Consider the following 57671-nt stretch of genomic DNA (forward strand, 5'->3'; position numbering starts at 1 on the left):
TCCTTGAGTTGAAAGTGAAGTACCAATTATCAGGGCTGAAATAATGATTAACAGATACAGAAGCTGGCCGAAAACCAGTTCAGATAGTTGCCGGGCCAAATACGCAGGGCGCAGACACAACAACGCCGCGCTGAATTTCAGGGCGGCGGCGGGAAAAAGGGCATCGTTTGCGGGACCGGACGGCCGTTGCGCGTTTCAGACAACGCGCGGATTCAACCCTTTCAAATGGCGCATTTGCCCCATGCGCCGAGGGTTTGTAAAACTCATTTACGAATCTTCCTACACCTCAAACAGCCTCAACCTGCAACGCAACGCGCTCGCGGCACGGGCATTCGTCCATGTAACGGTGTGCTTCTACAAACTGGTTGAACGCAAACACGGTGGTTTTCAGCGGCACCAGCACGCGATCGGCCGTCAGTTGGTTGATGTCACGCAAGGCGCGTTGCAAGGCAACGTGGTCCTGAATGATGCCCAACTCCGGCTTACCGGTGAAGTTACCGATACAGTGCACAAAGAACTGGATGTTCTTCTGGAACGCTGCACAGGCCGGGAATGGCGTCTGATTGCCGCCTTGCAAACCGTAGAGCACCAGGCTGCCACGGGGCGCCAGCACATCACCGAGCAATGACATCTGCGGGCCGCCCAAGCCATCGAACACCACATCCACGCCGCGGTTATCGGTGAACTTGTTGATTTGCATCAGCAGGTCCTGCTCTTCGGTGACAATGACCTTCTCGGCCCCCAGCGACAGCAGGTATTCACGCTCGGCGCTGTCCTTGGTGGCGGCGATCACGCGCACGCCCAGCGCCTTGCCCAGTTGTACGAACGAAGGGCCGGCACAGTGGCTGGCGTCAGTCACCAGGGCAAATTGGCCGGGTTTGACCCGCGCCAGGTCCATATAGGCAAAGTAGGCGATCAACAGCGGCGTGTAATGCACGCTGGCTTCAATCGGGCTCAGCACATCCGGATAACGGGTCAGCGCCGAGCGCGGCAATACGATTTGCTCGCCATATACCGGGTAATCATTGGGGCTTTCGGCCGGAAAACTGGCCACCTTATCGCCTACCGCCAAGTCATCCACGCCCTCACCGAGGGCCACCACCACACCGGCCATCTCATGGCCAAGGCCGGACGGCAAGCGTGCATGGGAGGACGCCAGGTTCTGGCGCCACAGAATGTCATACCAGCTGATGCCAATCGCTTCGACACGCACCTGCACTTCGCCCGGTGCGGGCTGCGCGGCTGCATGCTCTTCGCATTTGAGCACCTCGGCCGGACCAAACTTGTGAAAACGGATCGTGCGGGACATCGCAAACCTCGTCAAAGTAACCTCTAATGCCATGAACTCTATCTGGGCTTTCCAGGTAAGGCCACCGGTCGCCATTAATAGTCGACATGTCTGTCATTGATTCCGCAACTGAGGCATTTGCCTCAAGTATCGTAGGAAAACTCAATTATCCGGTGCAGAGTACCAGCCTTTCCCCGTAAGATTCATGCCGGTCATTGTTTACATGTGGCCGCTCACGTCAAGTTAGCTGACTCTTCCAGGACACAAGATGAACCGTAACGACCTGCGTCGTGTCGACCTTAACCTCTTGATCGTATTCGAAACCTTGATGCATGAGCGCAGTGTGACCCGCGCTGCCGAGAAATTGTTCCTTGGCCAGCCGGCCATCAGCGCGGCGTTGTCGCGTCTGCGTGGGCTGTTCGATGACCCGCTGTTTGTACGTACCGGGCGCAGCATGGAGCCGACGGCACGTGCCGTGGAAATCTTCGCCCTGCTCTCCCCGGCCCTGGACTCGATCTCCACCGCGGTGAGCCGCGCCGCCGAGTTCGACCCGGCCACCAGCACCGCCGTGTTCCGTATCGGCCTGTCCGACGACGTTGAATTCGCCTTGCTGCCGCAACTGCTCAAACGCCTGCGCGCCGAGGCGCCAGGCATCGTGCTGGTGGTGCGCCGCGTCAACTACATCCTGATGCCGGGCCTGCTGGCCTCCGGCGAAATTTCCATCGGCGTCAGCTACACCGCCGACCTGCCGGCCAACGCCAAGCGCAAAGTGCTGCGCCGCAGCCTGCCAAAACTGCTGCGCGCCGACAGCGTGCCCGGCTCCCTGAGCCTCGACGACTTCTGCGCCCGCCCTCACGCCCTCGTGTCCTTCGCAGGCGACCTGAGCGGGTTTATTGATGAAGAGCTGGAAAAACTCGATCGCAAACGCCACGTGGTATTGGCCGTGCCGCAATTCAACGGGCTGGGCACACTGCTGGCCGGCACCGACATCCTCGCCACCGTGCCGGATTACGCCGCCGAAGCACTGACCTCCGCGGGCGGTTTGCGCGCCGAAGACCCACCGTTGCCGGTGCGCACGTTTGAGCTGCACATGGCGTGGCGTGGGTCGCAGGATAATGATCCGGGGGAGCGGTGGTTGAGGTCGCGGATTCAGATGTTCTTTGGCGACCCTGAGAGTCTCTAGGCGTCTTCTGGAGGGCTCGAATGCAACTGCCAGAGCAACGCCGCCGGTTTGGCCGTCACAGCGCCGGGGCAACGGGCAAGGCAATACGGGTGCGCCGCTCATTCAGGGCAAATACCGTCATCGCCAGCGCCGCAATCGCGCCGGGGATGGCAAAGACCATGAAATTCAGTTGCAGAGGCAGTTCGATCGCCATCAGCGCGCCGCCCAACAGCGGGCCGACTATCGCGCCATTGCGACCGATGCCGGACGCCCAGCCCAGGCCTGTGGCGCGAATCGACAAGCCGTAAAGCTGCGCAGCCCCCGCGTATAGCAGGATCTGCGTACCAATGGTGGTGGCACCCGCGACGAAGATCAGCAGGTACAGGACCGGCATCGGGCTGTTGATGCCCAGCAGGCTGATCGAGACCATGGCGGCGGCGAAGAAGCAGATCACGACTTTCACCAGGTTCAGGCGGTCGCCCAAACGGCCGCCGAGCAGCGCCCCGGCCATGCCGCCCAGGTTCAGCGCGATCAGGAACGACAGGCTCGACCCCAGGCTGTAACCGGCGCCGGCCATCAGCTTGGGCAGCCACGAACTCAATGCATAGACCATCAGCAGGCAGCAGAAAAACGCGACCCAGATCATCGCCGTACGTACCGCCAGGCCATGGCGGAACAGCTCTACCACCGAGGCGCCTTTACCTTGGCTGCCGGCGATCACCAGCGCATCGTCGACCTCGATCCTGGTGCCTGGCGACAACCGATTAAGCAGCGCGCGAGCCTTGTCTTGTTGGCCCTGGCGGATCAGGAAGCCGATGGATTCTGGCAGCCAGTACACAATCAGTGGCAACAGCAGCAGCGGAATCACCGCCACAAAAAACATCGACTGCCAACCATAGGCCGGCAGCATGAAAATCCCGACGCTGGCGGCGAGCATGCCGCCCAGGGAATAGCCGCTGAACATGAAGGCCATCAAGGTGCTGCGCAATTTCTTCGGCGCGTATTCGTTGATCAGCGCCGCCGCGTTGGGCATCAACCCGCCGCAGCCGAGCCCGGCGATAAAACGGCAGATACCGAACTCGGTTGGGCTGCTGGCAAAGCCATTGATCACGGTGGCCAGACTGAACAGGGTGAAACAGAACACGATGCCTTTCTTGCGCCCGAAACGGTCCGCCAGGGTGCCGAAAATCAACGCGCCGAACATCATGCCGAACAGCGCATAGCTGCCCAGGGCGCCAGCCTGCAACGGCGTCAGCCCCCACTCGCGCATGATTGACGGCAGGACCACGCCGTAGATAAACAAGTCATAGCCGTCAAAGATCAATAGCAAGGCACACAGGCTCACGATCAACCAGTGGAAGCGGTTGAACGGGGCATTATCGATAATCGAATGGACATCATGGCTACGCATGGCAGTGCTCTCTTTATTGTTGTTGTGAGTCAGTGTCAGCTGATGGAAAAAGCCTTAGCCGAGGTCGCCGCCGCCCACCGGCAAGGTCACGCCGGTGATGTAGGAGGCCTCGTCGCAGGCCAGGAACAGAATCGCGCCAGCTTGTTCGTCGATGCTGCCGTAGCGTTTCATCGGGCTGCTGTCGAGGGTCTGGTCGACGATCTGCTGGTACCACACACGCTCCTGCTCGCTCTGCGGCTGGGTGTTGCGCGGAATGCGCCGTGGTGGCGCCTCGGTGCCGCCGGGCGCGGTGGCGTTGACCCGAATCCCGCTGCCGGCAGTCTCCAGGGCCAGGCAGGCCGTCAAGGCATTCACGCCGCCCTTGGCCGCGCCATACGGCACGCGATTGACCCCACGCGTCGCCACGGAAGACACGTTGACGATGGCGCCCGCGCCCTGCTCCAGCATGTAGGGCAGCACGCAATGGCAGCACCACAACGTAGGGAACAGCGAGCGGCGCACTTCGGCCTCGATTTCAGCCTCGGCGTAATGCTCGAAGGGCTTGGCCCAAATGGTCCCGCCGACGTTGTTGACCAGCACGTCGATGCGCCCGAAACGCGCCGTGGCGGCGGCCATCACCCGCGCGCACTCGCTGTAGTGTTCCAGGTCGGCGGTCAGCAGCAGCGCTCGCTCATGCTGCAATTCATGCACCAGCTCGGAGCGATCCACCGCGACCAGCCAGGCGCCCTCCTCCAGCAAGCGCTCGGCGACACGCCGGCCGATCCCTTGGGCAGCGCCGGTGACCAGCGCGACCTTGTTGTTAAACCGTTGAGTCATGCGGCAGTCCTCAGGCGGCATCGCACGTGGCGACGGCGTTAGCGGTGAATTTCTCGTAATGGAAGCTGGCCGGGGTCACGCCCTGCTGCTTGAAGTGCTCGCGCACCGCATCGACCATCGGCGGCGGGCCGCACAGGTACACGTCGACATCGCCGCCATTGAGGGCTTCGTCGGCCATGTGCTGGGTCACATAGCCCTGGCGCGGGTGAGTGGTGTGCGGATCAGCCACGCAGGTCACCAGGTTGAAGTCGGGCAAACGCGCGGTAAAAGCCTGCAACGCCTCGACCATCACTAGGTCCTGATCGCGCGTTACGCCGTAGATCAACCGGATTGGGCGGGTTTCCTGGCGCTGCGCGAGCACTTCAAGCATCGAGAGGAACGGCGCCAGGCCGGTACCACCGGCCAGTAACAGCAGCGGCCGCGCCACCTCACGCAGGTAGAAACTCCCCAGCGGGCCGGTAATCGCCACGCGGTCGCCGGGCTGGGCGTGCTCCAGCCAGCTGCTCATCAACCCGCCGGGCACGTGCTTGATCAGGAAGCTGGCGTGCGTGTCGCCCGGGCGACTGCTGAAGGAGTAAGCGCGTGTCTGCCCACTGTCGGGCACGCTGATATTCACGTACTGGCCGGGCAGGAATACTGGCGCCTGGTCCAGCTCGAAACTCACCTGCAGCGCGGCATCGGCATGTCGGGTGATGCCGGCCAGCGTCGCGGCAAACTGCGTGGTGCCGGTCTTGCAGGCGCTGGACGGCACCGGCACGGCGATCACGCAGTCGGACTGCGGCACCATCTGGCAGGTCAGTACCTGGCGCGCCTGCGCTTCGTCGGCGCTCAGCGCGTCGTCGATATAGTCGTCGCCCAAGTCGTAGGCGCCGGTTTCACAGCGGCATTTGCAGGTGCCGCACACACCGTCCGAGCAGTCCATGGGCAGGTTGATGCGTTGGCGGAAGGCGGCATCGAGCACCTTTTCCCCCACCTTGCAGTCGATGAAGCGGGTCACCCCATCTTCGAAGTTCAGAGCAATGGCATACGTCATGGCGGTGTCCTCAGATATGGTAGATGTCGATGACCTGGTGGATGTAGTCGTTTTTCAGCACCACCTTCTTGCGCGTGATCAGCGGCTGCTCGGCACGGATGTCGAGGCGATAGAAGGAAGTACCGAAATAACTGTCGGTGGTTTTGTAGCGGTGGCTGAGGGTGTGCCAGTTGAAACGCAGGTCCACCTGCGAGCCATCGTCGGCCAGCACTTCGAGGTTGCACAGCATGTGCACGGTGCGTGGCTCGGGCGTGCTGGCGCTGGAGCGCTCGGTCTTGATGCGGAAGATGCGGTCTTCCAGGCCGTCACGGCTGGGGTAGTAGATCAGCGAGATTTCGCGCTGCGGGTCTTCGGTGAGGGTGTCGTGATCGTCCCAGGCGGGCATCCAGAACTCGGCCTTGGGCGAATAGCAGGCCAGCCAGTCATCCCATTGGCGGTCGTCGAGCAGGCGCGCTTCACGGTAGAGAAAGTCCAGCAGGTGCTCACGGGCAAGGCTCATGGCTGCACCTCGCGGTCGCTGGCAATCAGCCCTTGCTGTTCGCGCTCTATCGCACGCTGCAGGCTTTGGGCCCAGTACGCATGCTGGCGCACAAACAAGCCCTCGTCCTCGGTCTTGACCCCGCTGAGCTGCGGTTGCATGCCCATGGCCAAGGCATTCTCATCAGCCCCTTCCACCCACTGTTTGGCGCCACGGCTGAGGTCATTCCACAGGGTGCTCGCGCCCTGGTAACCGGTCTGGCAGGCGCGGAACTCCTCGAGGTCATCCGGGGTGCCCATGCCGCTGACGTTGAAGAAGTCTTCGTACTGGCGAATCCGCGTGGCGCGCTCCTGGGCGCTTTCGCCGATGGGCGCCATGCAATAGATGGTCACTTCGGTTTTATCCACGGCGAGGGGGCGCACCACGCGGATCTGGGTCGAGAACTGGTCCATCAGGTACACATTGGGGTAGAGGCAGAGGTTGCGGGTCTGGTCGACGATAAAGTCGGCGCGCGCCTGGCCCAGGCGTTCGGCCAAGGCCTGGCGATGCGCGTGCACCGGACGCACTTCTGGGTTGAGCAGGCGCGTCCACAGCAGGATATGCCCGTGGTCGAAGGCGTAGACGCCGCCCAGGCTTTTCGACCAGCCATTGGCGTCGACGGTGCGCGTGCCTTCGGCCTCGTAGTTGCGCCGGCCCATGGTCGCCGAGTAGTTCCAGTGCACGGAGCTGACGTGATAACCGTCGGCGCCGTTTTCGATTTGCAGCTTCCAGTTGCCGTCATAGACATAGGATGAGCTGCCGCGCAGCACCTCCAGGCCCAAAGGCGCCTGGTCGACCATCTGGTCGATGATCACGCGGGTTTCGCCCAGGTAATCGCGCAGTTCCGGCACCGCATCGCTGAGGCTGCCGAACAGGAAACCGCGATAGCTTTCAAAGCGCGCCAGGCGCTTGAGGTCATGGGAGCCGTCGCAGTCGAAGCTGTCCGGGTAGGCGCCGGTCTTGGCGTCCTTGACCTTGAGCAGCTTGCCGGCGTTGCTGAACGTCCAGCCATGGAAGGGGCAAGTGAATGAGCCCTTGTTGCCTTGTTTGCGCCGGCACAGCATGGCGCCGCGATGCGCGCAGGCGTTGACCAGGCCATGCAGCGCGGCGTGTTTGTCACGGGTAATGACCACCGGCTGGCGGCCGATCCAGGTGGTGAAGTAATCGTTGATCTCGGGCACCTGGCTTTCATGGGCCAGGTAGATCCAGCCGCCTTCGAAGATGTGTTTCATCTCCAGGGCAAACAGGTCGGGGTCGGTAAAGATGTCGCGGCGGCAGCGGAACACTCCGGTGGCGGGGTCTTCCTGTACGGACTCGCGCAATTGGCCGGCGAGTCGGTCGAGTGTACTGATCATGGGGCGGGCCCTCCGTTGTTCTTGTATCAGGCGCCCTCACCGTACGTGTTCGCCCTGCGCGTCAATATCCGCTGCCTGCACATCGTTATCCGCCAGGCGCACGTCGCTTAACGATGGCGTTTGAAGGTCTGCGACGGCAGTTCGCCGAAGCATTTGCGATAGGCCTCGGCAAACCGCCCCAGGTGCATGAAGCCATGGTCCAAAGCCACCTCGGTCACGCTGCGCGTGCTGCGTAGTTGCAAGCGTGCGTGCACGCGTTCGAGCTTGCAGCGGCGTACATAGTCGCGCGGCGACAGCCCCACCTGGCGCGCAAACAGGCTGTACAGCGAACGTTCGCTGACGTTGGCCACCGCCATCAACTGGTCGACGCTGATGTGATCGCCCAGGTGCTGCTGGATAAATTCGCGCACCGCTTCAAACCCACCGCCGTGGGCCGCCTGGGGGATCACCCGCAACACATTGCTGCCCAGCAATGCCAGCAGCTTGTTGGCCACGATGCGTTCATACAGACCCTGCGTGTGGGGCTCGGCAGCGTTTTCCGCCTCATGGCAGATCAGCCCGAGCAACGGCAGGAAGCCGCCCATTTCACTGAGCGCGTGGCGGGCCGTCGCGAAGCGGATGCCCACCTGCGGCAGGCTCCAGTGCTGCTCCAGGCAGGCGTTTTCCAGCAGGCGCACCGGCAGTTTGATGATGAATTTCTCGCAGTCGGCAGAATAGGTCAGGTCTACCGGGTCGTCCGGGTTGATCAGCAGGATTTCCCCCGGCCCGAACACGTGATCCTCACCACGGGAGCTGGAGCGGCAATGCCCGCTCAACAGGATCTGCAGGTGATAGATGGTCTCCAGCGCCACCGATGTGACCCGTACCGGAGCGCCGTAGCTGATGCGGCACAGGTCCAGGCTGGCAAAGGTGCGATGGCTGATACTCGCCCGTGGCCGGCCCTTGGGAGGCAGGCGAATGCAGTGGCTGCCCACATGCTGGTTGACGTAGTCCGACACCGCGTAGGCATCGGCACCCCGGAAAATCTGGCTGCGCTCACTCAATAGCACGGTCATGGTTGCGACTCTTTTATAGTTATTGGGCTCAGGCTGACGCGTGGGTACGGGGGCGTCCAATATGGAAAAAGTCTGAAGGGATACCCTGGAGGTATTGTCGGGCGTTCTGCGCCAGGGTTTCAGCGGTGCGCCGGGGCGCGCAGGGCTTGGGGTGAGCATGGCGTGCTAAAACTTTGAAACAATACGCTTGGCCGGATTGGACGGCCGCTCGGATACCTAGCGATACCCCCGCGCCTGAACATCGAACAACTCGGCATAGCGCCCACCCGCCGCCATCAATTGGTGATGGCTACCCTCCTCGAGGATTCGCCCGCCGTCCAGCACGATGATGTGGTCGGCATTGCGCACGCTGGAGAAGCGATGGGAAATCAACAACGTCATGCGGCCCTTGGCGTGTTCGCGAAAGTGCTCGAACACCGCCGCCTCGGCGCCGGCGTCCAGCGCGGCCGTCGGCTCGTCAAGAATCAGCAGGTCCGCCTCCTGGCGCATATACGCGCGTGACAAGGCGACTTTCTGCCATTGCCCACCCGACAACTCCTGGCCGCCAAGCCAGCGCCCTAACGGTGTGCCGTAGGTTCTGCTCAGGCGCTCGATGAATTCGGCGGCCACCCCTTGTGTGGCGGCCGTGCGCCAGCGCGCCTCGTCGTTCAGCGCATCGACGTCACCCACGCCAAGGTTCTCGCCGACGGTCATCTGGTAGCGGATGTAATCCTGGAAAATCACTCCGATGCGCTGGCGCAGTGTCTGTTCATCCCAGTCTTGCAAGTCGCTGCCATCCAGCAGAATGCGCCCCTCGTGCGGGGTATACAGGCGCGTGAGCAGTTTGATCAGGCTGGTTTTACCCGATCCATTCTCGCCCACCAGGGCCAGGCTTTGCCCCGGCGCCAAGTGCAGGTTGATGTCAGTCAATGCCGGCTGCTCAGCGCCGGGGTAACTGAACCCCACATGCTCGCAACGCAGACCGTCGCCGGGACGCGCGCCCTGGGTAAGCCGGCCACGCGGCACGACCACAGGGGTCAGCAGGTACTCATAAAGGTCTGACAGAAACAGGCTGTCGTCATACAGGCCGGCAATCGCGCTGAGGCTGGCGGTGATCGCGCTTTGCCCCTGCTTGAACAGCACGATGTACATGGTCATCTGGCCCAGGCTGGTCTGGCCGCGCACGGTGTCCAGCACCACCCAGGCGTAAGCCACATAAAACGCCGCGGTGCCCAGCAGGCCCAGGGCAAAGCCCCAGGCATCCCGGCGCACCGTCAACTGGCGGTCTTCGGTGTACAAGCGCCGGGCGTTGTCGCGGTAGCGCTTGAGGAACAGCGGCGCCAGGCCGAACAGTTTGACCTCTTTGGCGTGGGTTTCGTGGGACAGCAGCGATTCCAGGTAATTCTGCTGACGGGTCTCGGGCGCGCGCCGGTGGAACAGGCGAAACGCATTGCCCGAGAAATGCGTCTCGGCGAAGAACACCGGTAACGCGCCGACCACCAGAATCACCAGCGCCCACGGCGAAAAGTGCACCAACAGCACGGCAAAGCTGATCAGCGAGATCAGGTTCTGCACCAGCCCCAGGCCCTTGGTGACCAGGCTCAGCGGCCGTGTCGACGCGCCCTGGCGCACGCGCACCAGCTTGTCGTGGAACTCGGCGTCTTCAAATTGCAGGAGTGAGAGGGTCTGGGCTTTCTCCAGAATCATCAGGTTGACCTTCACCCCCAACTGCACCCGCAGCAACGATTGCTGCATGGACAACGCACGCTGGGCGGCGGCCAGCAGCGCCAACACGCCCGCCTCGGCCAGCACGTACTGCATCACCGGCCACACGGGCGCCTGGCTGCCGGCGGCATGAATCTGCATCGCGTGCACCACGCCATCGACAATGCGCTGGCCGATCCAGGCAGCCAGCGCAGGCAACAGACCGGCAACGATGGTGGCCAGCAGCAGGCCTATGAATAAGGGACGCGACGTGCCCCACACCAGCTTCAGTGCCCGGCGCGCCTGGATGGAAAACGCGCTCAATCGATTCAACAGCACCATGAATGGCATGGACTCCGTGTGGGGGGGCTGGGGTGAGACGGGTGGATTATGGCAGGCGATGGCGTTGCGCACATCCAACAGCGAGGCAACGGGGGCAAGTGGTGGAGCAAGGGGCACCGCGGCAGATTCTCGGCGCGCCGCAGCATGACCACCCCGCAATCACCCATGCGCAGCCCAGAACCTGCGACATTCAATCCTTGCTCAATTTGGGTATGGCCATACGGCTGCCCGCTTTGATTTCACGCAACGCCAAACTCGACTGAATAGACGCAATACCGACCTGGCGCCGCAGCACTTGCTCGATAAAGTCGCTGTAGCTATCAAGGTCCTCCGCCAACACTTGGAGCACGTAGTCGGCGTCTCCGGTGATCTTGTGGCAGGCCAATACCTCTGGCAATTGCGCAATCACTGCCTCAAAGGCGTCCGGAGCGTGGTCGGCATGCGTGGAAAAGCGAATGTGCACGAATGCCATGATATCCAGCCCCAGCATTCTTCGATCAAGCGTTGCCTGATAGCCCTTTATCACCCCCGCCTCCTCCATTCTCTTGCGCCGTCGCCAGCAAGGCGTAAGGCTCAATGAAAGCCGCTCACTGAGTTCGGCATTGGAAATGCTCGCGTCCTCCTGCAATAACTCAAGAATGGCCAGATCGGTCTCATCGAGGCTGATGCGCCTGGATATATTTTTCTTCATTACGCCATTCCTGAGTTAAATCGCCCGATAAATATACAAAATCACAAAAACAAAGCAAAGAAATCGCCTCCTGACCAGAACAGAATATTTGCACTGGCTCACATTAACGGATGCGCAGAATGTTTACAGTTTTCAGTGATTCCCACCGTCTGCACCATGGCACCGAGTTGAAGGATGGCGTGCTCAAGCCGTCGTTCGAGCAGCCCAGTCGGGCCGACACGGTTCACAACCGCGTCAAGCAAGTAGGCCTTGGCCGGATTGTCGAACCCCGCGTGTTCGACCGCTCGTGTTACGTCAACGCGCACAGCGAGCGCTACGTGAGCTTCCTGGAAAGCGCGTGGTCGCAATGGAGCGCCACAGGGCGCACCCATGATGCGCTGCCACTGGTGTGGCCTGTACGTGACCTGGCCAACGATCAGGTGCCGACGTTCATTGACGGCAAACTCGGTTTCTATGCGATGGATGCCGGCTCGCCGATCACTGCCACCACCTGGCAGGCGGTCAAGACCAGTGCCGATATCGCCCTGACGGGCCTGGCGCTTATCGATGAAGGCCATGACAGTGCCTTTGCCCTTTGTCGTCCGCCGGGCCATCACGCGGCGCGTGAATACATGGGGGGTTACTGCTATCTCAACAACGCGGCCATTGCTGCACAGCAGGCAATCACCCAGGGCGCCAAACGCGTCGCGGTACTCGACGTCGATTTTCATCACGGTAACGGCACCCAGAACATTTTTTACCCGCGCAATGACGTGATGTTCATATCGCTGCACGGCGAGCCGGCCGTGTCCTATCCCTACTATTCGGGGTTCAGCGATGAAGTCGGCGCAGGTGTTGGCGAAGGGTTCAACCTCAACTACCCGCTGCCGAAAAACACCGCCTGGGATACCTACCGCGACGCCCTGCTGCATGCCTGCAGGAAACTCCATCAATTCTCGCCGCAGGTATTGGTGATCTCACTGGGGGTCGACACCTTCAAGGACGACCCGATCAGTCACTTCCTGCTGGAAAGCGAGGATTTCATCGGGATCGGCGAGCTGATAGCGAGTGTGGGTTGCCCCACCCTGTTTGTGATGGAAGGCGGCTATATGGTCGATGAAATCGGAATCAACGCGGTGAACGTACTGCATGGCTTCGAGAGCAAGCGCGCTTGAGCATCCGCCCGAAGACGGCGTGATCAACCTGAACATATAAAAAACCTGTTCCAGAGGCTTGATCAGCAGCCGACCAAAGCCGCCCATCTGCGCACGGCCCGTTGACCTGCGAGTGACACCCCCAGGCGTGTGCAGGGGGGCCATCGCTGTCCAGATAAACCAACACCGTCACCCGCCATTGCATCCTGACAATGGCGCTGGCTATGCACTTTTCTGCCAAAACTCAAAAACATAAGATCAAGAGGTTTTGAAATGAAATCGAATGTATCAGAGCAGGTTGAGCAGCCTGCGCTGCAGCGCACGCTCAGCAATCGTCACATCCAGTTAATGGCAATGGGCGGAGCCATTGGTACAGGTTTGTTCATGGGCTCCGGAAAGATCATCGCCCTCTCCGGCACCTCGATCATCCTTATCTACATGATCATTGGCCTGTTCGTTTACTTCATCATGCGTGCCATGGGCGAAATGCTGCTTTCCAATTTGAATTTCAAGACCTTTGCGGATTTTGCCGGCGCCTACCTGGGGCCTCGCGCTGCATTTTTTCTCGGCTGGTCCTATTGGCTTAGCTGGAGCGTTGCGGTGATCGGCGATGCCGTCGTGGTCGGCGGTTTTTTCCAGTACTGGTTTCCCCATCTGCCTGCCTGGATACCGGCTATCGGGATGCTGGCGACACTGTTTGCCTTGAACGTGCTGACGGTCAGGCTTTTCGGTGAAGTCGAATTCTGGTTCGCGATCATTAAGATCATCGCCGTGGTGACACTTATTGGCGTCAGCATCGTGATGATTGCCAGCTCGTTCGTTTCGCCCAATGGCGTCACCGCGTCGCTGAGCCATCTGGTGGATAAGCAGGCTGCATTCCCTAATGGCTTGCTTGGTTTTTTTGCCGGCTTTCAGATGGCGATATTCTCATTTGCCGGCACCGAGTTGATCGGCACCGCTGCAGCAGAAACCCGCGCTCCGCAGAGGACGTTACCCAAGGCAATCAACTCGATTCCACTGCGAATCATCCTGTTCTACGTGTTGGCATTGGCCTGCATTATTGCCGTGACGTCCTGGCAACAGGTTTCACCGGTAAAAAGCCCTTTTGTCGAGCTTTTCCTCGTCGCAGGCTTTCCCGCAGCAGCCGGCATCGTTAACTTCGTGGTCCTGACATCCGCCGCGTCATCGGCCAACAGCGGCGTATTCTCCTCCAGCCGCATGCTGTTCGGGCTGGCGAATCAAGACAACGCTCCGGGTATTTTTCGGCGTCTATCGGGCAACAGCGTGCCTCTGTTGAGCCTGGCCTTCACGACACTGTTGATGCTGTCAGGTGTGCTCGTGCTGTTCATCGTTCCGCAAGTCATGACAGCTTTCACCATCGTGTCCACCGTGTCGGCGATCCTGGTGATCTTCACGTGGTCGACCATCCTCGCGTCTTACATTGCCTATCGCAAAAAACGTCCTGAGCTTCACGCCAAATCTGCTTACAAGATGCCAGGCGGCGTGCCAATGGCCTGGTTGTCACTGGCTTTTATGGGCTTCGTGCTCTGCCTGCTGGCATTGAGACCTGACACACGCGTGGCGTTGATGGTCATGCCGGGGTGGTTCATATGGCTGGCAATTGCCTATCAGCTGACACGTAGCAGGAAACCAAAAACCGCCGTTGAATCGGCAGGGCAATTCGGTTGAGTCAAAACGCGTATTTCAACCGGCAACGACCACGGCAGAGAACCCCACACGTGCACGCGTCAAAGGTTGATTAAAACAGAAGAAAATTGGACTCAAGGAAAACCTGATGACTACCGATCCAGGGCTGAGCTGCAGCCGGGCTAGCGGAGCCCGATCCCACGTGGCTCCGGGCAGGTAGAGGCAGTACTCACTGATCAGAGGCGAGTAGCCTTTTAACTTCGGCAATGATCAAGTCGATGTTGAATGGCTTCGCCAATACCGCATCAAACAGGTCCGATCTCTGCATACCGATGTGTGCCTGAGCACCGCTCATCAGGATGATCGGCAATTGATTAGCGCACGGGAGGGCTCGAACGGCTGTGGCAAATTCCAGGCCGTCCATCACGGGCATCATAAAATCGGTGATGATCAAGGCTGGCCGTTCTCTATCCAGCACTTCCAGTCCTTTTCGACCATTGCTGGCAGTCACCACCATGAACCCCTCATCCTCCAGCGCGAAGCTGAGAATGTCAGCGATCAAATACTCGTCATCGACGACCAGGATGGTGGTCATGTTAATTCAACCCACTCAAAAGCTTAAGAAAGTGAACCGGGCGATGTCCCAGTGGGGGCTGAAGGTTCATGTCTCGAAGCCTTTTTCAGGAAAACATCGCGATCTTGGATGACAACCTCAAATCTGGAGGGGTCATAAGAGCTATCTCGTACCTTAAGAATGGAAAGCGTCCTGCTTAGTTCAGAGTGATTCTCAGAGAACCGCATCAGCATCAAGTTATCGACGATGCTGGACAGATCAGAGTTTGGCGCGCTGACCTCGGAGCCAAATAGATCACGCATTTCCCAGGACGCGAATACGGTTACGCCCCTGGAGCGCAGTTCATTCATCAGCGCACTCAAGAAGTCAGTAATTCGCGCCGGATTTGTAGAAACTCGTGTCATACCGCTAAGGCTATCGATGAACAGGCGCTTGATGCCCTTCTCTTCTACAAGACTCAACAAGCGTGCGCCCAACCCATCCAGCAACCCCTCAGTCGTCGGCTGCCAGGCAATGCTCAGGGCGCCGCTGTTCTCCATGCCTTGGATATCGATACCCAATGATTGGCCTTTGAGTCGCAACCGTTGCGGGCTTTCATAAAAGCCAAAATGCAGTCCTGGAGCCTCCACCGTCGACTCGGCCAGAAATTTCAGGCCCAGCGTCGTTTTACCAATGCCGGAGGGGCCCATGACCAGAGACACACTGGAACTGTAAAGGCCTCCACCCAATATGCCGTCCAGCGAACCAATGCCACTGGCGATACGCGTCATGTCGGCGCTGTCGGGGGCGGATGGGTGGCTATAAAGGCTTTCGAGACGAGGGTAAACCACCACGCCATTGTCGGTAATCTCACACTCATGAAGGCCTGTCAGTGCTCCACTGCCGCGAGTTTTACGCAGTTGAATACGACGTACCGAGCGAGTGCCAAATAGCTCTTCGCCCATTTCAATGACGCCATCAACCATGGTGTGTTCAGGGCTGCCGTCGTCGAGACGGGAGCTGGTCAGAAACAGCACCGTGCAACCCGCGAAAGCAGCGTGCCCTTGCAACTCGGAAATGAATTTCTTGGTGTCGATGTGCGAGTCGGCTTTTGAGCGAGCATTAAGCAAGCCGTCTACCACCATCACTGTAGCTTTTTGTCGACTTATCTCGCGCCGAAGCAGTTTTACCACCTCGTCCAGCCCTTCGTTTTCCAACGTATCAAACGCGCTGACAAACTGAATGTCGGCGCCCACTTTGGACGCGTCGAAAAAGCTCAGAGTAGAAAGAAACTGAAAAAGACGGTCGTGTGACTCGGCCAGCAGTGTGGCGACCAGAACCCGGCCTCCATTGTTCGCATGATGGAACCCAAGTTGGTTGGCCAGGATCGTTTTGCCAGACCCTGGTCGCCCCTGGATTATGTAGGAGGCGCCCGCGACCAGCCCTCCCTTGAGCAGAGCGTCGAGCCCTTCGATTCCACTTTGGAGGCGTTTTAGCTTTTCCACAATGCGACCCTGATCTGAAAAACAGGCTGTTTAAGCCGAGTGGTGGGAATGCTAACGCCATTTACGCTTTAGAGCCATTCAGACCTGAAGCATGGTGGGCGGATCAGCGGGGATGGAGTCCCAGATCGTGTCTCCCCATGCACCCATTCGCAGGTGGCGGCGGTAAAGACCTCACCTTGACCTTGTGGAAGTGCACCACCATGCCGACCCCGCGCCTATGCGAATCGACACGAGTGTCACTAAGGTCGGGCGCCAGTCGGATGGCAGGTGGCAACTTCAGAAGCACGCAAGGTCGCACTGGGCGGCAGATATCTCATAGGGGCGGTATCCAGCGAGTCATCGGAAAGGCGCGTACATGAACGTTAGCTCATGCAGCAGCCAAGCTTACTGTAAACGTCGCCTCCCTGACGGGACAGTGGCTCAATTGACACTGAATGCTCAATGATGGGGAGGCTTTTCGGTGTACTGGATCCGGAACGCCAACAGGGCGATGAGCCTTTACTCCTTGGCCCTCAGCACAACAATCCCCGGCGTGTTAGCCACATACGTAAGAAACGGCGAATCCACCACCTTCTGGCTGCCTGAATGCGAGGACGCATTGCGCAGTACGGGGCCTTTGTCCGTCATGATAAAGAACCCCACATGGGTCACATCCAGCCCGGCCAAGGGCGTATAGATGCCAATAAAATCGCCCTCGTGCAGGCGATTGATGACCTTCTTATCGATAAAACCGGCAGGAATGTAGGTGACCGTACGCTGGACCACCGGCAGGCCAGGCAGGTAGGCGCTGCCGTCGGCTTTTTGGTTGAGGCGTTTTTCGCGGCGAACGGCATGGGCACTTATCTGCGCGGTGATGTCTTGCGCCGGTTTATACGTGCCGCTGTAGGCCCAATCCGTGTAGAAGTGCTTACGGCTCAGATAATCGAGATCGCCATCAACATAACGCGTGCGCAGCAGGTTTTTCATAAAGTCGGGTTGTGCTGCCGATTGTCGCAGGGCCTCGACGTAATCCAGGTAGGTAAAGCAATCCAGGCCTCGAAAATCGACCACCAACTGTTCGGGCGTGCTCAGTGAGCCCTGTAACTTGTTGGCAACATAGGGCGTGCCTAAAAAGGCCTCCGAGATCAGGCCGATCTGTTGGCCCGCGGGAAGCAACCGGTAGTTTGGACGCTCTTGGAGAATCGCATTGAGCTTCTCAACGGTGTAAGGATCCAGCGTCGCACCGGACGTCAGCGCTGCATTTTGCTGACGTTCGAGCGCATGATTTCCAGTGGTTGCCCCCGACGAACCACAACCCGCCAACAGCATCGACATCAGGATAAAAACATAGGGTGTACGCATCTGACTCTTCACTTATCCAAGGGGCATCCGAACATACCGGCCAGCGCCGGTCAGCCGTGGTCGGCGCTCAAGCGCTCCCACAGAAAGCCATAGACCAGCGCTTTCATGTACGCACTCTGGGCATTATCCGCCGCGCCGCCGTGGCCGCCTTCGATGTTTTCGTAGTACGTCACGTCCTGGCCGGCATCGATCATTTTGGCCGCAAGTTTACGGGCATGGGCCGGGTGTACGCGGTCATCGCGGGTCGAGGTGGTGAACAGCACCGGCGGGTAGGTCTTGGCCGGGTCGAACAGGTGGTAGGGTGAAAACGTCTGGATGTAGGCCCATTCTTCAGGCACGTCCGGGTTGCCGTACTCTTCCATCCACGAGGCGCCCGCCAGCAAGTGGTGATAGCGCTGCATGTCGAGCAACGGCACCTGGACGACCACGGCCGCGAACAACTCGGGGTATTGGGTGAGCATATTGCCGGTCAACAGGCCGCCGTTGCTGCCACCTTGCACGGCCAGGTGCCGGGGCGAGGTGATCTTGCGGTTGATCAGGTCTTGCGCCACTGCGGCAAAATCCTCATAGGCGCGCGCACGCTTGTGCTTGAGCGCCGCCTGATGCCAACGCGGGCCGTATTCGCCGCCGCCGCGAATATTCGCCACGGCATACACACCGCCTTTGGACAGCCAGGCGCGACCCAGCCCGCCGGAATACTCCGGGCACAGCGACACTTCAAAACCGCCATAACCGTAGAGCAAGGTCGGCGCGTTGGCGTTGTACTGCAAGCCCTGTTCGTGCACCAGGAAATACGGCACGCGGGTGCCGTCCTTGGACACGGCAAAATGCTGTTCAACCTCATGCCGGCTCGCATCGAAGAACGCCGGCATGGCTTTGAGCACTTCAGGTTGCGCGCCAAGCTCGGCCAGTGACAGCGTGACCGGCGTGAGAAAACCTCGGGTGACCATCCACACGGCGTCGCTGTCATCGCTGTCGACGGCGCTCACATCCACGGTCGCCATCGCCGGCGCGCCGATAAATGCGCTGCGTGCCCAGCCTTGTGGGCCTGGCGTCAGCACGCTGAGGCGGTTTCTGACGTCCTCCAGCACGTTGAGCACCAAGTGGTTGCGGGTCCAGTCCATGCCGGCCAGTGAGGTGCTGTCCGATGGCACGAACAACAGGTCGAAATCCCGCGCGCCGGCCATGAAGCGTGCAAAGTTGATCGCCAGCAACGAGCCAGCCACATAGCCATCACCCACCGCCCAATCATCACGCAATTGCAGGAGCAACCAGTCTTTGTGCACCGACTTGTCGGCCGAGTTCGGCGCGTCGATTTTGCTCAGCGTGCCATCCGGGGCGCGCAGGTACAGTTCGTTGTTGTAGAACGCCAGGGTGCGGCTGACGAAATCACGCTCGTAACCCGGCGTGCTGTCGTGCATCGCCGCGATATACATATCGTCGTGCCGGCCTTCGTAGACGATCGTCGCGGCACTCAGGGGCGTACCGCGCTGCCATTGCTTGACGATGCGCGGGTAACCCGAGCGGGTCATGCTGTCTGCACCGAAGTCGGTAAACACATACACGTTGTCGTGGTCGATCCAGCCCAGCCCACCCTTGGATTCGGGCAACTCGAAGCCGTCTTTGACCCAGGCTTTTTCGACCAGGTCGAATTCGCGCGTGACACTCGCGTCCGCGCCGCCCCGGGACAGTGCAACCAAGGCGCGTTGATAGCCAGGGTGCAGGCAGTCGGCGCCGTGCCATACCCAATTCTCACCTTCCAGGGCATTCAACGCGTCGATATCCAGCACGGTTTCCCAGGCAGGTTGCGCCTTGCGATATTGCGCAAGCGTGGTACGCCGCCACAGGCCGCGAGGGTGGGCGGCGTCGACCCAGAAGTTGTAATAGTGGGCGCCGATTTTTTCCACGTAGGGGATGTTGCTGTCCGAGTCGAGCACCGCCAGCAGGTCGGCCTGCATCGCCTTGAAAGGCGCGGATTCGGCGAGTCGGGCGTGGGCCTTGAGGTTTTGTGCGCGCACCCAATCCAGCGCCTGCGTGCTGTCGACGTCTTCCAGCCAAAGGTAAGGATCGTCGCCCGTGGAAGGCGGTGTCGGGAGGTTTGGCATCTGCGCATCCTGTGGAAAATTTGTTCGGAAAATCAATGAGTGTCACTCAACCGCGCCCAACCCTGCAACCAGCACCTCCACTACCGCTCGCACCTTGGGCAACGCGTGGCGGCTTTTGACCCAGGCGACACTGATGCCCATCCCTTCACTTGCCCATTGCGGCAAGACTTGCACCAGCGACCCGTCCTGCAAGTGTTGCTCAATCAGCCACGACGGCAGTTGTGCAATACCGCAGCCGGCCAGCGCAGCCATCTTCAGGCCGTTGCCATGGCCGATCACCAGTTGCGGCTGCACGTGGCTGTGCAGTGTCGCGCCATGTTCGCCGGCGTGCTGCCAGTGGCTGACGCGACCATCGACCCAGCCGTAGGCAATGCACTGATGCTGTTCAAGGTCACGCTCGGACTGTGGCGTGCCGTGGCGAGTGAGATACGCAGGGGACGCACATAAAACATGCCACTCTCGGGTGAGTAATCGGTGCCCTACCGTCTCCGGCCAGGCCGGGGCGTCGCCTATGCGCACGACGATATCCACGCCTTCCTTGAACGGTTCGACAAAGCCATCAGAGAAGGAGATGTGCGGGGTCAGCAATGGATGAGTGTTCAGCCACGGCAGCAGGATCGGCAGTACCTGCGCCTGGCCAAAGGCGCCGGGCAGGTCAATGCGCACACGCCCCCGCAGTTCGGTGTTTTCAGCCTGCAGTGTCCATTCGGCCTCTTCAAGGTCGGCTAACACGCCAGTGCAGGTGCGCAGGTAGGCAACGCCGGCATCGGTCAGCGACAACCTGCGCGTGGTGCGTTGGAACAGTCGGGCACCCAGACGGGCTTCCAGGCGCGCAATGCTTTTACTCACGGCCGAGGCGGTCAGGTTCATTTTCCCGGCGGTCGCCGTAAAGCTGCCGTACTGCGCGACACAGACGAATACATCGATGCCCTTCAGGCGCTCTGAAGAAAACATGCACAGCCCTTATTCATGAATTGAGTTCCTGTGTCTGGATAAAAACCATCCTAAATCAGAACTCGGTTCAAAGGTAAGCTGCTTGTACTCTGATAAATGGACTCTGAGGCTCGAATGCTGGCCACGCTGAAAAACTACCCCGCCACCCTCAACCTGCTATTGAGCGCCTCGCTGATACTGACGCTCGCCCGCGCAATCACCCTGCCCTACCTGGTCATCTATTTGTCGAGCCACTTTGGCTTGAGCATCGCCGATATCGGCTTGGTGATCGGCAGCACACTGATCATCGGCTCGCTGCTGAGCCTGTATGGCGGCTTTCTGGTGGATCGGATGAGCAGTTACCGGCTTATCCTGCTCTTCTGCGGTGTGTTCACGCTGGGCTTTCTCGGCGCCCCTATCGCGCCTGCGCTCTGGCTGTTTTACCTGTGCCTGGTGTTGGTGAACCTGGCGTATGCGGTGATTGATATCGCGGTAAAAGCCGGGTTTGGCAGCCTGCTCCCCGTTGATCAGCGCAGTGAAGCGTTTTCGATCAAATACACGCTGACCAATATCGGTTATGCCGTCGGGCCGTTCCTGGGCGCGGGGTTGGCCGCCGTGGATGCCAGCCTGCCGTTTCTGATGTCAGCCGGGCTGGGTGCCGGGTTCTTGTTTATTTACTTCGTGTGGGGCGACAGGCGTTTGGAGACGGCCCAAGCAAACCAGCCACCCGTAGCGTTCCTGGCGGTCGCCACACTGCTGCTGCGCGATTACCGCCTGGTGTGCTTTACCCTCGGCGGACTTCTCAGTGCCGTGGTATTCGGCCAGTTCACGGCCTACCTCTCGCAGTACCTGATCGTCACCACTACACCTCAGGAGACCTACCGGATCATCAGCACGATCGTGGCCACCAATGCCCTGACAGTTATCAGTTTGCAATACAGCCTCGGCAAGCGGATATCCCCGCGCTACCTGAATCGGTGGCTTGCCGCTGGCCTGAGCCTGTTTATTGTCGGGCTGGGCGGGTTTGCGCTGTCGACCACGCTGCTGATGTGGGTGCTGTCGATGGCGATTTTCACCCTTGGCGAAATTATCGTGTTCCCGGCCGAATACATGTTCATCGATAACATCGCGCCCAATCACCTGCGCGGCATGTACTACGCCGCGCAGAACCTGGGCAATGTCGGCGCGGCGTTGGGGCCGGTGTTGTGTGGGTGGGTGTTGGCTACGCAGCCGGCGTACAGCATGTTTTATATGTTGGTGGTTTTTGTTGTGGCGGGCGGGTTGATGTACTTTTTGGGAGGGCTGACTGCTAGTAAGCGTGGCAGCCTGACGCCACCGTCAGACGGTTGAAGGAGTGGATTCATCTTGTTGCGAGGCAACGACAGCGGGTTGTGAGCCTCGTTCCTTGCACGCTACGCAATACACCTTTGTCATCACGCCCATTGATAGCTCCCTAACGAAAACGCCATCCTAGAGGGCTCGCCTCTCGCTTATATCATTCCGAATGATAGTTACCTTTGTTTCATTCGATTCGTGACATAGCACCTCGCCGCGCATGATCCGCCCATCTCAAATACATTGGCGGATGCACCTCATGGAACAGTCACTCAAACACTTGCGCTTCCCCTTGGCGATTTTGGCCGTTGTGGTGATGAGCGCCTGCGGTAAGACCCCGGATCAAGCGGCCGCCATGCCCCCCGCGAAAATCAGTGTGGCCAAGGTGCTGGAACAGCCGGTCAACGAGTGGGATGAATTCACCGGTCGCCTGGAAGCCCCGGAAACCGTGCAGATTCGTCCGCGCGTGTCCGGCCAGATCGACCAGGTGGCCTTCACCGAAGGCGCGCTGGTGAAGAAAGGCGACCTGCTGTTCCAGATCGACCCGCGCCCGTTCCAATCTGAAGTGCGCCGCCTCGAAGCCCAGCTCGCACAAACCAAAGCCGCCGCCAGCCGCAGCGATAACGAAGCGCAACGCGGCGAGCGTCTGCGTCAGAGCAATGCGATCTCCGCTGAACTGGCTGACTCGCGCACCACCGCCGCCCAGGAAGCTCGCGCCGCTGTCGCCGGGATCCAGGCGCAGTTGGACCTGGCCAAGCTGAACCTGAGTTTCACCCGCGTGACCTCGCCGATCAGTGGCCGCGTCAGCCGTGCTGAAATCACCGCCGGCAACCTGGTGACCGCCGACACCACGCCGCTGACCAGCGTGGTCTCTACCGACAAGGTTTACGCCTACTTCGACGCCGACGAGCGCGTGTACCTCAAATACACCGAGCTGGCTCGTGAAGGCCGCCGTGGCGCGACCACTCCTGTGTACCTGGGCCTGTCCAACGAAACCGGCAACCCGCACCTGGGCCAGATGAACTTCGTCGACAACCAGGTCAACCCGGCCACTGGCACCATCCGTGGTCGCGCCGTGTTCGATAACAGCAAGGGCGAATACACCCCGGGCCTGTATGCCCGCTTGAAGTTGGTCGGCAGCGGCACCTACTCCGCCGTGCTGATCAACGACGAAGCGGTGGGCACCGACCTTGGCAAGAAGTTCGTGCTGGTGATGGACGGTGACAAGCCGGCTTATCGCTCGGTGGAACTGGGGCCGAAGATCGAAGGCCTGCGCATCGTGCGCAGCGGTTTGACCAAGGACGACACCATCGTCGTGAAGGGCTTGCAGCGCATTCGTCCGGGTTCGCCGGTTGCGCCGGAAACGATCCCGATGGCCAGCAAGGAAACCCTCGCCGCCTTGGCACAACAACGACAAGCGCTTGAAGCCAGCAACCTGGAACAAGTGGCGCCGGATAAAGCCGCGCCCAAGCTCGCAGCCGTCGCGACTCCACGCGGTTAAGGGATACAACTCAAGATGAATTTTTCCAAGTTCTTCATTTCGCGGCCGATCTTCGCAGCGGTGCTGTCGCTGTTGATTTTGATCGCCGGTGCGATCTCGCTGTTCCAACTGCCGATCAGCGAATACCCGGAAGTGGTGCCGCCCACCGTGGTGGTACGTGCCAACTTCCCGGGCGCCAACCCCAAAGTCATCGGTGAAACCGTGGCCGCTCCGTTGGAGCAAGCCATTACCGGCGTCGAGAACATGCTGTACATGTCCTCGCAGTCGACTGCCGATGGCAAGCTGACCCTGACCATCACCTTCGCCCTGGGCACCGACCTGGATAACGCGCAGGTGCAGGTGCAGAACCGTGTGACGCGCACGCAGCCCAAGCTGCCTGAGGAAGTGACGCGCATCGGTATTACGGTCGACAAGGCTTCCCCTGACCTGACCATGGTTGTGCACTTGACCTCGCCGGACAAGCGTTACGACATGCTCTACCTGTCCAACTATGCCTTGCTCAACGTAAAGGATGAGTTGGCGCGTCTGGGCGGTGTGGGTGACGTGCAGTTGTTCGGCATGGGCGACTACTCCCTGCGTGTTTGGCTGGACCCGAACAAAACCGCTTCGCGCAACCTGACCGCCACCGATGTGGTCAACGCGATTCGTGAGCAGAACCGTCAAGTGGCCGCCGGTGCCCTGGGTGCGCAACCTGCACCGAATGCCACCAGCTTCCAGTTGTCGGTGAACACTCAGGGCCGCCTGGTGACGGAGGAGGAGTTCGAGAACATCATTATCCGCTCCGGCGCCAACGGTGAAATCACCCGCCTTAAAGACATTGCACGGGTAGAGCTGGGTTCCAGCCAGTATGCGCTGCGCTCGTTGCTCAACAACCAGCCGGCGGTGGCGATCCCGATCTTCCAGCGCCCAGGTTCCAACGCCATCGAGATCTCCAACGAAGTACGCGCCAAGATGGCGGAGCTGAAAAAGAGCTTCCCGGAAGGCATGGATTTCAGCATCGTCTATGACCCTACCATCTTCGTGCGTGGCTCTATCGAGGCGGTGGTTCACACCCTGTTCGAAGCACTGATTCTGGTGGTGCTGGTGGTGATCCTGTTCCTGCAAACCTGGCGCGCCTCGATTATTCCATTGGTGGCGGTGCCGGTATCGTTGATCGGTACCTTTGCGGTGATGCACTTGTTTGGCTTCTCGCTCAACGCACTGTCGCTGTTCGGCCTGGTACTGGCCATCGGTATCGTGGTGGACGACGCCATCGTGGTCGTGGAGAACGTCGAGCGAAATATCGAGTTGGGACTCGAACCGTTCCCGGCCACCGAAAAGGCCATGAGCGAAGTAACCGGCCCGATCATCGCGACCGCGTTGGTGCTGTGTGCGGTGTTCATTCCAGCGGCCTTTATCAGCGGCTTGACCGGTCAGTTCTATAAGCAGTTCGCGTTGACCATTGCCATTTCCACGGTGATCTCGGCATTCAACTCGCTGACCTTGTCCCCTGCCCTGGCCGCCGTGTTGCTGCGCAGCCATGACGCGCCGAAGGATCGCTTCTCCAAGGTGCTCGACAAGCTGTTGGGTGGCTGGTTGTTCCGCCCATTCAACCGCTTCTTCGAGAAAGCCAGCCATGGGTATGTGGGCACCGTACGCCGGGTGATTCGCGGCAGTGGTATCGCGCTGTTCCTGTACGCCGGCCTGATGGTCCTGACCTGGCTGGGCTTTGCCCACACGCCAACCGGTTTCGTACCGGCCCAGGACAAGCAGTACCTGGTGGCTTTTGCGCAATTGCCGGACGCCGCGAGCCTGGACCGTACCGAAGACGTGATCAAGCGCATGTCCGACATCGCGCTGAAACAACCCGGCGTGGAAGCCGCCGTCGCCTTCCCGGGCCTGTCGATCAACGGCTTCACCAACAGCCCGAACAGCGGCATCGTGTTCGTGACCTTGAAGCCCTTCGATGAGCGTAAAGACCCGAGCATGTCCGCTGGCGCAATTGCCGGTGCATTGAACGGCAAATACAGCAGCATCGAGGAAGCCTACATGGCGATCTTCCCACCGCCGCCGGTACAGGGCCTGGGTACGATCGGCGGGTTCCGCCTGCAAATCGAAGACCGTGGCAACCTGGGTTACGACGAGCTGTACAAGGAAGTGCAGAACATCATCACCAAGAGCCGTACCACGCCTGAATTGTTCGGCCTGTTCACCAGCTACACGGTCAACGTACCGCAGGTCGATGCTGCCATCGACCGCGAAAAAGCCAAGACCCATGGCGTGGCGATCAGCGACATCTTCGACACCCTGCAGATCTACCTGGGTTCGTTGTATGCCAACGACTTCAACCGCTTTGGCCGTACTTACCAGGTCAACGTGCAGGCAGACCAGCAGTTCCGCCTGGATGAAGACCAGATCGGCCAGCTGAAAGTGCGTAACAACAAGGGCGAGATGATCCCTCTGGCGACCTTTATCAAGGTCAGCGACACCTCGGGGCCGGACCGCGTGATGCACTACAACGGCTTTATCACCGCCGAAATCAACGGCAACGCCGCACCGGGCTACAGCTCCGGCCAGGCTCAGGCGGCGATTGAGAAACTGCTCAAAGATGAATTGCCCAACGGCATGACCTACGAGTGGACCGACCTGACCTATCAGCAAATCCTCTCGGGCAATACCGCGCTGTTCGTGTTCCCGCTCTGCGTACTGCTGGCGTTCCTGGTGCTCGCCGCCCAATACGAAAGCTGGAGCCTGCCACTGGCGGTGATCCTGATCGTACCGATGACCCTGCTGTCGGCCATCACCGGGGTGATTATCTCCGGTGGCGACAACAACATCTTCACCCAGATCGGCCTGATCGTATTGGTGGGCCTGGCGTGTAAGAACGCGATTCTGATCGTCGAGTTTGCCAAGGATAAACAGCAGGAAGGTCTCGATCCGCTGGCCGCGGTACTGGAAGCTTGCCGCTTGCGTCTGCGGCCGATCCTGATGACCTCGTTCGCCTTCATCATGGGTGTGGTGCCCCTGGTGTTGTCCAGCGGTGCCGGTGCCGAGATGCGTCATGCCATGGGTGTGGCGGTGTTCTCCGGGATGATCGGGGTGACCTTCTTCGGTCTGTTGCTGACCCCAGTGTTCTACGTCCTGATCCGTCGTTATGTGGAGCGCGGCGAAGCACGCAAAGCGGCCAAGGCCTTGAAGCTGGAGACACAGCAATGAGCGTGAAAGTATTTTTGCCGAGCTTGCTGGTACTGGCGCTGAGCGCCTGTGCCGTAGGCCCGGACTACAAAACCGAAAAATTGGAGGCGGCCAATATCACGGCCGCCGCCGACACCAAAAGCTATGACCACGCCAAGTACGAAGGCATCTGGTGGCAGCAGTTCGAGGACCCGACCCTCAACCAACTGGTCACCCAGTCGTTGAGCGGTAACCGCGACCTGCGTGTGGCGTTCGCCCGTCTGCGGGCGGCACGCGCCATCCGTGATGACGTGGCCACCGACATCATGCCGGTCGTCACCTCTCGCGCCAGCAGCGACGTGGGCAAAGGCCAGATCCCGGGCCAGACCACGAAACGCGTCAACAGTGAGCGCTACGACCTGGGCCTGGACATGGCCTGGGAAGTCGACTTGTTCGGCCGCATCCGCCGCAACCTGGAAGCCAGCGATGCGGACCAACAGGTCGCCGAAGCCGACCTGTACCAACTGCAAGTCACCATGATTGCCGAACTGGTAGACGCCTACGGCCAACTGCGCGGCGCTCAATTGCGTGAACGCATTGCTCTGGACAACCTGAAGAACCAGCAGGAATCGCGCACCATTACCGTGAGCCTGCGTGATGCCGGTGTGGGCGATCAGCTCGATGTGGAACGCGCCGACGCACGCCTGGCCGCCGTTGAAGCCAGCGTGCCGCAACTGCAAGCCGAGCAAGTCCGCGAGCGTAACCGCATCGCCACCCTCCTCGGCCAGCGCCCCGACAAGCTGAGCGTGGACCTGAGCCCCAAAGACCTGCCGGCGATTGCCAAGGCCTTGCCGATCGGCGACCCCGGCCAGTTGCTGCAACGTCGCCCGGACATTCTCAGCGCCGAACGCAAACTGGCCGCCGCCACCGCGCGTATCGGCGTGGCCAAGGCCGACCTGTTCCCACGGGTCAGCCTCAGCGGCTTCCTCGGCTTTACCGCCGGGCGTGGTTCGCAGATCGGTTCGGCTGCCGCCAATGCCTGGTCCCTTGGCCCTAGCATCACCTGGGCCGCCTTTGACCTGGGCAGCGTGCGTGCACGGTTGCGCGGTGCGAATGCCGAAGCCGATGGCGCCCTGGCGACCTACGAGCAGCAAGTGTTGCTGGCGTTGGAAGAATCGGAGAATGCCTTCAGTGATTACGGCAAACGCCAGCAGCGCCTGGTCTCGCTGATTCGTCAAAGTGAATCCAGCCGCGCTGCCGCCGACCTCGCCGCGATTCGTTATCGCGAAGGCACCGTGGACTTCCTGGTGCTGCTCGATGCGCAGCGTGAGCGCTTGGCGGCTGAAGACTCCCAGGCCCAGGCCGAAGTGGACTTGTATCGCGGCATCGTCGCGATCTACAAGGCCCTGGGCGGTGGCTGGCAGCCGGACACGGTCGTCGCCAGCAGCAAGTGATGTAACGAGCTCCTTTGGTTGGTCGCATCCAGCCAATTTTTAGCCCTGCGGCTCATTCGGTCGCGGGGCTTTTTTTTGCTGATGATTTGAGGTGAGGCTTTCAGCTCGGTCGTGCAGGAGGGCGACAGTTGTCGGGGCGCGCGCAGAGTCGGGGTCAAACCAGCGAGAGATGAGCATCCCTGCTCGAAACAACAGTGGTTACGTTTTAGAAACGATTCAGCCTTCAGACGCCTTGGGCGGTGATTGCTGGGCAAAATCTATCGTGCCGTTAACCGTATTTGGCAATCCGATGTTTCCCACTAAGTTAGTGACTTCTTTGCCCGTACGCTCGCGTGGCGATAGCCTGATTAATGTCGCGGTTTTTTTGCTACCACACACCAGTTTTCTGAAATCAGAGAGTCCTTTCCCTAATGATTTAGGGACGTTCACCCCCACGCTTCTGACGCCCATTGCGGTGAGACGAAACAAGGATTTCGCCGTGCCTGCCACTGCCCCCGGTAGATTAAACATCGACAGCACTGCTTTACCCACAACGGCTAACTTGGCAGCTATCGCCCCTGCCTTGGCGACCGCACTGACGGCACTGGCGGCCACAAACAGAGCACCTACAATTTCCATGCCCAGCCCAATAGCGCCCACGGCAACACGACGGCGATCGCCTGAGGCGAGCTCTTCGATATTGCCTTTGAACGGAATCAGGGTATTGATGACGAAATTATCGATGGCATCCAAACGCTGCTGAACGGCTTCGTTATACGTCGTGCCTGCAGCTTGCTTCATCAGCAGCAAGGGGTCGACGAGCAAATTTTCCAGTTGCAGGGCTCTAAGAACTTCAGCTGTTCGTGTCGATGAATAGGTATTGGGCAAGCCCGCTGATGCGTCCTGACGCTTAGACGGCGCGGGAAAGTGCGCGACGACCTCAATATCAACCGGCAGTGTCGGGCTTAGGCGCCGGCGCATGATTTTCCCGAAGGAATCGGTACCCGAATCACTCATAAACGTCATGGCGTCGACCAGTTCCGGGCGTTCTGCGTAGCGGTTAGTGCCGGGGAGAAACTCATAACACTTGGCGCCCGACGCATCTCTGAGAAATAGAACAGGCCCGATTTTTTGCTGAGCCTCTTCTTGATTGAGGTCGCCCTCTTGAGTCGAAGCGCCATAGACGGTGACTTCGCCAGACTCTAACCTTCGCCTGTCTTCAACAGGCAATTCGCTCATCAGCATTTTCGTGGCAATGCCCTGATAGGTTGCCAAGCTTGTAATGCCCTGCACGACGGGCAATAGAAACACGCTTTCGATCGGCTTCAACTTTACAAGTTGATTCTTCAATGACTCGAACGCGGTTTTATCTAAAGGGTTGATAAAGTTCCATTCTTTCGTGTTTATATTTTCAGCCGTCAACTCGCCTGACAAGTATAAATCCTTGATTGAACAAGGCCCCGCTGCAAGCCCAAGGACAGTGGTATCAGGTTTCCACGCGTTGATGGCTGAGTTCGCAATGTTGCTCAAGGGTACAGCGTTAACAACTGAAGAACTGGGCTTGAACAGTACCGTCCTTTTACTAAAGAACTCACTCTGGCCAGGGCAAACACGCTCCAATTCCTGTTCACCTACATGCGTGCGGGCTTTAAGTAATGAGCTGGCCTTATCAAGGCTGGCGGCCACTAGCCCACTGTCCTCCACGCGCTTGTTGTAAGCAATTGCCGCGGCATTCAGCGCTGTGGGTGAGTAATCATCCTCCTCGGTCACGACCCCCTGGGCCAAGGCCCAATCGTATATCGGTCCGGCACAGTGCATTGCTTCCAATTGTTCGTGTTCAGGCGAGACCGGCCTCAGTAAGGCACGAGAGCCAAGTTGTTCTACACTCATCAGCCGCGAACTGCCTTGAGATGCCATTTCCGCCAGTGCCGTGTGGACGCGCAGGATGACCAGTGGCAACGTCCCCACACGTACAGTATCCGCGCCCTTCACCAGAAACTCGGGGGCGACGGTCGACAACAATGCATGCGTGACCAGTATGGCTTGCTCGAGGGGCAGTTGTTTTTCTCTGGCCAGGTGTTGTTCAAGCTCAGTACGCACCTCGAACAGGGTTTTTCCTGCGTTTGATGCCGAGTACAGGTTGTAGCCGCCGATATGATTGCGCTGCGTACCCAGCGTTGGATCTATGATCAGCAGATCACGGGTAAGGATCAGCTGTTTGCGATAGCTTGGCGAAGCCTTCCCGCGCACCTCTGCCCCGTCGTCTTTAAGTGCAGCAAGAATGGGCTCACAGCGCCTCAGTCCTGCACCTTGAGTCAACGCTTGGCTAATGAGTTCGTCGGCATTCTGGCGGATGGATACCGGGCTCTGGCCTGCCCAGGGTTTGGGTGAGCAATCAAGCAGTGTCAACTGTGGGGGTATGTTGTTGCCGGGTGCTGAGCGGCGGACTCTGATACGTTGCCCCTCGGTCAGGGAATCAGGTGATTGCTGATCTTCCAGAAAATTACGGGCATAGCTGCCAAGTGGTGGTTCTGGTGGTAGCGGGTTGAGTTTCCAATTCACAATGTTGCGCAAGTCGCTGGCAGTCATGACGGCCGGTAATTCGCTCGACGTTGCATAGCGCAGCAATTGCCATACATCGCCGATTGAATGTGATCTGATTATTTTTCCAGTTGCTTCCGATTGCTGAATGGCACTGTCGAGCAGTTGCGCGAGCGTGGGATGGGCCAGAACTTGCTCCGTCACGTTGCGCCACGGTCCAGATGTGCCGTTGGCGCTGACCATAAACTGCCCATTCTCCAGCCGAACCTGGGCATTCACGCCTGTGCGGTTTGCGCTCAAGATGGGTGCCATCAGAGGATCGCGCATCAAGCGCTTCACTATTCTGAGCCCCGAGCGATTGGCAATCCCAAGTGACGACCCCGGTGCAATGTCCTGGGAAATCGCTCTGAGGTCGATGTCCTCGTTGTCTGGTTTGTCCTTGAGCTTACTGAGCAGCGTATTTATCAATGCGCTTTCATTTTCTACATCCATGAACTCACGCTCTGCCAGCTTGCGCATTTCAGGCGACCGCAGGGGGTCTTCCTCAACAGGCTTTACCGGAAAACCGGTGGCTTTGAGAGCGTCGGCATCGGTACTGTTGATGGGCCAGCGAACGCCGTAGAACGCCGCAATCTCAGCGGGCAAAAGCCTGGTTCCGGGGTTGCTCAGGCCATTTGCTTGCGGATCAAGCATGGCAGCACTGGCAATCACCTGCCGTCCGATCGGCCACCAACCGCTGCCATCAGACGGGGTAAATGTAGTGATTTTACCGGTATCTTGCGCTTGTACCGTCAGGGTGGACCCCACTATGTGAAACCTAGGCATCACGAAATTTTGCGCCCTTACCCAAGCCTGCAGGGACGGCGCGTTCCACGCGTCAACAAAGTGGCCCATCCATTTGCCAATCGACGTCTCTGGCGACAAATCTTGAAAGCGCCAATCGTCTTGGTGCCCGCTACTCAGCAGGGTGGCCAGTTCAGCGTCAGCTTCAGCGGTTGGTTTAACGGCAACCGCCAGCTTGTCCGTTTGGCCGGTTGACGTCGCCAGGTTCAGCTCACCGGGTGACGGATTTGATTGGTGTGAGAGCGCACTGTTGCCTGTATCAACACGGGATAAGCTCATTAGACGTACTCCAGAGAAAGGAGCCTAATAATCTGAGAGCCGCCCCTTCGAAACGGATCGGCTTATTCTGAAGCGCAGTGCAGCAAGTGTATGTACACATTACCTCCTGCTAATCAACGCATGAGCCTGCGTCACAAAGACGGCAACGCGTCACTCAGAATCAGGCTGCGGTAGTGCCCTGGGTTTGAGCCGGACCATTTGCGGAAGGCTTTGTAGAATGAGCTGACATCAGCAAAACCAAGGCGCACGGCAATTTCAACAAAACTGATATCGGCCTCGGCAAGCCAGACAATCGCCAGTTCCTTGCGCACGCTATCCTTGAGCCCCTGATAAGTCTGCCCTTCATCTGCCAGGCGGCGACGCAAGGTTGACGCCGATATACACAGGTTGGCCGCCAAGCCTTCGGTTTCGGGCCAGGTATTGGCAGGCATATGGCGCAGATCATTTTTGATGCGATTGGCCAGGCTCGCCGGGTCGCGGTACTTGACCAGTATGTTGGCCGGCGCATGCGCCAGGAACCGCTTGAGTTCTTCCGGGCTACGCTTGATCGGCAGGTCGAGACAGTCGGCAGAAAAGATCATGCGCGTGCGTGGCCGATCAAAGCGCAGGTTGTCGGAGAACATCACGCGGTAGTCATCACAGAATTGCGGCTGCGGGCAACGCAGCTCAATGGCGAGTATCGGAATCCGCCGACCCGCCAGCCAACAGGCCACGCCGTGGACGATCATCCAATAGGTGAAATAGGTAAACGCGCGTTTGGGTTCGGGTTCGAGCAAGACGATTTCTGCCAGGCTCTGTTGGCGCACCAGCTGTGCAGGCATCTGCTCGAACATCAGCGACAAAAAACCCAGGCCGGTTTCCAGGCCGGCATCCAGGCTCGGTTGCGCCATCGCGGCGCGGCACAGGAACGCCAGGCTGCCAGACTTGAGTTGGCGCGGGTCCATGCCAAAAAACTCATCGTCCATGCGCCGCGCCAGCAAGCGCCACAGGCGTGCGTAGGCCGTGGCGGGCACGCGAGCGTCGGGCTGCTCGAGCAGCGCCGGGTCTATCCCGACCTTGCTCAAGGCTTCAACCGTGGCCGTGCCGGGCGCGCAGCTCTGCAGCAAGGCTTCGCGCACAAGATGGATAGAGATGGTGTCTTTTTCCGCCATGGGAATCGGGCTATTCAATGCTGCAAAAGATGGGATGCATCATAAGGGCGGTTGCGATTCGCCACCACCGTTCAGCCGCAGTTCAGCAAAGGTCAATATTGGCTGTTTAGTAATGAGTATCATTATGTTACAAATTAGCATCCTATCCAGCCTTGATGCGGTGCCGAATGCTCGTTCCCTTTCTAATCATGCTGCGCGAAGGCATTGAAGCCGCATTGATCGTTGGCATTATTGCCAGTTACCTGCAACAGACCGGCCGTGGCCAATGGATGCCCGCCGTGTGGATCGGCGTGTTCCTGGCCGCTGCGTTGGCCCTGCTGGTTGGTGGCGGCCTGGAACTGGTCAGTGCGGAGTTCCCGCAGAAACAACAGGAATTGTTCGAAGGTATCGTCGGCCTGGTAGCCGTCGGCATCCTCAGCTCCATGGTGTTCTGGATGCGCAAGGTGGCGCGCTCCATCAAGCATTCCCTGCACGAATCCCTGGATCATGCACTGGCCGGCTCCAAGCACCAAGTCATCGCGCTGATCGCCATGGTGTTCTTTGCCGTGGCCCGTGAAGGTCTGGAAACCGTGTTCTTCCTGCTCGCCGTGTTCCAGCAAAGCGAAGGTCCGGGCGCCCCGATTGGCGCCCTGCTCGGCTTGATCCTGGCGATTATCGTCGGCTTCCTGATCTACACCGGCAGCATGCGCCTGAACCTCGGCGCGTTTTTCCGCTGGACCGGCCTGTTCATCCTGGTGGTGGCCGCCGGCATTCTTGCCAACTCGGTGCAGGCGCTGCATGAAGCCGGGGTGTGGAACCACCTGCAAACCGTGTTGTTCGACTTCAGCGCCGTGCTGCCGATGGACAGCCCGTTGGGTTCGGTGCTCGCCGGGATGTTCGGCTACCAGGAAGCGCCGACCGTGAGCACCCTGGGTGCCTATCTAATTTATCTGGTAGTGGCGCTGGTGATGTTCTTCCTGCCCTCGGCCCCTGCCAAGCCTGTCGCCAAACCTTCTTCCGTTTCCAGCCATTAAGGACCGTCTCTTGTCCAACCCAACCCTTCAACCGGCACCGCCGTCGCGCGCCCTGCGCTGGGCAGTGGCCGGCTCGGTGGTGGTGATGATCGCCGCCGGTGCGCTGTTTTATTACGCCGCGCAATTGGCTGCCGCCAAGCGTCAGACCAACCACAATGAAATCGCCGTGACGATTCACGCTCACGCTTGCGAGCCGAATGAAATCAGCGTGCCCGCCGGGCGCGCGAGTTTTCGCATCATCAACCGCTCCGACCGCGCGGTGGAATGGGAAATCCTCGACGGCGTGCTGGTGATTGAAGAACGCGAAAATATCGCGCCGGGCCTAAGCCAGGTGATCAACGCCAACCTGTTGCCCGGCGACTATGCGATCACCTGCGGCTTGCTGAGCAACCCGCGCGGCACGCTGCATGTGACCCCGACCGCCGAGTCCAATGCCCAGGCCAAGGCCAAACCGTCGATGGTGGCCTTTATCGGCCCGCTGTCGGAGTTCCGGGTGTACCTGAGCGGCCAAGGCAGTGCACTGGTCAAGGCCGTGACCGCGATGCAGCAAGCCATTGCCGCCGGTGACCTGGCCCAGGCGCAAGCGCTGTATGTGCCGGCACGTGAAGCGTATCAGCGCCTGGCTCCCGCCGCGCAACGTCTGGCCGAGCTGGACAACGCGATCAACGCCCGCGCCGATTACTTCGAAAAACGCGAGCAAGACCCTGCGTTCAGCGGCTTCCACCGCCTCGAATACAGCCTGTTCCAGCAGCGCAGCCTCGATGGCCTCGGCCCGATCGCCGAGCGCCTGGTCACTGACGTCACCACCCTCAAGCAACAGCTGCTTGCGCAATCACTGCCGCCGGAACAACTGGTCAGCATTGTGGTGCGCAACCTCAACAGCCTGGCGGATGTGCGTGCCGCCAGCGGTGAAGAGGAACGCTACAGCCATATCGACTTGAACGGTTTTGCCGCCAACCTGGTGGCCGCCCGCAAGGTGGTCGACCTGATGCGCCCATTGCTGACCAAATCGGCGGCGGACCTGTTGCCAAAAATCGACAGCGCGCTCGATGCCTTCGATGCCCAACTCAACAGTTTTAAAGTCGACGGCCAGTACAGCCGCTACGACAGTGTCACGGCCGATCAGCGCAAGCAGATCGCCGACAAGGCCAAGGCTCTGGCCGTTGCACTCGATGGAATCGACCCCGCCCTTGGCCTTTCCGGCCTGCAGTGAAGACGACCTAATAGATGAGTGATTCAGAACAGTTTTCCGCGCAACGTCGCCGCGTCCTGTTGGGCATGGCCGCCACCGGTGCCGCGATTGCCGGCAGCACCCTGACCTGCCCGGCCATGGCCGCCGCAGCCGAGCAAGTCACCACCGCACCACGCAGTGACAAGACCCAGGACCACCACGACTTTTTCGGCCAGCACCAGACCGGCATCGTCACCCCGCGCCCGGCCTGCGGCATGCTCGTCGCCTTCGACGTGCTGGCCAGCGATCGCGAAGACCTGGAGCGCCTGTTCCGCACCTTGAATGAGCGCATTGCGTTTCTGATGACCGGCGGCACCGTGCCGCAAGTCGACCCGAAACTGCCGCCCACCGACTCCGGGATCCTCGGCCCGGTGGTCACGCCGGATAACCTGACCATCACCGTCTCGGTCGGCGAATCGCTGTTCGATGAGCGCTTCGGCCTGGCGGCAGCCAAACCCAAGCGCCTGAGCCGCATGGTCGGCTTCCCCAACGATGCGCTGGAACCCGCGCAGTGTCACGGCGACCTGAGCCTGCAATTCAGCTCGAACACCCCGGACACCAACATCCACGCCCTGCGCGACATCGTGAAGAACCTGCCCGACCTGCTGCTGGTGCGCTGGAAACAGGAAGGCAGCGTACCGCCCCAGGCACCGGCCAAACCCGGTGAACCGGCGCAGAGCGCACGCAACTTCCTCGGTTTCCGTGACGGCTCGGCCAACCCGAACTCCAACGATGCCAAGGCGATGGACCAGATCGTCTGGGTGCAGCCCGGCAGCGACGAACCGGCGTGGGCCGCCCACGGCAGCTACCAGGCCGTGCGCATCATCCGCAACTTCGTCGAGCGTTGGGACCGCACGCCGCTGCAGGAACAGGAAAGCATCATCGGCCGTATCAAACCGACTGGCGCGCCCATGGATGGCGACAAAGAAACCCAAGTACCTGACTACAGCAAAGACCCGCAAGGCAAGTTGACCAAGCTCGATGCGCACATCCGCCTGGCCAACCCGCGCACCCCGCAGACACAGGCCAACCTGATCCTGCGTCGGCCGTTCAACTACTCCAACGGCGTCAACAAAAACGGTCAGCTGGACATGGGGCTGTTGTTCATCTGCTACCAGGCTGACCTGGAGAAAGGCTTTATCAGTGTGCAAACCCGGCTCAACGGCGAGCCCCTGGAGGAATACCTCAAGCCGGTTGGCGGCGGGTACTTCTTCACCTTGCCTGGGGTGACGGGGCCTAAGGACTTCCTTGGCCGCACGCTGCTCGCTGCAACGCACTCTCAAACCACTGCCAAGACCTAAAACAAACCCAGAGCGGAAAAGCCCCATGAAGAAGTCGACTATCGCGTTGTCGTTGCTAATGACCCTTTCACCGTTGGCAGCCTTCGCCGCCACCGCGCCTCTGGACCTGGTAGGCCCGGTGTCGGACTACAAGATCTACGTCACCGAAGAAATCGGCGAATTGGTCACCCAGACCAAGGCGTTCACCGATGCCATCAACAAAGGCGACCTGGCCACTGCGCAGAAGCTCTACGCACCGACCCGCGTGCACTATGAGTCCATCGAGCCGATCGCCGAGCTGTTCAGCGACCTCGACGCTTCGATCGACTCGCGTGTTGACGACCACGAGAAAGGCGTGACCGCTGAAGACTTCACCGGTTTCCACCGCATCGAATACGTGCTGTTCTCCGAAAAGACCACCAAAGGTCTGGAAGCGCTGACCGCCAAACTCAACACCGACGTCAACGACCTCAAAACCCGCGTGGATGGCCTGACCTTCCCGCCGGAAAAAGTCGTCGGCGGCGCAGCAGCACTGTTGGAAGAAGTGGCTGCCACCAAGATCTCCGGTGAAGAAGACCGTTACAGCCACACCGATCTGTATGACTTCCAGGGCAACATCGACGGCGCGAAGAAAATCGTCGACCTGTTCCGTGGCCAGATCGAGAAGCAGGACAAAGTCTTCCTGGCCAAAGTCGACAAGAACTTTGCCGCCGTGGACAAGATCCTGGCCAAGTACAAAACCAAGGACGGCGGTTATGAGACCTACGACAAGGTCAAGGAAACCGACCGCAAGGCCCTGGTGGGCCCGGTCAACACCTTGGCTGAGGACCTGTCGACCTTGCGCGGCAAGTTGGGTCTGAACTGATTAAAAGCCCCGAGCCATGCATTCATACCGCAAGGCACGGCTCGGGGCCTATTGGTGCTTAGTTCACCGGTGCGTCGGGCTTGAAGTCTTCAATTGGCGCTCCAGTGGGTATCTGCGTTACCGGATCAATCGCATACCATTTAGTGTCTATTTGTACCGCATATGTCGGGCAACTTCGACTCACGCCCAGCTGGCTTCCTGGGTAAGCGCCGCTCGCCTGCCGTGGGGCTAACGCGTCATACGCCCCAAGCCCCCAACGGCATTTCTCAAAGGCGGTGGTCGTCAGAAAAAAGCCTGGCCCCACACAAACCAATTCGCCTCTGAGCACCTGCCTGGCCGCCCCCAGGGCTTTGGGGCCAATCCTGAACACATCAAAAACCCCGTCCAGCGGGTTGAACAAACCGCGCAACGTTTTCGATCCGCCCTTCAGCGCGGTCATCGTAAACGCACGACTGCCGAACGGCACAACCGTTTTGAACCCACTGAAAAAGCCACGTAACCCACCGGTAAACGCAAAGGAAGTAAAGTCGATCACCAGCCCCTTCAGGCCTGCGCCAATGTTGCCGTCGGCGATATCGGCAATCGCCCCCACAAATGGGATCAGGCTTAATACCATCCTGAGGTTTTCACGGGTAAAGACCTTTCCGGAATCAAACGGATAACTGCGTCTTCTCTGTAGCGTTGTCGGCGCGTTGGCGTATTCCAACAGCGTCTCGCGCTTCACATCGAACGTAGCGTTGACGATGGCCCTGGCTATATCGTTGGTTTTTTTCGACGCCCAACTGTTAGGCACAGCACCTGGCGTGCTGCTGGCCCACCTCGACGAACTCTGCCCCGGCAACGTCTCTCCAAACTTTTCGATAATGGCCTTGGTTCGCACGCCGGGACGCAGCTCGCTGCCTGTCTGATAGGCCTGAAGGTCAAAATCTACTTGTGTTGCCTTGCGATAGTCCGCCGGTACATTGGCAAAAGGACCATACGGGACCGTCCCCTCTTCAATCACACCGTCCAACTTTAGCGTAGAGAACAGCAAGTTACGCTTGCACACTTTCATGGACCCCGGGAACATTTCGAGACAGGTATAACCTCCCTCTGGCCCCTTGTTTTTGTAGCGCAACAACACACCCTGCTTGGCCCTCTTTTCGACCACCTTCGAGTCGCTCCCCTGATCCTGGGCCAGGGATTCCCCGGTTTCCTCACGCAACGTGAAAATCTCCACATCGCCGGACTCCAACCCTGTGCGTACATCCAGCGGTGCATTGGCGATCATCAGTTTGATCACCGTTTCCTGTGCGCGACGACTGTCGGCCAGGTATTGGTCCACTGCCGGAGCTACCAGCGGCTTGATACGTGGAAGCTTCTTGATTCTTTCTTCAAAGGTTTCCTGGGAGATAGTGGGGTGCGTGAATGCGTATTTCTTCTCGCCAAAAAGTCGCGTATTCACCCACTGCTGAGCCACGAAAAAAGGGTCCTCCTCAGGTTCTCCGGCAAGGATCAACTCGGTCAACAACGGGGTACGTGTTTCCAGGTGGCCCTCGTTTCTGGCGTCATACGGTTTGTCGGTCACCAGCGTCAACTTGATCTTGGCGATCTCATCCCGCGTCATTTCGGGAAACAACAGAACCAATTGATCAATCAATAGGCTCGTCTGCGAAGGTGGCTCACTTGTCAGGCTCTGGAAGGCCGCGACAGTACTGCTCTGGCGGTCAGCAAACGCTTGCGCGGCCGCCCGATAATCCCCTGCGGAATAAGTCCCATCGCTGGTTTTGGGAAACACACCGGCCATCACCGCCCAATCCAACAGAGGCGCAGCCCCCAGGCATTTGATCAGCGTCTCGTGCTCCGGCCCCATGGGTTCGAGTCGGGTAAGGGCTTGCGCCTCCGAGATGTTCAATGCGCGCGAACTGCCTGCCCCACTGAGTTTTTCCGCCATGGCGCAACCCAGGCGCAGGCTCATCCAAGCGGTCGAGCCCACGCTGACTTGGCCAGGAGACAGCTTGAGCGCCTCAGGTGCCTGTGGCGATAACCCAGGATCCGGTTTGATCAGAAACTCGGGGGCCGCCTGTGCCAACAACATATGGGCGATCAAGGGCGCGGTATTGACGTCGGCACCCTTTTTTCTCAATAAGCCTTCAATGTCAGCACGTACTTCGTCCAAGGTACGACCAAGGTTGTTGGGCTGATAAATGTCGTAGCCCGCAACCATCCCAGGCTTGCCAGGCATCTGTGCATTGACGCTGGCCTTGATGGTGGCCGCCAGGAGTTGATGGCGGGTAGCCTTTGACAGCTGTTTGCCGCCGGTAACCTCAGCCATATTCAACTGCTGCGCCAATGCCTGAGCCTTGATGATCGCCTCGTGCGAGTCGAAAAACTGCTGCAGTTGCAGGTCAGGGTCGCGGGGCAAATTTGTCCGGGCCATATGGCTGGCGAACAGTTCGGACACCGAGCCAGGCCCGCTGGACGCTGCCTTCAACACGTTCAGGTCAGCGGGCGACAGCGCGCCAGGGGCCCATGTATAAGGTGACAAACGGGCATAGTCACCCTGCGTTGGCGCGGGTGGCAGCTTGGCGGTCAGCCAACTGATGGCCGAATTGATCTGCGTAACCGTTTCGGGGCTTCCCAGCCCGGAAAACGCCAGTACTTGCCGCACGTCATAAACGGCCTGGGAGTACAGGGCATTCCCGGTCGCCTTGCTCATCTCTACCAGTTGATGGAGGTCGTTATTGAGCGCGTGGATAGCGGCTTTTTCGGCCGGGCTGCCACCTATCGAAACGTTGTAGATCTCTTGGTCAAGAATGACTTGAACACTGATCCATTGATTGGCCGAGTCACGTATCTCAAGGCTTCCATTGGATATCCTGTAAACGCTCTCAGCACCACCCAGACCGGACCTCTCGATGAAAGCCTTGAACGCCGGCCTGCCCAGCCACTCAACAAAACGTTCACGGGGCGCATGACTTTTGTGTGCCAGCGTCGATTCAGGATAAACGGTGGCGTACTGCGCGCTCAGAGTGGGCGTATCACCCTCCCCACGGTCCTTGACCAACCCTCGCAACTGAGAGGTGAGGTGCGTTCGCACATCAATGTCACTGTTGTGCTGCATGAGCTGCTCATACTGCCGGCGCCACTGGTCGCGATGCTGGTCGGATATCGGCGGCCAGCCGTGTTTTTTCAGGCGTTTCCCAAGCGCCTTTGCATCTATTTGAGGGGCCGGATATTCCACACCGTAGAATTCAAGCACCGCATTAAAATCGCGAAATTTGACCGTGTGCTGGCCCGGCAGCAATACACCCATATCACTCGGCTTCAACTGCTTCACTGCCGCACTCACTTTCGCGCTGACCTCCCACCAGCCGGAGCCGTCGGTGGTCGTGAAGGTTCGCGCGACTGTTTTGCCGTCAACCACCACTGTGCCTTCGACCCTGTCGCTGAAAACAAGCGCAGTTGATAGATCCAGGCCTTTGGATGTGAGCCAGGCCTGCACCTGTGGCTCGTTCACCGCCTCAGTGTAGGCATCAATGAAGGGCCTTATCGAGGCACCTGGTGGAAACGGGTCGGCGTTCAGTTTGTGGGTAGTCAGCAGATGAGTGAGGGTTTTCTGCAGGCTGCTGTCGGCTTTTTTTGCTTGCGCCAATGCGGGATAAACCGCTGTTTTGCGCTCAGCGTCGGGGGCGTGCGCGTCACTTTCAGACGCAACCTCGCGCGTCTTGCGTATCGATGCGGGTTCAAACTTGAATTGCGTCAGCTGTCCGCGTACCGGGCGGGGTGCGCCTGCAGGCGGCCCGTTTTCAATCATTGGCAAAACAGCGGGGTCAGGCGTTGCAGGCTTTACAGCAGGCCCCGTGGGGAGCTGCATCTGAGACAGGTGGGGATGACTGACAACTGTAACGCTACCCTTGGCAAGACTTGTCGACATTCAAAAATTCTCTCTACCGGTTGGGTTGATGAGAGTTCTCGTCCCTAAAAACAGTCGGTTAAGAAAATATTAAGAATTCTTGAGATGCAGAGTAGGAAATTTCTCGATTGACTGAGGAATAGTGTGAAAACCTGAGCGCTTGAACCGGCACCGAAAGGATGTGCCCGTTGTGGGCCACCATCTGGCGACCAAGCCCTTGCGGGTGGGAGATCCACTCAATGAGCGCAGGTATGTGCGCACAAGCGAGTGGCAGCGTGCACGTCCCTTAGATCTGTTCCACAGAGAAATGTACGAACCTGGGTGTAGGCAAACTCTCAAGATGGCGAAGACCTTCTGAGAGTTCGCGGTAACGCGTCCGCTTTCCTACAAGATCCGGTAAAGCAACCGCTCAATCCGCACCCGGCTGACCCGGCGCAAAAACTTGCCGACTGCTGGCGGATACTCCACCAGGGTCTGCAATTGCTGATACCGCTCGATGCGCGTGGTGTGCTGGAAGATCTGCGCGAGCTCTGTGCGCCGCGGCGCCAGCCACTCGCCCTTGGGATCATCGATCAGCAAGGCATTTTCCAGATCGAGGCGGAATGCCCGTGGGTTGAGGTTGTTGCCCGTGAGCAAGGTGTAACGCTGGTCGACCCACATACCCTTAAGGTGATAAGTGTTGTCGCCGTCACGCCATAAGTGCAGGTTCAACTGGCCGCTGTCGATCATCGGCTGATGGCGTTTGGCGAAGCGGCGCAGGCTGATTTCATACAGGTAAGGCAAGGCCGAGATCACCTTGAACGGCTCGCTGGGCGGGATGTAGAAATCGTTGGCGGTTTTGTCGCCGACGATAATGTCGACCTTCACCCCACGCGCCAGGGCGCGGTTTATTTCGCGGGTCACCGGCAGCGGCAGGTTGAAATACGGCGTGCAGATGGTCAGTTGATGCTGGGCACTGGCAATGAGTTCGAGGATCACCCGGTTCAACGGATTGTTCTTGCCCACACCCAGCAACGGGCTGACCGACAAGTGCCCATTGGGCAGCAAACCTGTGGTGGTGTCGTAGGTCGCGTGCTTCAAGCGGCTGCGCAAGTCACCGATGTCATTGCGCAGGCTGCGGGTGGTCGGCAGGTTTGGCAGGTCCAGGCGATGCACGGCTTTGGACGCGACCAGGCCGTGTTCCACCAGGTGTTGCATCGAATCAGCCAAGGACTTGCTGTGGATCAGGTGATAGCGGTCAAAGCGGTATTTGTCGAACTTGTGCAAGTACACATTGTTCAGGCTGGCGCCGCTGTACAGCACGCTGTCATCGATCACAAAGCCCTTGAGGTGCAACACGCCGAACAGTTCGCGGGTTTGCACCGGCACGCCGTACACCGGTACTTCGCTGGCGTGGGAGTGGGTCATGGCCTGGTACCAGGCGCTGTTGCCCGGCTGCTTGCCGGCGCCGATCAGGCCGCGCTGGGCGCGCAACCAGTCAACCACCACCACGATATCCAACTCGGGCCGTGCCGCCTTGGCGGCGTGTAAGGCGTCGTAGATTTCCTGCCCCGCTTCGTCCTGCTGCAAGTACAGCGCGACGATGTAGATGCGTTGTGTGGCCTGGGCGATTTTTTCCAGCAGGCACAGACGGTACGCAGCGGCACCGGACAGCACGTCGATGGCATCGGGAGACAGCGGGAAACCACGCAGTTTGGGCAACAGGGAGCGTTTGAAGAACGACGGCATAAGGCTCGCAATGGGTCGAATCCGAAGAGGCACAGAGCTTACACCATGGGGCTGCTCAGGTCTCGTCGCGGCCAATGGAAAAAATTTAATTGACCATGAAGAACGATCGTTCTACTGTTTGTTTCATGAACGATATTAACAGCAACGAAACCCGCGACATTATCCTCGACGTCACCGAGAAGTTGATCTATCGCCACGGCATCGCCGCCACCGGCATGGAGTTACTGGTGAAAACCGCCGGCGTCTCACGCAAAAGTATTTACCGTTACTTTGCCAATAAAGACGAGCTGGTCATCGCTGCCCTGCAACGCCGCGACGCACGCTGGATGCAGTGGCTACGCACTGAAGTGGAACGCAGCGAAGGCAGCGGCGAGCGCCTGCTGGCGCTGTTCAGCGCACTCAAGGCCTGGTTTGGCTCGGCAGACTTTCGCGGCTGCGCCTTTATCAACACCAGTGGCGAAACCGGCGATGCGCAAGACCCGGTGCGCCTGCTGGCCAAGGCGCATAAACAAAAACTGTTCGAGTACGCCCTCGAACTGTGTAAAGCACATGGCACCCCCGACCCCGAACGGCAGGCAGCGCACCTGCTGATTCTGATCGATGGCGCCATTACCGTTGCCCTGGTCATGGGCGATTCAACAGCAGCTGATAATGCGCAATGCATGGCGCGAACGTTATTAGGACTTTGAACGCACAGGCTGAGCAACTTTCGACAACACCTTGGTATTGATAGGAGCTGCCCCATGTCATCGACAGCAGAACAACGTCCGCCGCTGCCACCGTTCACGCGTGAATCGGCCATTGAAAAAGTGCGCCTGGCCGAAGACGGCTGGAACTCCCGCGACCCGCAACGCGTGTCGCTGGCGTATACCCTGGACACGCAGTGGCGAAACCGTGCCGAATTCGCGCATAACCGCGAAGAGGCCAAGGGTTTTCTCACGCGCAAGTGGGCCAAGGAACTGGATTATCGGCTGATCAAGGAGTTGTGGGCATTCACCGGCAACCGTATCGCCGTGCGCTATGCCTATGAGTGGCATGACGACTCCGGCAACTGGTTCCGTTCCTATGGCAACGAAAACTGGGAATTCGACGAAAACGGCCTGATGGCCAACCGTTTTGCCTGCATCAACGATCTGCCGATCAAAGCAACCGAGCGCAAGTTCCACTGGCCGTTGGGCCGGCGCCCGGATGATCATCCGGGGTTATCCGACCTCGGCCTGTAAGCCACACGCATAGGTATCTACACAACCGGTTATTGTGGCGAGCAGGCTTGTCCTGCTCGCCACAGGAGAAATTGGCGGCCTTCAAGCCAGCTCCCACATTGGACCATCAGCCTCTGTCAGTCCTGATTCAGGCCGACGCGATACAGTACGCCCTTGTCCTCATCGGTCAGCACGTACAGGAAGCCGTCCGGCCCCTGACGCACATCGCGAATCCGTGCCTTCAACCCGCCCAGCAGGCGCTCCTCGTGGATCACCTTGTCGCCATCGAACTGCAGGCGAATCAACTCCTGGCTGGCCAACGCACCGATAAACAGGTTGTGGTCCCAGGCTTTGAAACGCTCGGCGTCATAGAACGCCATGCCACTGATGCCGGGTGATTTTTCCCAGACGTGGTGGGGTTCCACAGTGCCCTCCACAGCCTTGCCCTTGGCTTCCGGAATCGGCGTCAGCGAATAATTGATGCCGTGGGTTGCCAGGGGCCAGCCATAGTTTTTGCCGCGCTCGATGATGTTGATTTCATCGCCACCGCGCGGGCCATGTTCGTTTTCCCAGATCGTGCCGCTCCAGGGGTTCAACGCCAACCCCTGCGGGTTGCGCTGGCCATAGGACCAGATCTCCGGGCGCACGCCCTGCTGGCCCACAAAGGGGTTGTCTTCCGGCACACGGCCATCCGGGTAAATGCGCACGACCTTGCCTTGCAACTTGTCCAGGTCCTGGGCCGTCGGCCGGTCATTGTTCTCGCCCAGGGTCACAAACAGGTAGCCGTCCCGGTCGAACGCCAGTCGCGAGCCGAAGTGATTGCCGGTCGACAGTTTGGGCTCCTGGCGCAATATCACTTTGAAGTCTTTGAGCCCGCTCAAATCATCGGCCAAACGCCCACGCCCCACGGCAGTGCCGGCCTTGCCACCCTCGCCGCCGCCTTCGGCATACGACAGGTAGACCAGGCGGTCTTGCTTGAAGTCTGGCGACAGCACCACGTCGAGCAAACCGCCCTGCCCTTTGGCCCACACCTGCGGCACGCCGGTCAGCGGCGCAGAGAGCTTGCCGTCCGGGCTGACAAAGCGCAGGTGGCCGGGGCGCTCGGTCACCAGGAAGCCTTGTTTGTCCGGCAGAAACGCCACGGCCCACGGGTGATCGAGGCCTTTGGCAATGGGGGTGGCAGTGATGCTGCCTTGCTCACTGGGGAACTGCTGGGCATCCGCCGCCATGACGGCCGTCACGGGCAGCAGGGTTGCGCAGATAGCGGCTAACAGGGTTTTGCGTAGAAACATAAGACAGAGTCCTTACCGGCGATTGCCGTTGGCATCGTAAGTGGGCGCTTTGGGTGCAGTGGCAGGACGGCTCGGGGCCGCGTTACGTGTTGGGTAACGATTGCCGATACCGCCGTTTTCCACGGTCGGTACAGGGCCGGTCGGTGCGGGTTGAACCCCGCGGGTGGCGGCCGGCGCATTGGGCTGGGTGCCCTGCATGCTGTTGGGGTTAGCCCGATGGATTGGGCTGTTATTGGTGTTGTAGCTGCCGGGCAGGTTCTGCGCCTGGGCCAATGGCGCGAGGGCCAGGCCCAGCGCGACTACGGCGAGGTAACGCACACAGCTGTTCATGACAAAGCCTCATTGGGGCGAGTAGTACGTGCTTTCGATAACACGCTACGCCTTGGGTTCGGCTTTCGACATTAAATAGTTTCTCATCAGATGTAACACGATCTGTCCGCGCATCCGTCCGCCGAAACTTTTGCGCCAGCCTGCGAGTCACCAGAACACCGACTCTTCTCAAGGAACCGCAGCCATGCCAAGGGCAATCTGGAAAGGCGCCATCAGTTTCGGCTTGGTCCATATCCCGGTCTCGCTGGTCTCGGCCACGTCCTCCCAGGGCGTTGACTTTGACTGGCTGGACAAACGCAGCATGGACCCGGTGGGCTACAAGCGCATCAACAAGACGACTGGCAAGGAAGTCACCAAAGACAATATCGTCAAGGGCGTGGCCTTTGAGAAAGGCCGCTATGTGGTGCTCAGCGAAGACGAGATTCGCTCGGCCCACCCCAAGTCGACCCAGACCATCGAAATCATCGCCTTTGTTGCCGCCGACCAGATCCCGCTGCAAAACATCGACACGCCCTACTTCCTGGCCCCGGACAAACGCGGCGGCAAAGTTTACGCGCTGCTGCGTGAGACCCTGAAAAAAACCGCCAAGGTCGCCCTGGCCAATGTGGTGCTGCACACCAAACAGCACCTGGCAGCGCTGATGCCGCTGGAATCAGCGCTGGTATTGGTGATGCTGCGCTGGCCCGCCGAAGTGCGCAGCCTCGACGAACTGGAACTGGGCAGTGACGTCACCAAACCGAGCCTGGCCAAGGGCGAATTGGACATGGCCAAGCGCCTGGTCGAAGACATGAGCGCCGACTGGCAGCCGGACGACTACCGCGACAGCTTCCAGGAAAAGATCATGGCGCTGGTGGCGAAGAAGGCCAAGGCCGGCAAAATAGAAGACGTCGAAAGCCAGCCAGGCAGCGAAGAACGCAAATCTGCCGATGTAATCGATCTGACCGAACTGCTCAAGCGCAGCCTGGCCGGCAAGCCCGCAGCAAAAAAAACGACCGCGAAAAAAACCAGCAAAAAGGCCTCTTGAGCCCGCCATCAGCAGGAGAACGCCATGGCCAAGCCCCTGAGCGAATACACGCGCAAACGCGACTTCGAGATCACCGCAGAGCCCGCAGGCGATGCACCTGCCAGCAAATCCAAAGCCTCGGCATTGTCATTCGTGATTCAAAAACACGACGCGCGCAACCTGCACTATGACTTTCGCCTGGAACTTGATGGCGTACTCAAAAGCTGGGCGGTGCCCAAAGGCCCGAGCCTGGACCCCAGCCAGAAACGCCTGGCGGTCCACGTTGAAGACCACCCACTGAGTTACGGCAACTTCGAAGGCAATATCGCCGCCGGGCAGTATGGCGCCGGCGATGTGATCGTGTGGGATCGCGGGGTCTGGCAGCCTCACGACGATCCGCACAAGGCGTATGCAGCCGGCAAACTCAAATTCACCCTGGTCGGTGAAAAACTCTCCGGCGATTGGGCGCTGGTACGCACCCGCCTCAAGGGCAGCGGCGACAAGGAGCAGTGGTTGCTGATCAAGGAAAAGGATCAGCAAGCCCGCCCGGCGGAAGACTATGACATCGTAAAGGCCCAGCCCAAAAGCGTGCTCAGCGATGCCACCGTGGGCAAGCCCGCGCCTGCACCGCGGGCAAAGCGCCAGAAAGCCAAGACCGCCCTGCCCGATCAATTCGCGCCACAACTGGCCACCCTGGTCGACCGCGCCCCGCCCGGCGATTGGCAATACGAGATCAAATTCGACGGCTACCGCATGCTGGCGCGTATCCGCGACGGCGATGTGCGCCTGTTCACCCGCAACGGTCATGACTGGACCGAGCGTTTGCCGCGCCAGGTCAAGGCCCTTCAAGCCCTCAAGCTCAAGGGCAGCTGGCTGGATGGCGAAGTGGTCAGCCTTAACGCCGATGGTTTACCGGACTTCCAGGCGTTGCAAAATGCGTTCGATATCGGCCGCAGCCTGGACATCGTTTACTACCTGTTCGATGCACCTTTTTTACACGGAAAAGACCTGCGTGAAGCGCCCGTGGAACAGCGCCGTGCTGCGCTTAAATCCGCGCTGTCGGGCAGCCGCAGCAAATTGCTGCGGTTTTCCGAAACCTTCGCCGCCAACCAACGCGACATCTTCGAAAGCGCCTGCGACCTGGCGCTCGAAGGCGTGATCGGCAAGCGCGTCGGCAGCCCGTATGTGTCCAGCCGCAGTGCCGACTGGATCAAACTCAAGTGCCGCCTGCGTCAGGAGTTCGTGATCGTCGGCTATACCCGTCCCCAGGGCTCGCGCACCGGCTTCGGCGCGTTGCTGCTGGCGGTCAATGACGACAACGGCTTGGTGTATGCCGGGCGTGTCGGCACCGGGTTTGATCAGCACGCGCTCAAAGCGATTTACGCCCAGCTCACGCCTTTGGCGCGCAAAACTTCGCCACTGCAAAACTCGCTGACCAACAGCCAGGCACGCGGCGTGCACTGGGTGGAGCCCGAGCTGGTCGGCGAAGTCAATTTCGCCGAATGGACCCGCGAAGGCGTGGTACGCCAAGCCTCATTCGTGGCGATGCGCAGCGACAAGCCTGTGGCGCAGATCATCCATGAGCAACCGCGCGCGGCCAAATCTCTCAAGCAGGCCTCAGTGCCGAAAAAAGCCGGCAACGGCGTGAACATCACGCACCCCGATCGCGTGATCGATCCACGAAGTGGCACGCAAAAGCAGCAGTTGGCAGACTTTTACGCCAGCATCAGCGAATGGCTCCTGCCGTTTCTGCGCCATCGGCCGGTCTCGCTACTGCGCGCGCCGGATGGCATCGAAGGCGAGCAATTCTTCCAAAAACATGCAGAGCGCCTGGCCATTCCCCATATCAAACAACTGGACCAGAACCTCGACCCTGGCCATGCACGGCTGATGGAAATCGACACCACCAAAGCCCTGCTCGGCGCCGTGCAGATGGGCACCATTGAGCTGCACACCTGGGGCGCGACTGCCGACAAAATCGAAACCCCGGACCGGTTTGTGCTCGATCTCGACCCGGACCCGGCGCTGCCCTGGAAAAGCATGCTGGAGGCCGCGCAATTGACCCTGTCGGTACTGGATGAGTTGGGCCTTGAGGCGTTCGTCAAAACCAGCGGTGGCAAAGGCCTGCACGTGGTCATCCCGCTGGCGCGCCGGGACGGCTGGGAGACAGTAAAGGCCTTTGCCAAGGCCATCGCACAGTTTATGGCACAGCAACTGCCTGAACGCTTTACCGCTACCAGTGGCCCGAAGAACCGCATTGGCAAGATCTTTATCGACTACCTGCGCAATGCCCGCGGCGCGAGTACGGTGGCGGCCTATTCGGTACGGGCACGCCCGGGCCTGCCGGTCTCGGTGCCGGTGAGCAAGGACGAACTGAACGGGTTACGCGGTGCGCAGCAATGGACGGTGGCTAATCTGCATGAGCGTTTGAGCACGCTCAAGGATGACCCCTGGGCCGGTTACGCCAACCGGCAGAAGATCAGCAAGAAGATGTGGGGCAAGCTGGGGGCGCAGCCGCCACAGTGATTGGCATCCAGCGTCCGCCGCCGATACGAAAGCGTCGGGGATCGCTTTGGCCAGGCCCCCAGCAAAGCCAACACAGCAAGCAAACCACCAGCGTTCTTGAATACGGTACCGCGCTTCATGCAAAAACCTCGACGAACAGGGATGGTGTTTGTGTGCCGACATCCCTGTCGTTAAGGCTAACGTTTGGCGGGGGCCATAAATTCCGGCCCGATTGGATCTTTTATCGTGCTGGCAAGAATACGGTCGATATGTGTCAGGTCATCGGCGGTCAGGTGCCAGCCAAACACCTCTTCAAAACCCTTCAATTGTTCCGGGCGGCGCGCGCCCCACAGTGCAATGGTCGGGCCTTGGTCCAACACCCAGCGCATGGCCAGGGCCAGCACCGACTTGCCATGGCATTCGCGCGCATAGCTGTCCAGCGCCGCCACAGCCGCCAGGTATTGCTCGAAACGCGGTGCCTTGAATTTGGGATCAAGCTTGCGCACATCATCCCCGGCAAAGCGGGTGGCCGAGTGCATGCTGCCGGTCAGCAAGCCACGGCACAGCGGGCCATAGGCCAACAGCACCAGCGAGCGCTGGCGGGCATAGGGCAGGATGTCGCTGTCGATGGCGCGCTCGAACAGGTTGTAGGGCGGCTGCACGGTGGCCAGCGCCGTGTGCCGACTGAAGTCGTCCATTTGCGCGCAGGAATAGTTGCTCACGCCAACGGCAAGGATCTTGCCCTCGCGGCGCAGGCGCTCGAGCTCTTCGGCGGTTTCTTCCTGGGCCACCAGCGGGTCGGGCCAGTGCACCTGGTACAGGTCGATATAGTCGGTGTCCAGGCGCACCAAAGAGTCTTCGACTTCTTTGCGGATGCGCCGCGCCGTGGCATTGCGCCGGGTGGTGCCGTCGTCCCATTGCAGGCCGGCCTTGGTGGCAATCACCGCGCTGTGGCGCATGCCGCGCACGGCCTTGCCGATCAGTTCTTCGGACAGCCCAAGGCCATACACCGGCGCGGTGTCGATCAGGTTGATGCCGCAGTTCAATGCATGACGAATGGTCTTGATCGACTGCTCGTTGTCCGCACCGCCCCACAAATGCCCCCCCATGGACCAGGTGCCGAGGGCAATCCGCGAGACGGCCTTGTCGATGCCGGCAATCCGGAGGGTCTCGATGCGCATAAAAAACTCCTCGAAGAGCAAAAATACGTAGGAAAACAATTACTCTAGATCATCCGATGTTGAATAGGGCTCAACGCCCCATGCAACCGAACTCCTAGTAAAGAGGCTTGATATGGCGGCTTTTAATCGTTCCGAATTGGCCGATCTGAATGTGTTCATGGCGATCATCCGGCGCCGCAGTTTTCGCCATGCCGCCCATGAGCTGGGCGTGACCACCTCGGCGCTGAGCCACACCATGCGCAACCTCGAAACGCGCCTGGGGGTCAAGCTGCTGTACCGCACCAGCCGCGCGGTGGAACCGACTGACGCCGGCACCCTGCTGGCGGAAAAACTCACCCAGGGCTTTGCCGTCATCCAGGACGGTCTCGATACCCTGGAGCTGCACCGCGAAGCGCCGATTGGCCGCTTGCGCATCAATGTGCCACGGGATGCAGCCGTGCTGCTGTTGGCGCCGATCCTCGGCGACTTCACCGACGCCTACCCGCAGTTGCGCCTGGACTTGATCGTCGAAGACCACATGCTCGACATCATTGCCGAAGGCTACGACGCGGGTATCCGCTACGGTGCGACCGTGCCACAGGACATGGTCGCGGTGCCGCTGACCGGCGCACTGCGCTGGATCATGGTCGCCTCCCCCGCCTACCTCGCCCGTCGCGGTACACCTCAGGTACCCAAGGACCTGCTGGAGCACGCGTGCATCCGCATGTACCTGGGCGACAAGACCACCTACAAATGGGAGCTGGGCAACGGTGCGCGCCAACAACGCATCGATGTGCCCGGGCACTTCAGTGCGGCCGACACAGAAACCATCGTCAATGCTGCGTTGCAAGGCGTGGGGATTGCCTATTGCCTGTCCGACCGCGTGCAGCAGCAGCTTGCCGAGGGCCGACTGGTGGAAGTCATGCCGGACTGGGCCTGCATGGGCGAACCGCTGTGCATGTACTACCCGAGCCGCCGCCAGTCGCAACCGGGTTTGCGCCAGTTGATGGATATGATCCGGATGAAAACCATCGGTTCGCAGTTAATGGAAACACATTGAACCTGGGCCAGGCAGGTTGGCCTGGAGGGGGCGAAATATAGGGTTACGACTGAATCGGTGGAAGCAGGGAATCAAACCGAAGCGGCTGTTACGTAAGGGAAATGCCTCGTTAGTTCCCACGTCGAGGCGCTATTCCCACACGCACAACGGCAGCCCACTATGAACAGTGTTTCCAATCAGATCATCGCACGCCCTTCATCTGCTCCAACGTTGCCGCTACTGCCGCCGCTTTCAAGGCCAAAACGTGACACCGCGGCCCCGCAGGAAGCGCAGGCTGCCACACGGGCCAATGGAGACAGCGAACTGGCCATGCAATACGCGATCGCCCTGAACCTGGCTGGCCGTCGCACTCATGTTGAAGACTTCGATCACATTGCTCCCCACTCCACCTTTGGCCAATGGTGGAGGCACTTGCATGATGCCTTCCAATCGCCCGATGTTCAGCAGTGGATCAAGGCCTTGGGGGTTGATACCACCTCGATAAAAATCGATCCCAAATCAGGTCAGATTTCCTTTTACCGTGAGCGCTTTCTTGACCCGCTAAGCACATTACACACGCTGGGCCAGGACGACAGCCAGTGGGCTGCCCTGAGCGGGCCTATCCTGCGGGCCGCGAGCGTCATAGATGGCGAATTTCCTTTTGCGCCTCCCGTCAATAGCCCGGACGCACCTGTACCCTGGAAGCTCGTCGGTCGATTTTATCAGGAGCCACAGAACCTGACGCTGTCTGGCATGCTCAAGCGAGCGGACGAAATCAGCCACCAGACGGGTAACTTCAAAACCCTCGATCCAGACCGCTTTGCGGACAAGATCCAGTCGCGCAGCGAAGAAACACTACAGGAACAGAAAGCGGCACTGGGTGATATCCACAACTGGCACCGGGCGGGCGCTGCACTGCAACGCCTGGCGATGGCCCTGGAGGATGGCAGTAAAAAGTTCGAGGAACTCCAACCCGAACTGGGACAGCCGCTGCCACTGTCTGCAGACAGCACCTACCGGCCAACGGGCACTGGCGCCGCCAACGAAACCAGCCTGCTTCAATTTCTGACGGAGCATGGCATTGACGTCCCCACCAACCCCGAGCAACTGGAAAACCTCTCCAGCGCGCTCCTCACGACACCCCCCAAGGCCGCCCCCCATGGCGACTTGGGCGGCGCGCTGACATGGCCCGAACCACTTGCACGTGACAACCAGACCCAATTAAAGATGGGTATTACCGAAGGAAAATTCGGCGACGTCACATTAAGACCCTTCAAGCATGTCCTGGATTATCTGCTCAACGGCAGATCGATCTCCACGCAGGAACAGCTGAATCCACGGCAGTTGATCAGCAGCTTGATAAGTTCAGACAGAGGCACCGCACTGGGCAAGGCAATTGAAGCCACATTCGAGGCTCGCTCAGTCAAAGGCAGTGTCACCGACTGGCTGCTGGCGGCCTTGGGCGTGGGGAAATACGACCAAGCCCACGGTGAAACACGTATTGAGGGCTACCCCCTGGTTTCAGCCCACAACAGCCATAAATCGGCTTCGAGGGTGGTCAAGGAGCTGGAGGAGCATCTGCTTGCCAACGGCCTTGCTTCCAGCGCGCAAACAGCAGCCGTGCAGGCCCACCTCATGCTCGCCAGTCGCGCACCGCAGTTTCTGGTCAAGGGTATCCCGCAGGAAGTGACGATGGGTTCGCACAGCTGGGTCAGCTTCACCACGGCGGTAGCGCGCGTGGAAGCGAAAGCGCCAGGCGCGACAGCCAACATGGACTACGCGCAAATCATGCTCGCGGCCAATATTGCACCGATCTCGAACGAGGAACGCCAGATCGAATATGCCGCCCAGAACGAGGCGATCAAAGCCTGGGGCGTTCCCAACGGCATGGGCTATCCGACCACGCAGACAGCCCTGTCCGAGGTGCGTGAGGCGTTCAACCGGCATATCAGCGAAATGAGCGAAGCCGCCTCACTGCCGCTCCTCGAGACGCCGACCACCAAAGCCATTGCGGTCGAGCTTTTGAAAAAAGCATGCCCCGGGATGGACCCAGCGCTGTTTGAGAAAAAGTGCATTACGTCGCAGCCCTCTACCCACGTATACCCCGGCCCCTACTCACTGTTGGACCTGCTCATTGATCGCAGGGCGCTTAGATCCCCACCACCAGATTCCGACAACAGAAAGCCTGCGGTATGGGTTTCATCATCAGACGAAATCTATATCGGCGATCTGCTGCCAATCCTCAAAACCCTGCCGGATCCCATCAAGCAGTTCAATGAGGACTTTCGCACGTTCTCTGACGCCGTCAAAAAGGCCACGTCGGCGCAGTTCAAGGTCATGATTTCGAAATTGCAACTGGAAGACCGGCAAAATCTGGCGTTCGGCGAAATCGTCGTACACAAAGAAATTCGCTACGACCGCATTCAAGGCTCCAGTTATGACAAGCGTGTTGAAACAGGCGTGGTACTGGTGGAGACCCTGCGTACCGTCAACGGTAAACCTCAGACCAGGCAGTACGCAATCAACCGGCTGGAGGGCACTATCACCCCGCGGCCGAGCCTGTTTTATGAATCACTCCCGCCCGCCAGCCTTGCCTCTACTGGACCACGTTACATAGCAGACCAGATAACGCCCAGGGGTGAGCACCCCGCGGGAATAACAGACGAACGCAAAGGCGCCACGGGTATACCTGATAGCGTTGCCAGTGCCAGAACCCAATACCTGGCCGATGCATTGATTGAGGATATGAAGCTGCCTGAGTTGGGCGCATATTCCAGGGGAGCAACGACCTTTCAGACGGAACACAGCACCACCGAAGCCATTCGCGAGGTCCTGCTGGGCTTTATTCCGTTCAGGTCGGCCATTAAAAATTTCAACGAGGGCAAGACTGCCGACGGTGTTCTCGACTTGGCGTTCGACATTTTTGGTTTCGTGGTCGGCGTCGGCTCCGCTGCCAAGGCCGCGAGAGCTTCATTTGTCGGTGCTTCCGTGCTGTCAAAAGCTGCCCTGGGGTTCAAGATTGTCGGGCGGGCAGCAGTGGGCGCGCTCAATCCGTTGGGCGGTATTGATGACCTCGCGCGTAGTGCGATAAGGGGCGTAAAGTTTGTAGCCGGCAAAGCCTATAAAGGTGTCAATGATCTGCGCCGTTCGTACCGCCATGTCAACCTGTTGGAGGTGGCCAAAAGGGCCGATATCGCTGAAGGCGCATTCAGTGCCGCCAACAGCGCTCGCAACACAAAAGCCCTGGCTAAGTTCGATGAGGCAACCCATAAGTGGTACGCCTTGGACCCGCGCACGAAGCAGGCCTACGGCAAGCCGCTGGAGAACTTCGCCCCAGACGTGCCAAAACCGGGCGACTCGAATAGTTTGCGAGCAATCTCCAGTGACGACGCAATCCAGAACATCAGCAAGCAACACGGCCTGGCAGCAACCGGGACAATCCAGGTGGGCCAAGAAACAGTCGAGCGCCAGGCTGTGATGTTTCTGGGTAATTGGCATGAATACGATGCATTGAAGCAACGCGCCATGGGCCTGCCCTTGAGAGACTTTAAACCTAACCGCGTTGCTGCCAATGGAGAAGTACGCTCACTGGATGATCTGCACAGTTATGAAGCCCGCTACATCGCCGCAGACGACCTATCGACCACGGGGTTGCAGAACAACGTGTTGGTGGGCCGCAGTAAACGCGAATATGTGAAGGTTGATGGCAGGCTCTTTGAGTCCCAAGTCAAAGACGGCCGGCGCGTCATCCGCCATCCGAACGGCACGAGCCCCGATATACCCGTTCAGGATCTTGGCCCTACAGGGTGGGCACCTTTATCCCGATCCGAACGTTTGCTGGCCGGCGCAGGTGGCACACCGACGCCTTTCAGGCTGGGAGATGGAACCTACGTAGTGCCGATGGACGATATTAAACGCGTGGAAACCTCAGGCAATCCATTCAGGATTACTTACAAAAACGTCGATCAGGAAGTTGCGTTCGACAGCACGGCCGGCGCATGGAGAGGCACCCACGAGCAAGGCCAGCAGTATTACTGGCGAACTACCAAAGGCCACTGGCAACGGGGAACACTTGAAGCGTCCAGGAAGGCTAAAAAAGCCAGCGCCCATCACTATAACTTTGTGGATATTTCGTCGATTCCCAGAATCCCCAAACAACTGGCTCCCGTGCCCAAAACGTTGAACTATTTCTGGGCGGGCCAGGAGATTCCCACCCACTTGGTCGACAACATGACCAAAAACGCCACCCGAGCTTCAGGCTATAAAACAGTCCTGCACGTGGACGCCGACAGCCCCGCTGTGTTCAAACAAATAGAAAGCAAGCTGAAGGAGAAAATTCCCGGCGTGACGGTGCTCAACCTTAATGAAGATGCCGCATTCAAGCAGTTGACGACCGGCGAAATGTACAACTACTTCCGACAAGGGCAAGGGAAGAATCTGGCTGCAGCTTCGGATGTAGCCCGCTACCCGATAATGAATAAACACGGTGGTTTTTACCTGGACACCGATGATCTTATCCAAAGCAACGTCGGTGCCGTCGATGTAGCAGCAGGCGCCGACGATGTGCTGCTCGGTTTACCAGTGACGCACCAAGTGGCCGATTACAAAACGTTCTATAACACCAGTAACTTTGCTACTCGACCCGGCAACCCGGTGCTTGACGAGATAATCAGGGAAATGAATAAACGGTTTGCGACTAACAAACCCTACTTTGCGAATAATCGACCGACTATCACTCGAGGCCCCGAGGGCAGGCTGCAATTCACCCCGGAATTCAAGGAGTATGAGGCAAAAATTTTCGATACCGTAGGGCCGAATATGTTTAATGACACGCTTAAAATGAAAAGACCCGACATGTACGACTTAGGCTTGGATGGCCTCTCTAAAGAAGCAACATTAGTCGATGGCAAACTCGTGGCGCAGGGTCCGGTTGTCAACATTCAACAAAGCGTGAGTGAGGCCTATGCACGTCACGGCGTGGTGGCGCCAGTCACAGCGCCCTACCAGATCCTGAAGACCAAGGAGCATTACTTCCCGCTTCGCTACACGTTCAATGTGAAAGTTGGGGCTGACCATTCCTGGATCAGTACCTGATCGAAACCCGTTGAACCAACCTGCACCGAGTTGCTGGGCCGTCGTTCATGACCTGAGCACTCAGCCAAAGCTGGCGTGGTATGAACGACGAGCCAAGGCGAACGCTCAATCCTGACTTTCGGTGTTGCCTACATCCGCTGCATCATCGAGGTCGTTGAGCGGTACTTCTGCATCATCCATCAATGAACCTGGGTCTTCATTGCCCGGGTCATTGAGTTCTTCATCGTCATCGAGTTCCTGGGACATGACCTTCTCCTCTAACCACCTTGGGTGTCGATATCGGCATCGGTTTCAGGCTTGGGCTCGCGCGTGGGCTTGAAGTCTGGACTGTAGTCGTTTTCCCGGGCTTTGGGGTCGCTGGCAGGTTTCGGGTCTTTTGGCGCATCGGCAGCGGTGCCGGGCGCCGGCTCGCCGCCATCGATGGCCGGGTCGTTACGGTTGCCGGTTTGGGGGTCGTTGCTGGTGTTCATAGGTCACCTCTTGAGTAAAACGCAGCCTGCGTAGAGTTAAGGGTGTGCGCAGCACCACGAAGTTCAAATTGCTTAAGAGACCGGGTTATCCACCTGGATATAAAACGCGTAGGCACCCAGCAGCACCCAGAACACCATAAACAGCCACGGTGCACGCATGGAGAACAGCAGCGACTTGCGATAGCCCTTGTGGGACGATTCGGTCTCGCAGAACAGCGGCGAATCATCGTAGGCCATGCCCATCACCGGCTCACTGCGCAGCAGCTCGCTCTGCTTGTAGTGCCAGTGGTCGATAATTTCGTAGGCGGCGCGAATACCTGGCCAGGCATTCAATGAGCTCAGAATGCCGAGGAAGGCCAGAAACGCGGGCACAACCAAGGTAAAAAACTTGCCCCACTCCGGGTTCAGGTTACCCATGCCGGAGACAAAGGCGATCACCAGGAACGACTGTGCCGAGAGATAGGCGTCGGTACGGTTGGCAAGAATGGTGGTTTCGTACTGGATCTCGCGGCGATAGAAATCGAGGCGGTCTTTGGGTGAGCCGAAAATCTTGGCATTGTGCTCGTTGTGATCGTCCAGGGCGGCTGCCGGTGTGTTGGGAGAGATGATTCTGGGCACGGCGGTGCTCCACAAGGTGACGAGCCTTGTTAGAAGAATCGGGGCTGGATGAAGTTCAAGTTTGTTCATGCACCAATTTGGCGCATTCGCTGCACCCTTGTAGTGAGCGGCGTTTAGTGGCACCACGCTTTTGTGGCGAG

41 protein-coding genes are annotated in these 57671 nt (G+C 59.3%); 17 read left to right on the top strand and 24 right to left on the bottom strand.

All coding sequences use genetic code 11. From position 1 onward, the window contains the following. Positions 1-286: 286 nt before the first annotated feature. Positions 287-1309, bottom strand: coding sequence for a zinc-dependent alcohol dehydrogenase family protein (locus tag GIW28_RS06870; protein ID WP_017135574.1), 1023 nt, complete (start codon positions 1307-1309; stop codon positions 287-289). 247 nt (positions 1310-1556) lie between these two features. Between GIW28_RS06870 and GIW28_RS06875 the strand changes: the two genes are divergently transcribed. Beyond that, positions 1557-2471 (top strand): LysR family transcriptional regulator, encoded by a 915-nt coding sequence (locus GIW28_RS06875; protein WP_099549801.1) that lies wholly within the window; start codon positions 1557-1559, stop codon positions 2469-2471. A gap of 55 nt (positions 2472-2526) precedes the next feature. Here the strand turns inward: GIW28_RS06875 and GIW28_RS06880 are convergent, their stop codons facing one another. From GIW28_RS06880 to GIW28_RS06915, 8 genes are all read right to left on the bottom strand, one after another. After that, positions 2527-3861 carry an MFS transporter gene (locus GIW28_RS06880; RefSeq protein ID WP_236447107.1) on the bottom strand — a complete coding sequence of 445 codons (1335 nt, stop codon included), beginning with the start codon at positions 3859-3861 and terminating at the stop codon, positions 2527-2529. Between the two features lie 54 nt (positions 3862-3915). Continuing rightward, the gene (locus GIW28_RS06885; protein ID WP_017135571.1) at positions 3916-4677 is read right to left on the bottom strand and encodes a 1,6-dihydroxycyclohexa-2,4-diene-1-carboxylate dehydrogenase; all 762 of its coding nucleotides are present in this window, start codon (positions 4675-4677) and stop codon (positions 3916-3918) included. 10 nt (positions 4678-4687) lie between these two features. Further along, complete coding sequence (gene benC, locus GIW28_RS06890) at positions 4688-5710, bottom strand: benzoate 1,2-dioxygenase electron transfer component BenC (protein WP_170038288.1); 1023 nt, start codon at positions 5708-5710, stop codon at positions 4688-4690. A gap of 10 nt (positions 5711-5720) precedes the next feature. Further along, on the bottom strand, positions 5721-6209 hold the full coding sequence (gene benB, locus GIW28_RS06895) for a benzoate 1,2-dioxygenase small subunit (protein WP_099549814.1): 489 nt from the start codon (positions 6207-6209) through the stop codon (positions 5721-5723). Further along, on the bottom strand, positions 6206-7582 hold the full coding sequence (locus GIW28_RS06900; RefSeq protein WP_236447108.1) for a Rieske 2Fe-2S domain-containing protein: 1377 nt from the start codon (positions 7580-7582) through the stop codon (positions 6206-6208). The genes benB and GIW28_RS06900 overlap by 4 nt, the downstream gene beginning before the upstream one ends. A 107-nt stretch (positions 7583-7689) precedes the next feature. Beyond that, entirely contained in the window at positions 7690-8637 is a 948-nt protein-coding gene (locus tag GIW28_RS06905) for an AraC family transcriptional regulator (protein WP_236447109.1), read from the bottom strand. Positions 8638-8853: 216 nt separating this feature from the next. Further along, a complete protein-coding gene (locus GIW28_RS06910; RefSeq protein WP_026013570.1) occupies positions 8854-10662 on the bottom strand; it encodes an ABC transporter ATP-binding protein in 1809 nt (602 codons plus the stop codon). Positions 10663-10852: 190 nt separating this feature from the next. Continuing rightward, positions 10853-11353, bottom strand: a complete 501-nt coding sequence (locus tag GIW28_RS06915) for an Lrp/AsnC family transcriptional regulator (RefSeq protein WP_056859928.1) — start codon at positions 11351-11353, stop codon at positions 10853-10855. 119 nt (positions 11354-11472) lie between these two features. Here GIW28_RS06915 and GIW28_RS06920 point away from each other — a divergent pair, with 119 nt between their 5' ends. After that, complete coding sequence (locus GIW28_RS06920; RefSeq protein WP_236447110.1) at positions 11473-12507, top strand: histone deacetylase family protein; 1035 nt, start codon at positions 11473-11475, stop codon at positions 12505-12507. A 252-nt stretch (positions 12508-12759) separates the two neighbouring features. Continuing rightward, entirely contained in the window at positions 12760-14175 is a 1416-nt protein-coding gene (locus tag GIW28_RS06925) for an amino acid permease (RefSeq protein ID WP_169985950.1), read from the top strand. A gap of 187 nt (positions 14176-14362) precedes the next feature. On the opposite strand, the gene GIW28_RS06930 is transcribed toward GIW28_RS06925, so the two are convergent. The 5 genes from GIW28_RS06930 to GIW28_RS06950 all read right to left on the bottom strand — a co-directional run bounded on the left by GIW28_RS06930 (position 14363) and on the right by GIW28_RS06950 (position 20591). Then, entirely contained in the window at positions 14363-14728 is a 366-nt protein-coding gene (locus GIW28_RS06930) for a response regulator (RefSeq protein ID WP_017135562.1), read from the bottom strand. A 23-nt stretch (positions 14729-14751) separates the two neighbouring features. Beyond that, positions 14752-16191, bottom strand: a complete 1440-nt coding sequence (locus tag GIW28_RS06935) for an ATPase domain-containing protein (RefSeq protein ID WP_236459074.1) — start codon at positions 16189-16191, stop codon at positions 14752-14754. Between the two features lie 498 nt (positions 16192-16689). Continuing rightward, entirely contained in the window at positions 16690-17532 is an 843-nt protein-coding gene (locus GIW28_RS06940) for a DUF1460 domain-containing protein (RefSeq protein WP_017135546.1), read from the bottom strand. Between the two features lie 50 nt (positions 17533-17582). Further along, the gene (locus GIW28_RS06945) at positions 17583-19637 is read right to left on the bottom strand and encodes a prolyl oligopeptidase family serine peptidase (RefSeq protein WP_236447799.1); all 2055 of its coding nucleotides are present in this window, start codon (positions 19635-19637) and stop codon (positions 17583-17585) included. Between the two features lie 42 nt (positions 19638-19679). Next, entirely contained in the window at positions 19680-20591 is a 912-nt protein-coding gene (locus GIW28_RS06950) for a LysR family transcriptional regulator (RefSeq protein ID WP_236447798.1), read from the bottom strand. Between the two features lie 114 nt (positions 20592-20705). Between GIW28_RS06950 and GIW28_RS06955 the strand changes: the two genes are divergently transcribed. The 4 genes from GIW28_RS06955 to GIW28_RS06970 all read left to right on the top strand — a co-directional run bounded on the left by GIW28_RS06955 (position 20706) and on the right by GIW28_RS06970 (position 28013). Beyond that, positions 20706-21920, top strand: coding sequence for an MFS transporter (locus GIW28_RS06955; protein WP_236447797.1), 1215 nt, complete (start codon positions 20706-20708; stop codon positions 21918-21920). 244 nt (positions 21921-22164) lie between these two features. Beyond that, positions 22165-23406, top strand: coding sequence for a multidrug efflux RND transporter periplasmic adaptor subunit MexE (mexE, locus tag GIW28_RS06960; RefSeq protein WP_026013568.1), 1242 nt, complete (start codon positions 22165-22167; stop codon positions 23404-23406). Between the two features lie 15 nt (positions 23407-23421). After that, a complete protein-coding gene (locus GIW28_RS06965; RefSeq protein ID WP_017135542.1) occupies positions 23422-26601 on the top strand; it encodes an efflux RND transporter permease subunit in 3180 nt (1059 codons plus the stop codon). Next, the gene (locus GIW28_RS06970; RefSeq protein ID WP_099549834.1) at positions 26598-28013 is read left to right on the top strand and encodes an efflux transporter outer membrane subunit; all 1416 of its coding nucleotides are present in this window, start codon (positions 26598-26600) and stop codon (positions 28011-28013) included. The genes GIW28_RS06965 and GIW28_RS06970 overlap by 4 nt, the downstream gene beginning before the upstream one ends. Before the next feature lie 216 nt (positions 28014-28229). Here GIW28_RS06970 and GIW28_RS06975 read toward each other — a convergent pair whose 3' ends face one another. Further along, a complete protein-coding gene (locus GIW28_RS06975) occupies positions 28230-31655 on the bottom strand; it encodes a hypothetical protein (RefSeq protein WP_236448018.1) in 3426 nt (1141 codons plus the stop codon). Positions 31656-31786: 131 nt separating this feature from the next. After that, the gene (locus GIW28_RS06980; protein WP_017135539.1) at positions 31787-32806 is read right to left on the bottom strand and encodes an AraC family transcriptional regulator; all 1020 of its coding nucleotides are present in this window, start codon (positions 32804-32806) and stop codon (positions 31787-31789) included. Positions 32807-32973: 167 nt separating this feature from the next. Between GIW28_RS06980 and efeU the strand changes: the two genes are divergently transcribed. Genes efeU through efeO (GIW28_RS07000) form a run of 4 tightly spaced genes read left to right on the top strand, consistent with a single transcriptional unit; the run spans position 32974 to position 37195 of the window. Then, complete coding sequence (gene efeU / locus GIW28_RS06985) at positions 32974-33819, top strand: iron uptake transporter permease EfeU (protein ID WP_099549836.1); 846 nt, start codon at positions 32974-32976, stop codon at positions 33817-33819. Positions 33820-33829: 10 nt separating this feature from the next. Continuing rightward, positions 33830-35032: an iron uptake system protein EfeO gene (gene efeO, locus GIW28_RS06990; RefSeq protein ID WP_176992256.1), complete on the top strand. Its 1203-nt coding sequence runs from the start codon at positions 33830-33832 to the stop codon at positions 35030-35032. A 14-nt stretch (positions 35033-35046) separates the two neighbouring features. Beyond that, entirely contained in the window at positions 35047-36351 is a 1305-nt protein-coding gene (gene efeB, locus GIW28_RS06995; RefSeq protein WP_017135536.1) for an iron uptake transporter deferrochelatase/peroxidase subunit, read from the top strand. Positions 36352-36376: 25 nt separating this feature from the next. Continuing rightward, entirely contained in the window at positions 36377-37195 is an 819-nt protein-coding gene (gene efeO / locus GIW28_RS07000) for an iron uptake system protein EfeO (protein ID WP_017135535.1), read from the top strand. 58 nt (positions 37196-37253) lie between these two features. Here the strand turns inward: efeO (GIW28_RS07000) and GIW28_RS07005 are convergent, their stop codons facing one another. Together GIW28_RS07005 and pssA are read right to left on the bottom strand one after the other, a co-directional pair. Further along, a complete protein-coding gene (locus GIW28_RS07005; RefSeq protein WP_236447600.1) occupies positions 37254-41111 on the bottom strand; it encodes a hypothetical protein in 3858 nt (1285 codons plus the stop codon). A gap of 363 nt (positions 41112-41474) precedes the next feature. After that, on the bottom strand, positions 41475-42818 hold the full coding sequence (gene pssA, locus GIW28_RS07010; protein ID WP_017135533.1) for a CDP-diacylglycerol--serine O-phosphatidyltransferase: 1344 nt from the start codon (positions 42816-42818) through the stop codon (positions 41475-41477). Between the two features lie 125 nt (positions 42819-42943). Here pssA and GIW28_RS07015 point away from each other — a divergent pair, with 125 nt between their 5' ends. Further along, positions 42944-43507, top strand: coding sequence for a TetR/AcrR family transcriptional regulator (locus GIW28_RS07015; RefSeq protein ID WP_138453363.1), 564 nt, complete (start codon positions 42944-42946; stop codon positions 43505-43507). 54 nt (positions 43508-43561) lie between these two features. Further along, complete coding sequence (locus tag GIW28_RS07020) at positions 43562-44041, top strand: nuclear transport factor 2 family protein (protein ID WP_099549842.1); 480 nt, start codon at positions 43562-43564, stop codon at positions 44039-44041. Between the two features lie 116 nt (positions 44042-44157). Here GIW28_RS07020 and GIW28_RS07025 read toward each other — a convergent pair whose 3' ends face one another. Together GIW28_RS07025 and GIW28_RS07030 are read right to left on the bottom strand one after the other, a co-directional pair. Continuing rightward, a complete protein-coding gene (locus tag GIW28_RS07025; RefSeq protein WP_099549843.1) occupies positions 44158-45312 on the bottom strand; it encodes a PQQ-dependent sugar dehydrogenase in 1155 nt (384 codons plus the stop codon). 12 nt (positions 45313-45324) lie between these two features. After that, positions 45325-45642, bottom strand: coding sequence for a hypothetical protein (locus tag GIW28_RS07030; RefSeq protein ID WP_176992258.1), 318 nt, complete (start codon positions 45640-45642; stop codon positions 45325-45327). A gap of 184 nt (positions 45643-45826) precedes the next feature. Here GIW28_RS07030 and ku point away from each other — a divergent pair, with 184 nt between their 5' ends. Together ku and ligD are read left to right on the top strand one after the other, a co-directional pair. Further along, a complete protein-coding gene (ku, locus tag GIW28_RS07035) occupies positions 45827-46666 on the top strand; it encodes a non-homologous end joining protein Ku (RefSeq protein WP_236447602.1) in 840 nt (279 codons plus the stop codon). Positions 46667-46690: 24 nt separating this feature from the next. Next, entirely contained in the window at positions 46691-49171 is a 2481-nt protein-coding gene (gene ligD / locus GIW28_RS07040; RefSeq protein WP_236459075.1) for a DNA ligase D, read from the top strand. Positions 49172-49347: 176 nt separating this feature from the next. On the opposite strand, the gene GIW28_RS07045 is transcribed toward ligD, so the two are convergent. Further along, on the bottom strand, positions 49348-50331 hold the full coding sequence (locus GIW28_RS07045; RefSeq protein ID WP_099549847.1) for an aldo/keto reductase: 984 nt from the start codon (positions 50329-50331) through the stop codon (positions 49348-49350). 112 nt (positions 50332-50443) lie between these two features. Between GIW28_RS07045 and GIW28_RS07050 the strand changes: the two genes are divergently transcribed. Both GIW28_RS07050 and GIW28_RS07055 read left to right on the top strand, forming a co-directional pair. Then, positions 50444-51370 (top strand): LysR family transcriptional regulator, encoded by a 927-nt coding sequence (locus GIW28_RS07050; RefSeq protein ID WP_017135525.1) that lies wholly within the window; start codon positions 50444-50446, stop codon positions 51368-51370. Positions 51371-51529: 159 nt separating this feature from the next. After that, positions 51530-56443, top strand: a complete 4914-nt coding sequence (locus tag GIW28_RS07055) for a glycosyltransferase (protein WP_236447773.1) — start codon at positions 51530-51532, stop codon at positions 56441-56443. Between the two features lie 105 nt (positions 56444-56548). Here the strand turns inward: GIW28_RS07055 and GIW28_RS07060 are convergent, their stop codons facing one another. From GIW28_RS07060 to GIW28_RS07070, 3 genes are all read right to left on the bottom strand, one after another. Then, complete coding sequence (locus GIW28_RS07060; protein ID WP_017135523.1) at positions 56549-56689, bottom strand: hypothetical protein; 141 nt, start codon at positions 56687-56689, stop codon at positions 56549-56551. Positions 56690-56700: 11 nt separating this feature from the next. After that, the gene (locus tag GIW28_RS07065; protein WP_017135522.1) at positions 56701-56913 is read right to left on the bottom strand and encodes a hypothetical protein; all 213 of its coding nucleotides are present in this window, start codon (positions 56911-56913) and stop codon (positions 56701-56703) included. 72 nt (positions 56914-56985) lie between these two features. After that, on the bottom strand, positions 56986-57531 hold the full coding sequence (locus GIW28_RS07070; protein WP_026013566.1) for a hypothetical protein: 546 nt from the start codon (positions 57529-57531) through the stop codon (positions 56986-56988). Between the last annotated feature and the right edge of the window lie 140 nt (positions 57532-57671).

The organism is Pseudomonas sp. PA-5-4B, assembly GCF_021606215.1.
GTDB classification, from domain to species: Bacteria; Pseudomonadota; Gammaproteobacteria; order Pseudomonadales; family Pseudomonadaceae; genus Aquipseudomonas; species Aquipseudomonas edaphica.

Coding starts and splice junctions, on each gene's coding strand:
- GIW28_RS07025 (WP_099549843.1), bottom strand. CDS start 45,312: ATGTTTCTACGCAAAACCCTGTTAGCCGCTATCTGCGCAACCCTGCTG.
- ligD (WP_236459075.1), top strand. CDS start 46,691: ATGGCCAAGCCCCTGAGCGAATACACGCGCAAACGCGACTTCGAGATC.
- GIW28_RS06950 (WP_236447798.1), bottom strand. CDS start 20,591: ATGTTTTCTTCAGAGCGCCTGAAGGGCATCGATGTATTCGTCTGTGTC.
- GIW28_RS06910 (WP_026013570.1), bottom strand. CDS start 10,662: ATGGTGCTGTTGAATCGATTGAGCGCGTTTTCCATCCAGGCGCGCCGG.
- GIW28_RS06925 (WP_169985950.1), top strand. CDS start 12,760: ATGAAATCGAATGTATCAGAGCAGGTTGAGCAGCCTGCGCTGCAGCGC.
- GIW28_RS07045 (WP_099549847.1), bottom strand. CDS start 50,331: ATGCGCATCGAGACCCTCCGGATTGCCGGCATCGACAAGGCCGTCTCG.
- GIW28_RS06930 (WP_017135562.1), bottom strand. CDS start 14,728: ATGACCACCATCCTGGTCGTCGATGACGAGTATTTGATCGCTGACATT.
- GIW28_RS06875 (WP_099549801.1), top strand. CDS start 1,557: ATGAACCGTAACGACCTGCGTCGTGTCGACCTTAACCTCTTGATCGTA.
- benB (WP_099549814.1), bottom strand. CDS start 6,209: ATGAGCCTTGCCCGTGAGCACCTGCTGGACTTTCTCTACCGTGAAGCG.
- mexE (WP_026013568.1), top strand. CDS start 22,165: ATGGAACAGTCACTCAAACACTTGCGCTTCCCCTTGGCGATTTTGGCC.
- ku (WP_236447602.1), top strand. CDS start 45,827: ATGCCAAGGGCAATCTGGAAAGGCGCCATCAGTTTCGGCTTGGTCCAT.
- GIW28_RS06880 (WP_236447107.1), bottom strand. CDS start 3,861: ATGCGTAGCCATGATGTCCATTCGATTATCGATAATGCCCCGTTCAAC.
- GIW28_RS07060 (WP_017135523.1), bottom strand. CDS start 56,689: ATGTCCCAGGAACTCGATGACGATGAAGAACTCAATGACCCGGGCAAT.
- efeB (WP_017135536.1), top strand. CDS start 35,047: ATGAGTGATTCAGAACAGTTTTCCGCGCAACGTCGCCGCGTCCTGTTG.
- GIW28_RS06870 (WP_017135574.1), bottom strand. CDS start 1,309: ATGTCCCGCACGATCCGTTTTCACAAGTTTGGTCCGGCCGAGGTGCTC.
- GIW28_RS07020 (WP_099549842.1), top strand. CDS start 43,562: ATGTCATCGACAGCAGAACAACGTCCGCCGCTGCCACCGTTCACGCGT.
- efeU (WP_099549836.1), top strand. CDS start 32,974: ATGCTCGTTCCCTTTCTAATCATGCTGCGCGAAGGCATTGAAGCCGCA.
- GIW28_RS06900 (WP_236447108.1), bottom strand. CDS start 7,582: ATGATCAGTACACTCGACCGACTCGCCGGCCAATTGCGCGAGTCCGTA.
- GIW28_RS07065 (WP_017135522.1), bottom strand. CDS start 56,913: ATGAACACCAGCAACGACCCCCAAACCGGCAACCGTAACGACCCGGCC.
- benC (WP_170038288.1), bottom strand. CDS start 5,710: ATGACGTATGCCATTGCTCTGAACTTCGAAGATGGGGTGACCCGCTTC.
- GIW28_RS06965 (WP_017135542.1), top strand. CDS start 23,422: ATGAATTTTTCCAAGTTCTTCATTTCGCGGCCGATCTTCGCAGCGGTG.
- GIW28_RS06920 (WP_236447110.1), top strand. CDS start 11,473: ATGTTTACAGTTTTCAGTGATTCCCACCGTCTGCACCATGGCACCGAG.
- GIW28_RS06905 (WP_236447109.1), bottom strand. CDS start 8,637: ATGACCGTGCTATTGAGTGAGCGCAGCCAGATTTTCCGGGGTGCCGAT.
- GIW28_RS06980 (WP_017135539.1), bottom strand. CDS start 32,806: ATGGCGGAAAAAGACACCATCTCTATCCATCTTGTGCGCGAAGCCTTG.
- GIW28_RS07005 (WP_236447600.1), bottom strand. CDS start 41,111: ATGTCGACAAGTCTTGCCAAGGGTAGCGTTACAGTTGTCAGTCATCCC.
- GIW28_RS06940 (WP_017135546.1), bottom strand. CDS start 17,532: ATGCGTACACCCTATGTTTTTATCCTGATGTCGATGCTGTTGGCGGGT.
- GIW28_RS07030 (WP_176992258.1), bottom strand. CDS start 45,642: ATGAACAGCTGTGTGCGTTACCTCGCCGTAGTCGCGCTGGGCCTGGCC.
- GIW28_RS06975 (WP_236448018.1), bottom strand. CDS start 31,655: ATGAGCTTATCCCGTGTTGATACAGGCAACAGTGCGCTCTCACACCAA.
- GIW28_RS07015 (WP_138453363.1), top strand. CDS start 42,944: ATGAACGATATTAACAGCAACGAAACCCGCGACATTATCCTCGACGTC.
- GIW28_RS06915 (WP_056859928.1), bottom strand. CDS start 11,353: ATGAAGAAAAATATATCCAGGCGCATCAGCCTCGATGAGACCGATCTG.
- GIW28_RS07055 (WP_236447773.1), top strand. CDS start 51,530: ATGAACAGTGTTTCCAATCAGATCATCGCACGCCCTTCATCTGCTCCA.
- efeO (WP_017135535.1), top strand. CDS start 36,377: ATGAAGAAGTCGACTATCGCGTTGTCGTTGCTAATGACCCTTTCACCG.
- GIW28_RS06885 (WP_017135571.1), bottom strand. CDS start 4,677: ATGACTCAACGGTTTAACAACAAGGTCGCGCTGGTCACCGGCGCTGCC.
- GIW28_RS06945 (WP_236447799.1), bottom strand. CDS start 19,637: ATGCCAAACCTCCCGACACCGCCTTCCACGGGCGACGATCCTTACCTT.
- pssA (WP_017135533.1), bottom strand. CDS start 42,818: ATGCCGTCGTTCTTCAAACGCTCCCTGTTGCCCAAACTGCGTGGTTTC.
- GIW28_RS07050 (WP_017135525.1), top strand. CDS start 50,444: ATGGCGGCTTTTAATCGTTCCGAATTGGCCGATCTGAATGTGTTCATG.
- GIW28_RS06970 (WP_099549834.1), top strand. CDS start 26,598: ATGAGCGTGAAAGTATTTTTGCCGAGCTTGCTGGTACTGGCGCTGAGC.
- GIW28_RS06955 (WP_236447797.1), top strand. CDS start 20,706: ATGCTGGCCACGCTGAAAAACTACCCCGCCACCCTCAACCTGCTATTG.